Source organism: Variovorax restrictus (genome assembly GCF_051216715.1).
Lineage (GTDB): Bacteria > Pseudomonadota > Gammaproteobacteria > Burkholderiales > Burkholderiaceae_C > Variovorax.
In genome coordinates this window covers 1-57671 of sequence record NZ_JBPJZH010000011.1, presented here as the reverse complement: position 1 = coordinate 57671, position 57671 = coordinate 1, and the positions used below count along the sequence as shown (strand labels likewise).

46 protein-coding genes are annotated in these 57671 nt (G+C 59.8%); 10 read left to right on the top strand and 36 right to left on the bottom strand.

The genetic code is table 11. From position 1 onward, the window contains the following. Nucleotides 1-110 precede the first annotated feature (110 nt). The 17 genes from ACSFA0_RS26150 to ACSFA0_RS26070 form a co-directional block, all read right to left on the bottom strand. The gene (locus ACSFA0_RS26150) at nt 111-449 is read right to left on the bottom strand and encodes an H-NS histone family protein (RefSeq protein ID WP_435453185.1); all 339 of its coding nucleotides are present in this window, start codon (nt 447-449) and stop codon (nt 111-113) included. A gap of 563 nt (nt 450-1012) precedes the next feature. Then, a complete protein-coding gene (locus ACSFA0_RS26145) occupies nt 1013-1615 on the bottom strand; it encodes a hypothetical protein (protein WP_435453184.1) in 603 nt (200 codons plus the stop codon). Nucleotides 1616-1677: 62 nt separating this feature from the next. Further along, nucleotides 1678-2304: a thymidine kinase gene (locus tag ACSFA0_RS26140; RefSeq protein ID WP_435453183.1), complete on the bottom strand. Its 627-nt coding sequence runs from the start codon at nt 2302-2304 to the stop codon at nt 1678-1680. A 172-nt stretch (nt 2305-2476) separates the two neighbouring features. Continuing rightward, a complete protein-coding gene (locus tag ACSFA0_RS26135; RefSeq protein WP_435453182.1) occupies nt 2477-2773 on the bottom strand; it encodes a DUF4124 domain-containing protein in 297 nt (98 codons plus the stop codon). An 11-nt stretch (nt 2774-2784) separates the two neighbouring features. Further along, complete coding sequence (locus ACSFA0_RS26130; protein WP_435453181.1) at nt 2785-3225, bottom strand: DNA polymerase III subunit gamma/tau C-terminal domain-containing protein; 441 nt, start codon at nt 3223-3225, stop codon at nt 2785-2787. A gap of 81 nt (nt 3226-3306) precedes the next feature. Beyond that, a complete protein-coding gene (locus ACSFA0_RS26125; protein WP_435453180.1) occupies nt 3307-6366 on the bottom strand; it encodes a hypothetical protein in 3060 nt (1019 codons plus the stop codon). 4 nt (nt 6367-6370) lie between these two features. Continuing rightward, a complete protein-coding gene (locus ACSFA0_RS26120; RefSeq protein WP_435453179.1) occupies nt 6371-6538 on the bottom strand; it encodes a hypothetical protein in 168 nt (55 codons plus the stop codon). Beyond that, the gene (locus ACSFA0_RS26115; RefSeq protein ID WP_435453178.1) at nt 6535-7746 is read right to left on the bottom strand and encodes a hypothetical protein; all 1212 of its coding nucleotides are present in this window, start codon (nt 7744-7746) and stop codon (nt 6535-6537) included. The genes ACSFA0_RS26120 and ACSFA0_RS26115 overlap by 4 nt, the downstream gene beginning before the upstream one ends. A 64-nt stretch (nt 7747-7810) precedes the next feature. After that, on the bottom strand, nt 7811-8449 hold the full coding sequence (icmJ, locus tag ACSFA0_RS26110) for a type IVB secretion system protein IcmJDotN (RefSeq protein WP_435453177.1): 639 nt from the start codon (nt 8447-8449) through the stop codon (nt 7811-7813). Nucleotides 8450-8540: 91 nt separating this feature from the next. Continuing rightward, a complete protein-coding gene (locus ACSFA0_RS26105) occupies nt 8541-8939 on the bottom strand; it encodes a hypothetical protein (protein ID WP_435453176.1) in 399 nt (132 codons plus the stop codon). A gap of 115 nt (nt 8940-9054) precedes the next feature. Then, nucleotides 9055-9546, bottom strand: a complete 492-nt coding sequence (locus tag ACSFA0_RS26100; protein WP_435453175.1) for a hypothetical protein — start codon at nt 9544-9546, stop codon at nt 9055-9057. Between the two features lie 96 nt (nt 9547-9642). Continuing rightward, on the bottom strand, nt 9643-9882 hold the full coding sequence (locus tag ACSFA0_RS26095; protein ID WP_435453174.1) for a hypothetical protein: 240 nt from the start codon (nt 9880-9882) through the stop codon (nt 9643-9645). An 800-nt stretch (nt 9883-10682) separates the two neighbouring features. After that, nucleotides 10683-12197, bottom strand: a complete 1515-nt coding sequence (locus ACSFA0_RS26090; RefSeq protein WP_435453173.1) for a DotG/IcmE/VirB10 family type IV secretion system protein — start codon at nt 12195-12197, stop codon at nt 10683-10685. A gap of 37 nt (nt 12198-12234) precedes the next feature. Then, the gene (locus tag ACSFA0_RS26085) at nt 12235-13038 is read right to left on the bottom strand and encodes a DUF2381 family protein (protein ID WP_435453172.1); all 804 of its coding nucleotides are present in this window, start codon (nt 13036-13038) and stop codon (nt 12235-12237) included. Nucleotides 13039-13282: 244 nt separating this feature from the next. Further along, complete coding sequence (locus ACSFA0_RS26080; protein ID WP_435453171.1) at nt 13283-13534, bottom strand: hypothetical protein; 252 nt, start codon at nt 13532-13534, stop codon at nt 13283-13285. Nucleotides 13535-13629: 95 nt separating this feature from the next. Then, entirely contained in the window at nt 13630-14313 is a 684-nt protein-coding gene (locus tag ACSFA0_RS26075; RefSeq protein WP_435453170.1) for a DotI/IcmL/TraM family protein, read from the bottom strand. Nucleotides 14314-14341: 28 nt separating this feature from the next. Then, complete coding sequence (locus ACSFA0_RS26070) at nt 14342-14677, bottom strand: hypothetical protein (RefSeq protein WP_435453169.1); 336 nt, start codon at nt 14675-14677, stop codon at nt 14342-14344. Nucleotides 14678-15087: 410 nt separating this feature from the next. Between ACSFA0_RS26070 and ACSFA0_RS26065 the strand changes: the two genes are divergently transcribed. The 3 genes from ACSFA0_RS26065 (at nt 15088) to ACSFA0_RS26055 (ending at nt 24066) form a co-directional block, all read left to right on the top strand. Continuing rightward, entirely contained in the window at nt 15088-16254 is a 1167-nt protein-coding gene (locus tag ACSFA0_RS26065; protein ID WP_435453168.1) for a hypothetical protein, read from the top strand. Nucleotides 16255-16379: 125 nt separating this feature from the next. After that, a complete protein-coding gene (locus ACSFA0_RS26060; RefSeq protein WP_435453167.1) occupies nt 16380-21800 on the top strand; it encodes a strawberry notch C-terminal domain-containing protein in 5421 nt (1806 codons plus the stop codon). Nucleotides 21801-21927: 127 nt separating this feature from the next. Then, nucleotides 21928-24066 carry a DNA topoisomerase 3 gene (locus ACSFA0_RS26055; protein ID WP_435453166.1) on the top strand — a complete coding sequence of 713 codons (2139 nt, stop codon included), beginning with the start codon at nt 21928-21930 and terminating at the stop codon, nt 24064-24066. Between the two features lie 255 nt (nt 24067-24321). On the opposite strand, the gene ACSFA0_RS26050 is transcribed toward ACSFA0_RS26055, so the two are convergent. From ACSFA0_RS26050 to ACSFA0_RS26035, 4 genes are all read right to left on the bottom strand, one after another. After that, complete coding sequence (locus ACSFA0_RS26050; protein WP_435453165.1) at nt 24322-25113, bottom strand: HNH endonuclease; 792 nt, start codon at nt 25111-25113, stop codon at nt 24322-24324. Between the two features lie 79 nt (nt 25114-25192). Continuing rightward, the gene (locus ACSFA0_RS26045; protein ID WP_435453164.1) at nt 25193-26449 is read right to left on the bottom strand and encodes a hypothetical protein; all 1257 of its coding nucleotides are present in this window, start codon (nt 26447-26449) and stop codon (nt 25193-25195) included. Nucleotides 26450-29399: 2950 nt separating this feature from the next. After that, on the bottom strand, nt 29400-30422 hold the full coding sequence (locus ACSFA0_RS26040) for a ParB/RepB/Spo0J family partition protein (RefSeq protein ID WP_435453163.1): 1023 nt from the start codon (nt 30420-30422) through the stop codon (nt 29400-29402). Nucleotides 30423-30434: 12 nt separating this feature from the next. Further along, the gene (locus ACSFA0_RS26035; RefSeq protein ID WP_435453162.1) at nt 30435-31589 is read right to left on the bottom strand and encodes an AAA family ATPase; all 1155 of its coding nucleotides are present in this window, start codon (nt 31587-31589) and stop codon (nt 30435-30437) included. Between the two features lie 694 nt (nt 31590-32283). On the opposite strand from ACSFA0_RS26035, the gene ACSFA0_RS26030 reads away from it, so the two are divergent. Together ACSFA0_RS26030 and ACSFA0_RS26025 are read left to right on the top strand one after the other, a co-directional pair. Continuing rightward, a complete protein-coding gene (locus ACSFA0_RS26030; protein ID WP_435453161.1) occupies nt 32284-33756 on the top strand; it encodes a replication initiation protein in 1473 nt (490 codons plus the stop codon). A 99-nt stretch (nt 33757-33855) separates the two neighbouring features. Then, on the top strand, nt 33856-34608 hold the full coding sequence (locus tag ACSFA0_RS26025; protein WP_435453160.1) for a DsbC family protein: 753 nt from the start codon (nt 33856-33858) through the stop codon (nt 34606-34608). Nucleotides 34609-34678: 70 nt separating this feature from the next. On the opposite strand, the gene ACSFA0_RS26020 is transcribed toward ACSFA0_RS26025, so the two are convergent. Further along, a complete protein-coding gene (locus ACSFA0_RS26020) occupies nt 34679-35041 on the bottom strand; it encodes a hypothetical protein (protein ID WP_435453159.1) in 363 nt (120 codons plus the stop codon). A gap of 232 nt (nt 35042-35273) precedes the next feature. Here ACSFA0_RS26020 and ACSFA0_RS26015 point away from each other — a divergent pair, with 232 nt between their 5' ends. The 4 genes from ACSFA0_RS26015 (at nt 35274) to ACSFA0_RS26000 (ending at nt 37992) form a co-directional block, all read left to right on the top strand. Further along, nucleotides 35274-35843, top strand: coding sequence for an LbetaH domain-containing protein (locus ACSFA0_RS26015; protein ID WP_435453158.1), 570 nt, complete (start codon nt 35274-35276; stop codon nt 35841-35843). A gap of 135 nt (nt 35844-35978) precedes the next feature. After that, nucleotides 35979-36893, top strand: a complete 915-nt coding sequence (locus ACSFA0_RS26010; protein WP_435453157.1) for a hypothetical protein — start codon at nt 35979-35981, stop codon at nt 36891-36893. Continuing rightward, nucleotides 36890-37384 carry a hypothetical protein gene (locus tag ACSFA0_RS26005; RefSeq protein ID WP_435453156.1) on the top strand — a complete coding sequence of 165 codons (495 nt, stop codon included), beginning with the start codon at nt 36890-36892 and terminating at the stop codon, nt 37382-37384. Before ACSFA0_RS26010 ends, ACSFA0_RS26005 begins: the two co-directional genes overlap by 4 nt. 5 nt (nt 37385-37389) lie before the next feature. Continuing rightward, nucleotides 37390-37992 carry a hypothetical protein gene (locus tag ACSFA0_RS26000; protein WP_435453155.1) on the top strand — a complete coding sequence of 201 codons (603 nt, stop codon included), beginning with the start codon at nt 37390-37392 and terminating at the stop codon, nt 37990-37992. Nucleotides 37993-38026: 34 nt separating this feature from the next. Here the strand turns inward: ACSFA0_RS26000 and ACSFA0_RS25995 are convergent, their stop codons facing one another. The 12 genes from ACSFA0_RS25995 to ACSFA0_RS25940 form a co-directional block, all read right to left on the bottom strand. After that, complete coding sequence (locus ACSFA0_RS25995; RefSeq protein WP_435453154.1) at nt 38027-38338, bottom strand: hypothetical protein; 312 nt, start codon at nt 38336-38338, stop codon at nt 38027-38029. 38 nt (nt 38339-38376) lie between these two features. Continuing rightward, on the bottom strand, nt 38377-38652 hold the full coding sequence (locus ACSFA0_RS25990) for a hypothetical protein (RefSeq protein ID WP_435453153.1): 276 nt from the start codon (nt 38650-38652) through the stop codon (nt 38377-38379). A gap of 22 nt (nt 38653-38674) precedes the next feature. Beyond that, nucleotides 38675-39430 carry a DsbA family protein gene (locus tag ACSFA0_RS25985; protein WP_435453152.1) on the bottom strand — a complete coding sequence of 252 codons (756 nt, stop codon included), beginning with the start codon at nt 39428-39430 and terminating at the stop codon, nt 38675-38677. Continuing rightward, nucleotides 39427-39765 carry a hypothetical protein gene (locus ACSFA0_RS25980; protein WP_435453151.1) on the bottom strand — a complete coding sequence of 113 codons (339 nt, stop codon included), beginning with the start codon at nt 39763-39765 and terminating at the stop codon, nt 39427-39429. Before ACSFA0_RS25980 ends, ACSFA0_RS25985 begins: the two co-directional genes overlap by 4 nt. After that, entirely contained in the window at nt 39762-40688 is a 927-nt protein-coding gene (locus ACSFA0_RS25975) for a DNA/RNA non-specific endonuclease (RefSeq protein WP_435453150.1), read from the bottom strand. Before ACSFA0_RS25975 ends, ACSFA0_RS25980 begins: the two co-directional genes overlap by 4 nt. Nucleotides 40689-40902: 214 nt before the next feature. Further along, nucleotides 40903-43077 carry a DEAD/DEAH box helicase gene (locus ACSFA0_RS25970; RefSeq protein WP_435453149.1) on the bottom strand — a complete coding sequence of 725 codons (2175 nt, stop codon included), beginning with the start codon at nt 43075-43077 and terminating at the stop codon, nt 40903-40905. A gap of 216 nt (nt 43078-43293) precedes the next feature. After that, entirely contained in the window at nt 43294-43770 is a 477-nt protein-coding gene (locus tag ACSFA0_RS25965; protein ID WP_435453148.1) for a hypothetical protein, read from the bottom strand. Nucleotides 43771-44009: 239 nt separating this feature from the next. Then, entirely contained in the window at nt 44010-45077 is a 1068-nt protein-coding gene (locus ACSFA0_RS25960; RefSeq protein ID WP_435453147.1) for a metallophosphoesterase, read from the bottom strand. Nucleotides 45078-45085: 8 nt separating this feature from the next. After that, the gene (locus ACSFA0_RS25955) at nt 45086-47488 is read right to left on the bottom strand and encodes an AAA family ATPase (RefSeq protein WP_435453146.1); all 2403 of its coding nucleotides are present in this window, start codon (nt 47486-47488) and stop codon (nt 45086-45088) included. An 11-nt stretch (nt 47489-47499) separates the two neighbouring features. Continuing rightward, entirely contained in the window at nt 47500-47859 is a 360-nt protein-coding gene (locus ACSFA0_RS25950; RefSeq protein ID WP_435453145.1) for a hypothetical protein, read from the bottom strand. A gap of 143 nt (nt 47860-48002) precedes the next feature. Further along, nucleotides 48003-49781 carry a hypothetical protein gene (locus ACSFA0_RS25945; RefSeq protein WP_435453144.1) on the bottom strand — a complete coding sequence of 593 codons (1779 nt, stop codon included), beginning with the start codon at nt 49779-49781 and terminating at the stop codon, nt 48003-48005. Nucleotides 49782-49916: 135 nt separating this feature from the next. Next, on the bottom strand, nt 49917-52169 hold the full coding sequence (locus tag ACSFA0_RS25940; RefSeq protein ID WP_435453143.1) for a VWA-like domain-containing protein: 2253 nt from the start codon (nt 52167-52169) through the stop codon (nt 49917-49919). Between the two features lie 93 nt (nt 52170-52262). Between ACSFA0_RS25940 and ACSFA0_RS25935 the strand changes: the two genes are divergently transcribed. Beyond that, entirely contained in the window at nt 52263-53009 is a 747-nt protein-coding gene (locus ACSFA0_RS25935) for a hypothetical protein (RefSeq protein ID WP_435453142.1), read from the top strand. An 8-nt stretch (nt 53010-53017) separates the two neighbouring features. Here ACSFA0_RS25935 and ACSFA0_RS25930 read toward each other — a convergent pair whose 3' ends face one another. Beyond that, nucleotides 53018-55042: a DNA topoisomerase IV subunit B gene (locus ACSFA0_RS25930; protein ID WP_435453141.1), complete on the bottom strand. Its 2025-nt coding sequence runs from the start codon at nt 55040-55042 to the stop codon at nt 53018-53020. Between the two features lie 43 nt (nt 55043-55085). Then, a complete protein-coding gene (gene parC / locus ACSFA0_RS25925; RefSeq protein ID WP_435453140.1) occupies nt 55086-57455 on the bottom strand; it encodes a DNA topoisomerase IV subunit A in 2370 nt (789 codons plus the stop codon). Nucleotides 57456-57671 lie beyond the last annotated feature (216 nt).

The following is a 57671-nucleotide window of genomic DNA, read 5'->3' as shown; positions in this document are numbered from 1 at the left end:
AAGGGCGCAAGGTGCGGCGGGAACTGGAACGACATGGCCATCGGCCCCCTGGCGGACTGGTTTTCGCGCGAAGAGCTCATTAGAAGTTGCCTACAGGCAGCGCTGACACCTCAGGTGACATTGCTGCTTGCAAGCATCTCCCGCGTCAACCACCCCGGCACTCTGCCACGTGTTCCACCAGTCCATGCCTGGCCATTAGGGCCCGTATACAGCCGTCCATTCTCGGGTCGCGGCGCGTTTCGTGCTTTCCAACCAGAGCGGGTTCGCTTCCCGACCCCAAAGAGCTCTGCCGCAGTGATCTCGAACTCCTTGATTTTGGGAAGCAGCTCGGCGACGACGGACTGCACCTCGATAAGCCGCTCCGCGTCGGCCTTTTGCCGAAGGGCGCGGTTAATCGCTTCCAGCTCCTGGATCTGTACTTCAAGGTCGAGAATAGGCTGTGCGGTCATGAGGAAGAATCTGTAAGGTACGACATAGCCGATATTTTAAATCGCGATATCTGAGAGCCCCTCAACCGGGTCGGAGGGCTCACGCTTCCGGAACGCTATCGACTGGCACCTTGCGCTCTAGGCGCATACCTTGGCCGCGTTTCCACTGCCATACGGCAATGCCTGCTGTTAAGGCGGCCGTTGTCTCCCACGTGCCATTTATCCACGACGGCAAGCCCCCGGTGACGACTTGCATGACCCCGAAGATTCCGTCACTGACAATCGAGATCGCGGTCACGACCAAAGTCGCCGGGTACGAGAACAACATGGCAGCAACCGCAATAAGCGCCATAGCCCCTAGAAGGAAAAAATCACTTTCCAGACCTGCGCCTCCATTTGGCGCATATCCGACCCCAAAGTACAGCGAAAGCGAAGCGAGGATAAGCTTGAACCTGTCGCTTGGCCGTTCTAGGCTCCGGTAATCAACGAATACGCGCGGCGCGCGCCAGGGCATCAAACCGCAGAGAAGAACGTCTAGGAGCCGCAGTCCAGGACGGTGAGAATTCGGTGGTTTTGACATTGGGTTAATGCATCTGAGCAGGTGGCTGATGCAGATCGTGGGAATCCCGCGTTGCAAGGACCGCCGCAACAACACGATCGGGCGTTGGCCCGAAGGCGCCACCCTTCGTAGGAATCGGATCCATGGCACCGAACCGAGCGATCTTCTTCGGTGAGTTGGCCACCGGGCAGACGCCCCGGTACAGCGCAGCTGCAGTGTGCACGCCAACCAATAATGCCTCCGAACTTGGCTTCGAGCGCGCAGCTTCAGACACAACAATCTCGCACACAAAGACGACCGCATCGAACGGGCTGACATGCTCCGCAAGCATGTTCTGGCGAAGTTGCTCGTCACGCAACAGGCTCGCGGCAAAACGCCCGAGCTCCATTTCCCCGCCGGGCCGGGAAAGTGTCTTGGCAACATACGCAGAACCAAGTGCGGTGCACTCCAACCGACCGCCGGATAGGAACTTGATTCCCGCCATGAAGGGCGCGACGCTGCCTCGCTGGTTGAATTCGTCGACGGCAACCTGCGCCCAGTGTGAGTACGCTGTCCTCACACGTTCAAGGTCAAGATCTGCCGGCGCGTGTGCTGGGGTAGCTGGCAATTTTGTGGTGTCCTGACTCATTCTGAAATTGTATTTGCAGAAGTCGAGGCAGGAGGCCGACTTTAGCCTCCGTCACTTGAATATCAGCAGTGCGCTGCGCTATCACTCTCCGCGCCGACCGCAGTGACCAGTTGACCCTGATAGAAGCAGCGTGCACAAACCTGCCGGTAGCGTGCGTTCCCGCCGATCTCAACTTGCGCGCCATGGCTAACGCGCTCGCCGTTTGCATCTATGCGCACGTTCATCGAGGCCTTCGCTCGGCACGCACAAGTTGCCCTGAGCTCTTCGACGTGATCTGCCAGGCTAAGGAGCTGTGCCGCACCCTCAAACGGGTTACCCCGAAAATCGGTGCGGATACCGTAGCAGCGGATCTGGATGCCTATCAAGTGAGCAGCGCGATGCAGCTGCTTGACCTGGCTCGTTTTGGTGAACTGTGCCTCGTCGACATAAACGCAGGCAAGAGGCTCTCCATCACGAACCAGTTCTCGAGCTACATCATAGAAATCTGTATCAGCATCGAAGGTGCGTGCGGGCGAAGAGATCCCCACGCGTGAGGCAATTTGCCCCACGCCAGCTCGATCGTCAACTGCTGCCGTGAACAGTTCCACGCGATGACCCTGCTCTTTCAGCCCATATGCGTTCTGCAATAAGTGCGTGCTTTTGCCTGCGTTCATCGACGACCAAATGAAGGTCAACCCGCTATCGCCCATCTAACGATCCTCCCAAAGCCTTCGTGCAGAGAACAGCCGGCTGCCACCGGACTTGGCAGAGCCGTAATCGCCCACCTGCACAGGCATTAAGTTGTGTGGCCATCTGCACGGCGCGCAATCGGTCATCGGCAGTGCGAGTCATTTTTGGACTTTACGCAGCCTATGCCCCACGTCAAAGTCGTCCTGATTTTGGGGCCGTCGATTGACGGTTCTTTGTCGAGTCGGACAGCTCGTGAGTTGCCGTCGGCGGGCGCTGACTGTTCAGCGGAGCGGGATGCGGTGAGTTCCCGCCGGTCTCGCTCGACAGCACTCGTCCGCCCGGGCTGACGTGCTCGGCTCGGATTGCCCGCTCACAAGGACGATCCCTGAACACCACGCCTGTCTCATCTGTGCATCGGTAGTAAGCCGCAGCAGGCAGTGAGACAAGCAAGAGGGCGGATATGAGCGTGGCGAGCGGGAATTGCCCCATGTGCTCTAACCTCAGGTCGGCTTCTGGGAGGGTGCGAGGGATGCGTCGACGGTGTCAACTACGACCTGCCCGCCGAACTTTTTGATCATCTCCTGGACCATGTCGTCGCGCATCACTGTTTCGAGTGCCGTGACGTGCCCTTGGATGCGCTTCGCGCCCGAGAGCGCCGCAGGAGACTTCGCCGCCGGCCCGAAGGTGATCTCTACTTCAAGGCTCTCCCCGAAGAACTCTTTCAGCGAGTCGATCAGACGCCCCATCGCCGGGCTTCGCTGGAGGATCCTCATCTCATCCTTCAGCTCGAGGCGAAGAGCCGGCTTGGTCGAGTCATAGGCGATCGGCTCGCAGTGGCAGGCGATCATTGCAGGGACGCCGCGCAGGCGCGACTCCTGGATGACCCTCCCCCACGAGAACGATTTGGGGGCGTGATGCGCAGTCGGTTCGTATTCGGGCATGTTGTTTCAGGTATCAGGTGGCATTTGTCGGGGCTGCAGCAGCTTGCACGAAGGTGCTGCAGCGGGCTAAACGTGACTTTGTTATGTGTTGAGCAACGCCTGAGCAGCCAGCTCGTCGCGCATCGTGTTCTCTCCACGCTGGCGATACGCGTCAACGACCTCGGCCGCCATGATGCGGAACAGGTCGTCGTCCTGATCGCCAAGGGTTTTGCCACGCAAAGTCATCTCCGTCTTCCGGAGTTCGCATTCCTTTTGGGCACTACCACCCGGGTAGGCGACGGCCAACGCCATCCGCCCGTTGCTGGGGCCCAGCCGCTCGTAGACGAGCTCGCGGATTACCTTGTCCTCTTGGGTGGTCGAGCCGGCCCACAACTCGAGTGGGCCCGCAGGATTGCGCAGTAGCTGATTGAAGTAGCCATCCTTCATCTTCATACGTACAAAGAATGTGGATCCGCCCGCGCGTGGGCCGCGGACGCCATTCCGCAGTGCATTTGTCTCTGTGTCGGACAGCCCGAATCGCTGAACGTATTCCTGAAGCAAGCTCTCGTCAGGCCGTTCCATCATGTAGATCGCAGTGGCCAACGAGACCATCTCCTCGTCGTAGTCGGCGAGTCGTTGTGAGCCCAACATGACCTGGATCCCCCACTTCCGCCCCTCGCGTCCGAATACCTTGATGCGCTCTCGCAGCAGAGTCGAGAACTTCTGACTTGTGCGGTGGAACTCGTCGCAGCAGATTGTCTTCAGTTCCTTGCTGAGCGCTTGAACTCGCGCGAAATGATAGGGCCGATACTCGGCAGGAAAGTCCGCAACGCTTTCCTTCGTCAGCGTGAAGTTGCGTGTGAGCATATAGATGGAGAGCCCATACATCACGGCGATCTGCTTTTGCCCAGATGGCCCGCCACCCTTAGCAACCTCATCCAGGTCAAGAATGTTCACGCGCGACTCACCGATGTCGAAACGTGTTGGGCCCCCAAGCACTTTGTACTCGCGACACGCCGACTGGATCAGACGCCCAAATGCCTCAGCGAGAGTCTCAGATCCCTGACCTCCTGTGAGCTTCTTCGCATACGTGTCGCTGATGGTGGAACTACGCACTGCGCTCGCCGCGTCCGCAAGGACCGGTACTGCGTAGCGCTGAGCCAGGAGTGCCTCGTGGGTCCGTCCACGTCGGTACAGAGCATCTCGCACGCCATACCAAGACATCTTGGGCGTGATCTCTACATCGCTCGCTGCTATCGCAGCATCAACAACCTCATCGACGCCAGGATGGTATTCGTGCGGGCGCCCGCGATCGTCGTCCATCAGCGCGGTGTACATCTCGTCGATGCACATGCCAACTAACTCTGCAGTTCCTTCGTATGCGACGCCGAGATCGGAGGGCGTAACGATCATCGTGACCAAGTCGATCAACGCTGCGCGCTCCTCAGGCATGGGGTAGTTTCGCCCCAGCTGAAGATCAAATGGGTTGAAGCAGAACTCCTCGGTGTTACGCACGCGGTAGTGACTGACATGGTGCCGCATCGCAGGGGGTAGCGCATGCTTGAGCAGGCTTGCAAGGCCCGCACTGCTGGGCCCGATGTCGATGATCGAGATGTACGGCAGCTTTGTTACTCCTGGCTGCGGCGCCAGGCAACTTGCAAAATGCTGCTTGAACATTTGCATCGACTTGCCAGATCCGGGGCCGCCGGTGTACAGCGAGATCCATGTCGACTGAAGAGCTGACCCAGGCTGGTACGGCATGAGCTTGCCGTCGGGCGAGGTGAACAGCTCTGCTCCAGCTGGCCAGGGCGAGGCCGGTCGGGTAATTGGCAGCATACGAACCACGTCCATCAAAGGCGCGGCCGCCTGCGACGCGACCGACTTATAGGTCAATCCCATCGCTGTCGACGTAAATCCCTCCACCGGATCGCCTGTCGCCTCGCGCGTCTCTGCGCCGCCCCAATCGATAAAAGCTTGAGACAGTCGAGCAGCACGCTGGCGCAGCAGCTCCGTCTGCCCCACGGGGGCCCAGGTATTGAAGCAGACCTGAAAGCCGACGACGGCCCCGTTCTTAGAGAAATCGGTCAAATCTCGTACGGCGTCTCGTATGTATCCGTTATCCGAGTTCATGACCTTGAGCACGCTCCCCAGACTGGCTTTCAGCTGCTGCTTGCGAAGACCGTTTCCCGTAAGCATGAACGAGACGGTCCACGGCATCTTGGGGTCCAGGTTCATCGCTCGATCGATTAGTGCTTGAAATGACTCAACACGCACCGGCGGGGTTTCAACATACATTGGCGCGTGCACGCGATCGCCAATCTGAATGAATCTCCCGTCGCTAGTGGTCGCGTCGCGCGGCCAGATTTGACTCGCCAACGGTGGCCACCAAACGGCGCCGACTTCTTCGTGGCGGATGGGGAACCGGACGGGAATCCTGTCGCCAGGCAGGGTAGCTCGCCAAGCCCGACCAAGCGACTCGGGGTCAACGGACATACGCATCGCCCTCACTGCGTCGTGCGCTTCCATTTTCTCGTTCAGCAGACCAAGCTGAGTAAGTTCCGACGAGACGGAATGCGCGAACGCCTGATGTCGATTACGCAGCGCGCTCAGGAGCCGACGCGGGTTTTGCGCGTCCGCAAAGTTCATTCCGTTGAAAACCTTCATCTCGTCCTGCTGCTGCGCGATAGCGGACTTCGCTTCCATCGGGGGCAGTACGGACGGATGGGTCCAGCACACAAAGTACACCCCTTCGTTTGAGACGTACTTGGTGAGCTCGCGCTCCTTCTCATCGAGAAGGTCCTTGAAGTCGAGTTGCAACTGGTCAGCCTGCAGGCGTGCGGGCTCTAGCGCTTTGCGAACGATCTCCCGCGCACCCTCAGGATCCCTGATCCAATAGACCTGAAGGGCATGGCCTGTCTGCTTCATCGATGAGTCAAGAAGCTTGGTGAGCGCGCTGATGCTCTTCTCGTACTCGTCCTCTCCGACCAGGCGGGAGCTTCCACTGACCCGAATAACGGTGGCCAGCGAGCCATCGGTCGCAACGAACGACTCGCCCCCGTGATCTACAGTCTCCAGGTCGACGAAAGATGTCGCAGGCTCGTGCAAGATCCATGAAAGGGCCGTCATGGCCGACTCGGCGGCGTCGCGTAGGAAGGTGAACATGTGACTAATCCTTTTTAGATTTGAGCTCGCGCGTGATTTCCCCCAGACGCTGAGCACGCTCGGCGTCGTCCGGCAGATCCATCAGGCGGTCTAGTAAGAGGAGGAGCGATGCATCTGCCTTGGCTCTCAGGCGCAGGTACGCTCGCTCTAGCAAGGCTTGATCAACACTCATGCGAAGTACGGAGCGGCTTGGCCGCCGATCCGCTCGAGGTAAAGGGGCATCTCCAGCCCCGCGCTCCCCGCCGCATCGCACAGTTCGGGAAGGTCATCCTCAGGGCACTCAACTTCCAAGGCGCCCCGCCCATAACTGCGAACAATGAACCCTGCAGAATGAATGAGCATTGCAGCTGAAAGTGTCAGCATGCGGTCGCTGGCGGTGAGCCATACGGACTGCGCGTCAGGGACTGGTGGAGCAGACTCCTGCCCAGCACCTACGGCTGTACTCGGGTGCTCACCGATTGACGCATCAAGGACATTGGTTGCGAGAATGCCCGCAGACAGGGACAACGCTTCGAATGGCCCATCCGTTATCAGTTGGTCTGCAGGAGACTCACCGGCATAGCAAAGACCGACGATGACATCTTCGATATCCATCTTCGCGAGGGTTCCTAGTACAGCGAACTCCGGAAGCGCCATCCAGACACGCCCACCTTCGTCACGGTCTCCAAGGGCGACCAGCGGCGCGACGTTCGCGTCGAGACTGTCAATACGCACTTTCAAGAGGAGGGGACGTTTCTGATATTCACATGCCCACGCATACACCCTCTCGGCTGGCGGCAACAAGGCTGCCTCAAGCGGGAGCGCGTGCCGATCAAACACTGGAACGGGCGTATTGAGCACGGCGCGCGCATGCGCCAAGCGGGGCAGGTTCAAAGTGACCAGCGCGGAGCTCCCCGAGACTCTGCCCTTACCGCAAACTACCTGGGGCTGGTATGCCGCCCGAAGCGCGACACACAGTTCGTTGCCGCTCGGCGCCGTGGCCGTACGCAGCGTTGCACTCACGTCGTCACTCAGTGTCAAACCACACAATTCCGACAAGGCCCGACGATCGGGGCGGACGCCATAGCGGTCACCCGCTAGCTGCATGACCCTGCCGAACACCTCAGCAAGCACAGATACGATCCTCTCTGGATCCCCGCGATCATGGCTGAGCTCAGCGATCAGACCATCGAAAGTGGGACGGAGGTAGTCATGCGGCTTCAGCCAAGCCAGGCCTCGAGTCCACTGAGCCTTACTGTTTGACCACCAGCAGACCGAACGCTCTGCTTCATCGCTCTGCAACTGGCTCGCGCGGTGGAAGCGAAAAGGTCGTGCGCCGATGCTGCAGGCCCAGCCGGCGCCGTTGTCCATGTCGTCATCAAAAAGGACCGCGCCGTACATTTTGTGGATTAATCGATCGTGTGCAAATGTGGAATCATGCCGCGACTCTTCACCATCATTTAGCTCAGGCCGCAGCCTGACGCGTTTTATTTGACGATGCGCCGAGCCGCGCTTCTTCCGCCAGCCAATACTGAACTTGCCTGGGGAATGCAGGCATTCGCGGCAACAGACGGAAGCCATGGAGCCGCTCTGCAAGCGTCGCGCGAGCATCAACGCTTATGGCGAGCATCCCTTGGCCGAGGCGCGCTGGGTCGCTTGCGCCCGTGCCGAGATGTTCCTCGGTAACGACTGCGCGACTCTCAAGCGAGTTGTAGAGAGATCGAGCAGCGTCCTCTCTACGCCCGCCTGCTGCTACCGCGACGAAGATTGAGCGTGCTAGATTGTTCAACGTCGCCTGGTCACTTTCCGGGCACCAAACGACGGTCCCCGCCTTTTTGATGCCGGCTAAGCCTAGGTGAAAGCACAGGTGGCAGAACGGGCATGCGGTGACCAGATTGGCGAGGTCGGTGTTCTCGTGATCGTGGTCCAGGTGGTGAACCTCCTGGAACTTCTGCGACTTGAATCCGCAGAAGGCACATGTTTGCTTGTCGCGCTTGAGGACCGCGCGTCGCAGCGCCTGAAGCGGCACATCGGCCTCCCCCGCGTGCCAATCGAGCCTGCCCCAGCTCAACCTTTCGGCAGTGATCTCGAGCGAAGGTTTCAAGTGCATTCCAGTAGCTCTGTCACGTTGTGGGGGAAATGAAATTGGCCCACTTGGGCCAATTCTTCACGCTAGATGTCTGCGCGTTGATGGGTCAGTAGGGCTCGCTCACGACGGACGCTCCCGAACCCCACAGCGAGGTAATGCCGGTGCCCATGTATTCGGGGAACCCTGCCAGGATGACGGCGACGCCCCAATAGATAAGCGGGATCTTCAGCGTGGTGCGCTCGGGCTGCTCGCCATGGGCCTTCCATTTGAGAGCACCGATGAAGCCAAAGCAGAGTGCACCAACGTAGCAAAGCGCCGTCACGAGCGGACCCGCACCCTTGATCGATTGGGTGAGGTTCGAGAAGAGCGTACCCAAGCTCTTGCCGTTGCCGTTGAAGGAAATCGAACCGGTTGCGGCAGCGGGGCCGGCGATGAGGAGGGTCGAGATCGCGAGCACGCCAAGCAGGACGGCCTTTTGTTTCGGGGTGAGGGTGATCGAGTTCATTTCGGGGATCCTTGAAGAAAGTTGTTTAGGTGGCATCTGAGTCGGTTTACGCGGGCCGGCGAGCGCGCCGCGGAGGGTTCATGCTTCCTGTGTCGTCATGTGTTCCTCTCGGTGTCTAGCCGGTGATGAAGGCCGAAATGTCCCAACCAAATGTGGTCGCAAACATTTTCAAAGTGACATGGATGTATATCGCGGCCATGCCGGCGAGGAGGACCACGATGGCCTTCCCAACTGATGCGCCATGTGGCCGCTGTGGCTCGCCCGCCTCTTTCAAGATCCAGATCCCGCGGACGAAGAAGCAATAGCCGATAAAGCTGACCATGGATAAGACGGCGCCGAAGGCCTTGTTGGAGCCATCCTTGTCAACGACGTACGACAGGACTTCCTTACCCCACACATCTGAGCCGTAAGTCGTGACCGCCAAGCTCTCAAGGAATGATGGCGAACTTGCCATCAGGCATGCAGCGAGAAAGGTCATGAATGGCGTACGAAGCCCAGATCGTCCGTCATCGGCCACAGCTTTGAGTTGCATCACTGATGTCCATCCGAAGACCATCGACATCAACCAGCAGATTGCGGTGACAAACAACCAGGCCGGGCCGTCCATGAGCACAAGCTCCTGGAGTCGACTAATCATCGAAACAAAGTCGAGTTCTGGCACAGCTTTTCTTTAATCGGTCATTACGGTCGTTTGCGCTTGATACTATTTTATCTTCTGTTTTCCGACGTAAACGGCGTGCGCCTGCTCGTCGACAGCCGATAAATTGCCCACGCCGGGGATTGCCTCACCGATCGCGTAGGCCCTGATCTGGCCTGCGTCGTTTCGCAGCCAGGCCAGGTTGTCGCGAACGATGTGAACGCTGTAACCCGAAGCAGCGAGCTGTGCCGCCGATTCGACGTCCTTACGGTCTTGAACCGAACGACGCGCACCAACGTTGCGCACGCTACGTTCCTTGACCTTTGGGCGGCTAGCGCTAGTCGAAGCTGCACGAGCTACCGTTTTTGTGGCGCTCAGGTTCGGCTGCGGCGACTGGCTTGCGAGCGGGGCGCGGGCCTCCATCTGTGCCACTCGTTGGGTCAACGCGGCGAGCGCGCTTCTCTGTGCGTCAACAGTGCCGCGCAAACCTTCGGACTCGACGATCGAGGGACGATCAGCGCCCGCGAGTGTTGAAGAGAGGGGCGCGGGCGTGGCCGACCTCGGTGCGACAGCCTGGCCTTCGCCTGCGGCGCCCAGCACGGAGGCGGGCGCGGCAAGCGAACCCGCCGAGGTGGAGCCGCCGACTCCAATCGTTGAGACCGTTGGCACGTTTGCGGGCGTAGGCAGCTCAGATGTAGCTGGCGCTGGTGCGGGTCGCTGGATCGGCTGCGGCTGTTGCGCCGCTGCCGACCTTTGCGGCGCTGACTTCTCTTGCGCGCGTCCTTCCTTCATCTCTACCCCGGGCGCAGTTGGCGGACCCGCGAGCATCTTTGCAATTAGGCCGCACACAAGGACAGCCCCTACCCCCCCAACGATAATGAAGGGAAGATTTCGCTTCACGAATCCATGCTTTTTCGGGGGCTCGTTCCGCAGTTCGCCTGGAACGGTCTCTGACGGCCCTGCGACCGGCTCGTCGAACTCCTCCGTGGCCGAGAAGCCAGATGGGAGGAACTCCAGCGACTCATCGCTACTCGGTGTCGTGCTGGTGTCTTGTTCTCTGCTGCTCATGTGCGTTCCAGTTCTGCGTTTTGTCTGCTCAAAGTCGCTCAGCGATACCCGGCATACGATGGCGTTTGATAGCCCGCACCTGCGCCGAAGCCGATGCTCGGGCTCATACCGTATGCGTTCGAGGTGTAAGGGGTGGCGCCGTACCCGCGACCCTGCTGAAGTGCCGCGGCCGCCGCGGCCTCTTGAGCCCGCGCACTTGCAAGCTCGGCACTTTGCTGAAGCTCACGAAGCGCAACCGCGGCACTGGGTTCAGGTGCAACCTGCCTGCCGGTGGACGCGTCGACGGCCGAAGCGTTCGCGTTGGCACGTTGCGTGGCCGGATTGAAGACGTCGGCCCCGAACATGACGCCAATCTCAGTACCCGCAGGCATGGACACCGTGACGGGGCGTTGTCCACGTTGCCGCAGGTCGCTCAGTAGCGGCGTCATGGCGCTGCCGATCGCCACGGCGTAGCGGTCGCTATTCGTGAGTCCAGGCACAGAGGTACCAATCCCGTTGTCGCTGACCGATGTTGTTTGGCCTTTTTGCGTCGCGCTCAGGCCGAAGGCTTGAACGAATGCAGCGGCACCCGGGAGGATGTAGCGCTCAAAGGCGTGGTAATCGGTTTCGCCTGTAAGGCCTGTGACCCCGAAAGTCTTGGCGTCTCCGAGAGAGACGGCATAGGCTTGCACCGGGTAGGTTCCGCTTCCGTCCGCGGGGGAAAGGGTGCTGAAGCGAATGACGATCGCATCACGTTCCAAGGTCTTCTGCCCCACCAGACGTGCGCCGTTGAACTTGCCTTCGCGGATGGTGACGATGACCGGGCCCGAGAAATCGGAATTCAATGCGACGTCCGTATTTGCGAAAGCGATCTCGCCTGCGCGGATCACCGGCTTACCGCCCGGAATGACAGGCGCAGAGCCTCTGGCTACTGGACTGGCGCCACCACCGGACGAGGCCGTGTTCGGGGCAGCACTCTGGGTTGCCGTTGCTGCAGGCTGTCGAGACGTTTGGCCAGATGAGGTCGGTGCGAAATTGCCCTGAGCGGCCGTGGTCTGGGTCACAACGCGCTGCATAAGCTGCAAGGCAACTCGGTACTGTTCAGACTGTCTCACGCCTACGCTCGGATCCACGCCTGCAGCCTGAGCGCTTGTCCTCATGGGAGCGGGGGCTTGGTCGGCTTGCGCCAGGGCACGCATGCGGCCGCGCTGCTCGGCTTCGGTCTCTGTGGGGCGGCGCGCATCACCGTCGGCGTCCCCGGTTACGCGGGGAATCACCATAGCCGTTGGCTTGCCGGTGGCATCCTTGGACCTGTCTTGATCGCTCTCACGGACGAGTGAGCGGTAGCTATCAGGGGCAGATCCTGTGACGTCGTCCGGATTCGTAGGTGGAGCGACGACACGAGCGGTTGGGCGCGGGCCCGGGGCCTTCGTGCGGTCGCCATTCATCATCACCAACGACACCGTCAGAACGATGAGAGCGATCCCCAAAACCAGGAGCATTCCCTTCTTGGCCTTCGGGTCCCGCCAAGCTTTACGCACGCCACCGAAGGCGCCTGAGTTTTTTTCGGACATAGATGTTCCAGTTGACTGAACGGTGCTCTTAGGTTGGCTATTCGCCGATGCTCACGGCGACCATTCGTCCCTCAGAGGAGACGACGATGGAGGGCACGCTAGAAAGGAGGTAAGTGCGTGTCAGTCCGTTGGGGCTCGAGACACTGTCCGTCCAGAGAGGGGATACGAGGGTCATGTCGGTGCGAAGGTAAAGCTGGTCGTTGAAGGACCATGCGCGCACACCGCGCATTGACGTAACCACCTCTCGCGACCCGGAGGGAGCTACGCCGTCCAGGAAGCTGATGAGGGCAGCGTCGGACGGCGCACTCGTACCGGTCACAAGGCGGTCGACTATCGGTGCGCTGGCGTTCGGTCCACGCTGCAGAACGCGGATGTCAACGCGACTGTCCACCTCGCGTTGCGCAGTGGTAAGAATGACTGCGACTGGTACGTCATTCCCTTTGAGCGTGATGGTCAGGCCGCCATAGGCATAGGGAGTCTTCGGACGCACCTGGACATTGGAGGTCCCCTCCAGCACGTCGAACTGCGATGAGTCCCCAGGGACTGCCTGCTCGACCGGCCACGACGCACCCGTGCTGTCTGTAAACACTAGGCTGGTCGGGATTCCCATGCTCGTGCGAATGGACGGCGGCTCCTCACCCGCAGCCTGGGTAATTGGCTGCGAGCGGGTCACTGGCCGGGGCTGTGCTCCAGCACTAGCTGCAGCGGCACGCTGAACAAGGTCCATCCGACGCTTGAGTTCTCGAACTTGTGCCTCGATCCCGGCAGGCAAGGTGTCGTCGACGGCCAGCTCCGCCGGCGACTTCAGCGCAGGGACGACACCACCAGTAAGAGGCGGCATCGTCGGCGCAACGTAACTCGACTTCGCTTCGCCTCGCGTCTGGCCCGGGAGCGGGGAACCCGGTGCAGGCACTACTGCACGGCTTTGAGTAACCCCCTTCCCTTCGAGGGGCGCGCTCGGTGTGGGCGTTGTCGCCCGACTGGGCTGAACGGAGCCACCTTGGTCGGGCGGTGGAGACGGAGCTTGTGCCATTGCAAGGGGGCCAAACGCTCCGCATAGAGCGATGGCCGCGAGCAAAACGGCGTTAGTTCGATTGAGGCGCATAGCTAGCCAGGTACTCCATGAGGAATTGAGCTGAGGCGGAACCAGGGTTCGGGGCCGTCTCCAGAATTTGTTGCAGGCGCTGGGGATCGTTGCTGTCGAGGAGATTCAAAGGGAACTCCCAGTCATCGATTGCCTCGACAACGTCGTCCGGAATGGACGCTGCTGCGAGGTCAGGCGGTTCAACGTCCATGAAGGGTTCCAAAATGTCCGGATCAGTGTGATTTTCGATCATACAAGTCCGATTAACTCTTATTGTCGTAAGGACTGCAAAGCTGGTCGCTTTTTCGGCAGGAGTTCGGCATCCATCCCAGAGCTACGTTTCGAAGACTAGTTCGAGGTGACCGTTCCACGAGCGGCATTGAAGCCGGCGATGGCAATCCCTTTCGGGTTCTCGGTAGTGGGAATGCGCACCACGGTGACCTGCGCGGTGAGGTTCTGGGTTTGGTTGGTGCCGGGGCCTTGGTAAACGACTTGGTACGGCACCTCAACGAGCCACGCATATACCCCACCCATGTCCGACTCCCGGACGATCGAGGGAGGTCGAATGACAACCGAGCTCAACACGAGCTGGCGCTTCTCGATTGCCTCGAGCGAGCCGGATGAACGAAGCTCATCCAGATAGCGCCTCCATCCTGATCGCGTGAAGTAGACGGACGCTTGCCCAAGCTGCTCCCTGTAGTTTTTGAAGTCGACGGCGTGCATGGCGGCGATAGCCTCAGCAACGTGCTGGGAGACCGCGTTCCTGTTGGCGATCGGCTTAGACAGGGGAACGATTGGCACCAACGTTCCGTCTGTCTGCTGGATGATGTACCGCGGCTCCGGCGGCGGCCGCGTTCCCAGGAATGCAAGCGCTACAAGGCATGCTGCCAACGCGACGGCCAATATCACGATCGAGCTGAGGAACTGGAAGGTCCGCGCTTGCAGCTCTTTGTTGCGCCTCATGATCGCGAGAATCGGATCACCCTTCGCTTCGGCGCCACCAGCTACAGGTGCATTGTTGGTTTTGCTCATCGGAGTTCCAAGTGTGTTTGCCTCGCGCTCAAGGCGCGGGGGATTGAGGATCGCTGGCAGCGTCCGTCATGAGGTGCTCGGAGATCGCGGGCACCTTATTGATCTGTCCTGTCACGTACTGGACAAAAACCGAGGACGCTTGCACCGGCTGGAGCACCACATGGAGGGCCCATGCCGTGCAAAGCGCCATTCCAACGGAGAAGACGAGCACCAATTGGGATGCCCAGCGGATAACTCGCTCCCGCAATGAGTTGGTGCGTTTGACCGTGGGCGCCGCCCGGAAAATGATCTCGTTCTTCTTCGGGCCGGAACGTGGCTTGGCCGGCGGCGGCGCGGGCGAATTTTGGTCAGACGCGTGTGGCATGCGGGGAGTTATGAAGGGTCTGCACGCATTTTGGCCGCAAATAATCGGCGCCCTGCAGGTTAATCGGCTGAGACCGGCCGATTTTTGCAACCGTCACCGCTCCGCTGTCAGCGGACCCGGCGTTTTTTGGCAACGAAACACCCGCTGTGACATACTTTTTGTCAACTTCGCTTCAATCGCCGTGATGTCCATCAACCGCAACCCAGCATTGCCGAGCCTCGGGACAACGCCCGAGCTTAAGCACGCGCCTGTGCGCAGGTCTGCGGATTGCCCCGACGGGCTTGGCCTGGTCAGCGCCGAGCACCCACCCGCGGGTGACTGGCCAGCACGGAAGTCGACCGAACGCTTTGGGTGGGGCCTCGTGCTCGGCGAGCTCATAGCCTCACCTTGATTGCAACTTACGGAGTCGTATGACCATTTCCCTTACCCAGCTTGCAGGCGACTACATCGACCCCTCGGCGAGTTTCACCGTATGGCGCAACGTCGCTCTGGGCGTCCTTGCTTTCGATGTCGAGAGGCGAATCACGACCGGCAAGGATCTGTTGACCGGAGAGACCCTATCGATCCAGCTTGACGAAGAGAATGCGAGCGATGCCCGGGACGACGTCGACGTATGGAGCGCGCTGCGCTATCGCACGCGCAACGACGTGCAAATGGTGGCGAACGCAAAGGCCGTGGTCCCAGGCGAGGGAATCATCATTTTCGAAGGTGTTCGCGCCGGCTCCGAGAAGGGCGTTCTGCAGGCCCGTTGGGCTAGCACCGCAGCACACGCCGCTGGCATTGCGAAGGTGTTCTCTGCGCTGGTGCGTCCTGCGTTGGCTTACGGCTCCCGTGTTGGGCAGATGGATCCGAAGCATGCGATCGAACTGATCCGGCCCAAAAGCGCGCGCCCCATCCACTCCCGCCAGGATCTCATGGACACCGTCGCGTCGGTGATATCGACACCATTTCGAAACGCGCTGATCCGGGTTCTCGACTCGGAAAACTTAGTGAGTACGAGCCAAGTATGGAAGCCAAAGGATCTGTCCGTGCCGGCGTCCATCGAAAAGCACTTCGCCAACGATCGAATCGCGCGCGTGCTATCTGACGCGGTCTGTCAGGGGGCCATCGTCGAGGTGCTAGCGATCGATCGCATTTACCCGGGCAAAGACTACGGGAAGGTGCTGTCCGATCACAGCAAAACGGACACCACGATTTTCCGACGGGACTGGTCGCTCGGCGAGGGCAAGGGCTACGGCTTCGCTGACGCAATAGTTGCGCTGCGCCAGTACCAGGCACTCGATGGGACCAAAGGTGGCTGGCAACTGACCAAGCTACGTCCAACCACGATTCGGCCCAACCTCTACCGTGGCTACGCGGATTTTCCTACCGCCAACATCAATCCTCTCGTCGCGCCTGTTCAGGCGCCCGCGCCCGACACCCCGCAAGAGCAGAGCGGCGCACAGGCGCTCGCACAGGCGCCGCATAGAACCGGGCGGCACGGCGACGCGGAGGCGGCTCACACTGCACGGGACCACGAAAACCCGCTGGCCGAAAAGTTGAACCGCGCGAGCCGGGGTTTCGCCCGGGCACGATAGCGCAGAGCGCCGACTGCCTGTCGCCCGCGGAGCGACGTACGATTTATGCGAGTTTTTATGAAATGGTCAGAATAGGTCTTTACGCCATTAACCCCGCAGGGTTGGCATAAACATCTGGACCATTCATGAGCTTCGCGACCGCATCGAAAATCACCGATCTGTACTGGCCGGACCTCAGCGCCCACAGGGTCACACTCGGGATCGTCGATCACCAGGAAGGCGGGTCATCACTGATTTTCGTGGATGAGGAGAATCAGTTTTCCTACATCGCCAAGAACATGGGATTCCAGCGGACACGCTGGGCGGGCCTCTGGGTGCGCAGCGATGTTCGGGTCGAAGCATCGGCATTCCACAGCGCCTTTCCCCAAGTCGAGGTGGTGCTCAAGCCTCTGACGGCGATCAAAGCCGACGCTCTGGATAAGATTCGGCTGGTAATCGAGAGCTCGCGACAGCAACTTCTTCCAGGCTTCGAGCCGGTAGCCGGCGTGCGCCCTCGCAACGAGCCGACCGCGCGCCTGGGACCTAGCGTGCGGTCGACGGCAACTGGCATCGGCCAGGTCGCCGGTGACGTCATTGACCTCAGCCCGATGATCTCGGAGGCTCGTCTACTTGGGACGAATATGCGCGGCGAGGAGGTCTTTCAAGCGCCGGATGCAACACGCTTCGTGCGGGCCCGTGATGACGGCGGCCCAAGCCAGGGCAGAGCAATTGAGCGTGAGTCATCATTTCTCACGGCTAGCGATGTCGACGCCGCGCGCTTCCTGCGAGGTTCTACGCAAGGTGCCTTGGCTATATCGTCAGACGCTTTCGTCAAGATGATGGCAAGTGGACACAACGCCAGGGTCGACGAGCTCCAGCGCTTCTTCTTTGCGGTAACCGGACGCGACATGAACGCCGGCGATCCGGATGTCGTTCATGTCGTTCGCGCAATTGATCAGGCAAGAGTGCGCAAGCTTGCCGAACTCGTCGAGAGTCCAGACGAGGCGGCCTTTCACGCCGCGCTGCGCCTTCACGAAGCAGCCCAGTACTACTCTGTAGTCGACAGCAACCGCATGACGCCGTTGCCGGTGACCGTCTCGCTGCAGCAAATCGCAAGTGCGATGCCCGACGGATCAACGGTCCGTATCGAGAACGCCCCGAACGGAGAGTTCAACACCTTCACCGCGACCGTCGGCAAGTTCCTCCCAGCATCAGAGGGCGAGCAAGCAAGCCTGATCCTCGCGGCGTACGAAGGCACCCTCCTCGACCGCGCCGTTCAAGCCTATGGAACCTCCGTTAGCCGCCTGGACCACGCAAGCGTGCTGCAGACGTTGCAGAGCATGACGCCCGACGGGGTTGGCATCTTCGTCATCAGCGGCGACATCGCTCCGGGGCGGATCGGGCCATCGTCGAGACGCTTCCTCGACGCGCTTGCAACGCTGCACGAGATCGAAGGCATCGTCGATATTGATGGCACTCTTATGGGCGTGCCGGGTGCTCTTCCCTCCCGAATGATCGTAGTAGGGAATAAGCGTGATATCCCCGGTCATGGAGGCCTCCCGCCGGCGGTCCCGTATGTCGTCGACTACCCGTCTTTGTGGACTTGGGCGACCAAGATCACCGAAGCAATCCGCAAGCCTGGCAGCGTTCCATACGTCGAACGCGGCGGCGTCGCCCGGGAGACGATGGTCGGCGAGAATGTTTTCCAGGCGCCGTATATCCCTGCATCGTTGCTCAGCGAGCCTGCGCTCATGGTGCCGCGCAACCTTGCGTCGCCCCTGCGCCGAGCCATGATTCAGATCAACAAGGACGTCCCGCACGTGGACGCCTGGCTTCAACGGCAGCTGCACTACGATGATGCAGGGCTGACGCAGGCCCTCTCAGCTGAGCAGGCCGATGCCGTGGTCATGGGCCTCAAGCGGCTCGAAGATGGTCTCGGCTTCATGATCGCTGATCAAACCGGAATCGGCAAAGGCCGAACCATTGCTGCACTCGCTCGCGCAGCTCGTGCCAAGGGGCAGCCGGTGATTTTTTTGACCGAGAAGGCCGAGCTCTTCACTGACATTTGGCGCGATATTGAGGACACGAACTCCGAGGGCTTCTTTCCTCGGATCATGATCCTGAATGACGGCGAGTCTATCGTCTCGACCAAGACCGGTCAGGTGATCGCAGAGAGCGCACCAAGAGCAGAGGTCGAGACCGTAATGCGGTCGATGGCTTACCCGGAGAACGTGGACATCATTTTTGGCACGTACAGCCAGTTCAATCGTGACCCCATCAAAGCCATCAAGGCCGAAGGCGGGATCGACTTGGACTCCATAACTTCGGCATCCCTTTCAGCGAGCACGCGCAGCCTATCGGAGTGGGTTGCACGCAGGCGGCTCAGCCAAGGCAAGAAGGCCGCAGCCTCGTTGATGGTGGAAGCCATCGATATCTCGGACGATCCTGCGCTGATCGCCAAGATGCCGCTATCTGCGGTGAAGAGCCTCTGGATCGGCAAAGCGACGAAGGATGCGCTCCTCGTGCTCGACGAGTCTCACAATGCCTCTGGAGAGACGTCGCAGACGAACCTCAACCTGGATAGCGGCGTGCTTCGCGCTGCGAGCGTGATCTACTCCTCCGCCACGTTTGCGCGCGGCGAAAAGAACATGCGCATCTACCGCCGCCTTTTTCCCGCATCGGTGGACGTCGAGGCACTGCACGAGACCCTGAAGCGCGGCGGCGAAGCGCTGCAGGAGGCTCTTGCATCCATGCTCGCGGAGGACGGCGCCATGATCCGGCGTGAGCATGATCTCTCGATGATTAAGTTCGTCCCGCGCGTGGATGCTGATCGTTTGGCTCGCAATGAAAAATACGCTGACCAGCTGGCCGAGATTCTCGCAGCGATGACGTTCCTCACACGTGAGACGCGACAGCTCACCGATGCCATGTCGAAGGAACTCAAGGATGCACTGATCGCTTTGAACGAGGCGAATGCCGGGCAGCCATTCTTCAGGCCCAAGGACGTTGACACGGTAGGCGTGGTCAAGCGTGGGTCGATTGGGAACAACCTATACACGATCATGCGGGCGTTCCTCGCTGTCCTTAAAACAGACGTTGCGATTGAAGACGCCATCCTCGACATTCGAGAGGGGAAGAAGCCGGTTTTTGTGATCGATCACACAATGGAAACTGAGCTTGATAGGCGATACGACGAGAGCGTGAGCAAAGGCCTCGTGGTGAGTACCGGTTCGGGGGACGTGATTCCAGCACCTGGCTTCCGATCGATCCTGCGCGATCGCCTTGAAGCGCTTACGCACGCGTACGTTGATGGGCAGCGGGTTGAAATCAAAACACGACCCGAGATGCAGGTGGTCATTGCACGCATCGACGCGCTGATAGATGCATTCCCCGACCTGCCAACTTCGCCACTCGACGTGGTCCGCCAGGGCGTTGAAGCCGCCGGCTTCAATGTCGTCGAGCTTTCAGGTCGGAAGCGACGTCTCATCTACGACGGCGCCGGCAAGGCACTCGTCGTTGACATTCCGAAGAAGGAACGTCGCGCTGCCAAGGACCGCTTCAACAACGGTGACGCGCATGCGATGGTCCTAACGCGTGCGGGAAATGCCGGCATTAGCTTGCACGATTCGTATCGCTTCTTGAATCGGGCCCAGCGCGTGCTGATCGAGGTCGAGGTGCCGGAGGACGTCCTCAAGCGGACTCAGTTCTTCGGGCGGGTGAACCGAAAAGGACAGATGAGCAATCCGATTATCCGGACGCTCTCGTCGGGCATCCCAGCAGAAAATCGCCAGATCTCGCTGCAGAACAATGCGTTGCGACGAATGAGCGCCAACATCACTGCCAACCGCGACAACGCCGCGCTCACAAAAGTCGTCGCTGACATGCTCAACCAAGTCGGGAACGAAGTGGCATACCGCTTCCTAGAGCTCAATCCAGAGCTCGCAGAGTCGCTCGATATCGACATCGTAAAGAAGGTCGCTGATGGAGACGCAGACACCCCAGTGGCAAGCCTGTGGGGCGATAAGTACGTGAGCGAGCTGATGAACCGGTCGGTGATGCTCCCCGTGTCGCAGCAGAAGGCGATCATTGAATCGCTTACGCTCGAATACAGCGCGTACATTGAAGAGCTCGATCTGAAGGGCACCAATCCACTCAAGGCGCGGTTCTTTGATATCCATGCAAAGCGCTTGACAGAAGAGGTGCTGGAGGCGGCCATGCCGACCGGCGTGCATGCAAGGCGTGAGAGCGCCTTCGATCGCCCGGTCAACATCACTACCGTTGAGTACACAGAGTTCTTTCGCCCGATGGCGGGCGCAATGCTCTTGCAGCATATCGAATCCGGACAGCTCGCACTTGATGAATCGGCCCGTGCCCGCTATGGCCATACTGCGCGGTACAACGACTGGGCCAGCCAGAATCAGCAAGCATCGATCTGCGATCACATCGTTGAGGTGCTGGTTGAGGACAAGGCGAAAATTTTGGAGCGCTTCAAGGGACGTGCCGAGACTGTCGCCGAGGCGCTAACGCGGCCGGACAACAACATGGTCAAGCAGATGGACCACAAAATCGATGCGATCGTCGGCGCACTCTGCACGATTCGAGTCGGTTCCAGGATACGTTGGCATCACGAATTCCGCGATTGCTATGAAGACAGTGCAGTGGTCGTCGGAATCAAGGTGCCGCCGCCCGATGAGACGCACTATGCAGGTCGCTACACCGTGCAGGTTGCACTCCCCGGCCAAGCTCACCTTGCGACGCGAACCCTGAGCTCGTTGCTTTCCATGCAGGGCTTCTGCGTTCATGAAATTGACTTCAACAAGAAGCTGGTCGCCGAGTTCGACAGCCGAAAGGAGGAGGCATTCAAGGCAACGCGCGCGCTTCTCGACGGCAATCTGTTCCGGGCAGCCGAGATGTCGATTCAAACAGGTTCAGGGACCCAGGCCTACTACTCTGACGAGCACGGTATGACGAACCGGGCGGTGGTTCTGCCCATTGGTGCAGACGCACGCTCCTTCGCGAAGCTCCCGCTTCGCATCCATGAACCAGGCATGGTTCAAGAGTTCTTCGACGCCGTGGATCGTGGCACCCTTCTTTCGTCCTCAGGCGCGGGCAAGCTGACTGGGATGGGGGCGCAGATGAAGATCGTGAAGAAGGGTTTATCTGTCACTAAGGAGGCTGGTGGCGAGACAGTGGTCAGCGTGCCAGGCTCTCGGCAGTGGACTGACTGGCTTCGTAGCCATCCGGACCTGATGAAGGTTACCGGCCCATTCGGTGGTACCCGTGACAAGCTTTTCGCAGTCGTTCCGAACCGGCTCTTGCCCGCGCTTGTCGAGGCGATCTACGAAACAGGGATGACCCTTTACGCGCATTCAAATGAACAGGCAACCCTTCTGGGGACAAAGGACACTGTGAACGCGAGGGGTTGGTTTGCTGTACGTATGAAGACCCAGGACCGCTCGCCAGAGGTCAGCGAGCACGCGACCGTCGACCCCCTCGCATCACTCGGAAAAGGTGTGCAAACAGCGCCTACCACGCTTGCGGGTCCGTCTTGGAGACGGGCAGCCTGAGTCGCTCGCGACCACGTCAGCCAATGAAATCGCCCGCTTCACGCCATTTCAAGCGCATCCATGATCACAGCCGCCCGTACACTTTTGTGCTTATTCGCCAGTAAACCGTTCGGTTTGAGGACTGCTCTTGTTTGAAACCTTATATATCGCCGAGAAGCCCAGTGTGGGTCGCGCAATTGCCCAGAACCTCGGCGGGAAGATGACTCCTGTGAGGGGCCAGAAAGGTGTGACTCACTACATCGTCGGAGACGTCGCTGTCTCCCATGCTTTCGGCCACATATTGAAGTTGGCCGAGCCTGAAGACTATGACCCTAGTTTCCGTGACTGGGAAGCGGCAGAGGCTCGATATCCGTTTATTCCCGACACCTGGAAGCTCAACGTGATACAGGAGTCAGCGGAGCAGCTCGCAGTTCTCCGGGACCTGGTGAAGAATTCAAAGCGCATCGTGCACGCGGGTGACCCTGACCGTGAGGGGCAACTTTTGATCGACGAGATCTTGGAGTACGTCGGCAACTCTGCGCCGGTGTCCAGGATCTTGCCGAACGCCATCGACGACGGGTCCATGAAGGCCATCCTCAAGGATGTTCGCGACAACCGAGACTTCCGCGGCTTGTACGAAGCCGGACTGGGTCGTCAGAGGGCTGACTGGGTCGTGGGCATGAACCTGACTCGCGCTTGCACTGTAGCCAATCGCCGAACCGGCCTTCGCGGGATGCTGTCCGTTGGGCGGGTGCAAACGCCGACATTGGCTATGGTCGTCAAGCGCGATCTTGAGATCGAAAACTTCAAGCCCCAGACGTTCTTCCAGCCGATCGCGAATCTAAAACATGCGAACGGTCAGTTCAAGGCCGAGTGGAAAGCTCCGGCGAACTTCCCTGGGCTGGACTCCGAAAAGCGACTTATCGACCCCGCAGCGGCACGTGCGATTGACGATGCCTGCAAAGGGCAGACTGGGAAGATTGCAGAGTACAAGGTCGAGCGAAAGGAAGAGAGGTGCCCTCTTCCTTTCTCTTTGACGACGCTGCAGATCAAGGCTTCGAAGCTCTATCGGATGAGCGCCAATACCGTCCTGGACATCTGCCAAAGCCTCTACGAAGTTCACAAGATCACGAGTTATCCACGTTCGGATTGCCCCTACTTGCCCGAGTCTCAGTTGGCCGATGTACCCGCTGTACTGCGCGCGATTACCAGCTTCAATGGGGAGACAGCCGATCTCGTTGCCGCGGCAGACGCTAAGCATGTCTCGCACGCCTGGGACACGAAGCTAGCGCCAATCCACCACGGAATCATCCCCACCACGAACGCCAACTACGCCTCTCTGTCCGAGCCAGAGAAGAAGATCTTTTCGCTGATATGCAAGCAGTACGTCGCGCAGTTCTACCCCGCATACACATTCATGCAGACCTCGGTTCTTGCCCGCTGCAGTGGCCACGAATTCAAGGCGTCAGGTCGCACACCCGTCGATTACGGGTGGAAGAAGGTGTTTGGCTCTTCGGACGTCGATGATGACGAAGAGAAGGCGAAGGGAGCCCAGCAGATGCTTCCGAAAATGGAACGCGGGGATAGCGTTGTCTGCGTGAGCGTCGCCTACGACAAAAAACTCACCAAAGCTCCCGCACGCTTCACCGAGGGTACGCTGATCCGCGCCATGACGAATGTGCATGAGCTTGTGGATGATCCAGTGCTGAAGGAACGTCTAAAGCAGTCGAAAGGGATTGGTACGGTGGCAACTCAGGGCAAGATCCTGCAGAAGCTTCACGAGCGCAACTACGTCGCTACGCAGTCCGGAGCGGTGGTGTCGACCGCCGTCGGACGCGCTTTCGTCAAGGAGCTTCCTCGTGACCTAACCGAGGTACACGTCACAGCGATTTGGGAACTGGCTCTCGAGCAGGTCATCAAGGGCCAGCTGCAACTGTCTAAGTTTCTCGAAGGACAGAGTCTTTGGATTCACAAGCTGACCCGACAAGCTCTGTCGAAGTCGACGTGCATTGCTGTCGGCTTCGGCAATGAGACGGTGAACGCTGCCACGATGAGAGCGCTTGCTGACGCAAATGGTGCCAAATGCCCGAAATGCGGGAATGGGCACCTGCGCGCTGCACAGGCGCGCCAGGGGGAGAACAAAGGGCGCTACTTCCTAGCCTGCTCCGCGTACCCTGACTGCGATCACACCTCGGACATCGCGGGTCAACAAGCGGTTGCGACAACGAAGTCGAGCCGCGGAGAATCGAAGGGCGGAGCGGCAGGAAGGCGTCGGTCACGGGCGTGATCGGGGAGCCTGTCGCTCGTCTGAACTTGACGCGCACTTTTCCAAGAGTTAGTATTAGCGGATCGACTCTTCAATCGATAGCAGTGGTAGTTGCTCAATTGCTTGTTGAACGACTACACGGGGATCCGCTTTGGCGAGCGGGTCCCCGGCCTTTTTAGCTGCTAGATCACATTGACATCTATCACGCGCTCCTAGGTTGATGAAGCCGGGGAGTGTGCATCAAAGTGCTGCTCAAGCAGCGCAGCTCCCGGCCGATCAGTTCCACGTCGACGAATGCATCTCTCGATGATGTGCTATCGCCTTCAGACTAGGCTTGACCTTACCCGGGCGAAATTTGAGATCACGCACGATTGGATCATCGGAGATCGACGGGTGGACTTCAGCCGCGCGCCCATCTGCACTAAGGCGGATGAGCCCACGATCAAACAGCGTGTGTAGATCCGTTCTGAGCGCCAGGCCGTTGGTTACATGCTGTGTAATCCGGCCGCAATACGGAGAGATGTGAGCCGCGTCAATCACAGCCTGCAGGGTGCACCCTGAGAGGCAGCAAGCACGGTCAAAGTTGTGGAGCACCGCTTTCCTGAAGGCGCCCTGCCCTTGCCGCTGAACGATCGAGACCGCCACGCGTCTGATCGCCGCTTCGACGTTGTCTGGATCGAATTCTGGCTGCTCCGACACCTCTTCGATGATTCTTGCGAGATCACTCGTCGTCGTTGGATCGAACACTCGAACGCCATGGTTCATAGCAGCAGCAAGTGGCTCGGTTTCGACGCCGACTGCCTGCAGGGCTTCTTCTATGATCTTTCGCAAGTCTTGCGGGCTTCCGTGGCGAAACGCGATGATTTTGGGAGCTCTCGGTGCTCCGTTTGCAGAAGGCGCTACTGCATGCTCAGGCACTTTAATCTGGCATGCCTGGTTGATACGAAAAACGCGGATGCCGGCGCCGTCCGGCCCGAGGAAAAAGGCGATTCGCGTCTTGCGGACCTTCGGCGTCAAAAGGGTGCCGTACTGGCTTTTGACGTATGCAGCCACTTCGTTCGGCGTCATTTTGGATGAATCTCACATACGTAGGGGACAAGATCACCAGCGCAAGAGGCCTGGATCTGGGAAAGTGGTATTGCTTCACTTACTCGAAATCGTCGCTGTCCGTCACGATGCGCTTTGGTTGGCCGATGACCAGCTGAGTGGGCAGTGCCTCGACTTTAGGCTGCATCTTCGTGCGGAGCCCGCTGACGTTTCGCCTCGCAGCCAGCGTCACGTCAGCGAGCCTTATTGAGCGGTTGCGAACTTCCTTTATCGCCTCGATCACCATCCTCGATGTCGGCGGTTGTCCAAGGTAATCGAGGATTGCGCGGTCGAGAAGCCCGGGAACCCGCGCCGCCATCTCCTTCATGATCTGGAAAACGACCTTGGGATGGATGGCGAGCTCCTCCGCCACTCTCTTCCAGTGATCCTGACGAAGGTACGTCTCAGGCCATACGCCTCCTACTTTCATACCCCGGGATCGTGTCCCAACGATGCCTTCCGAGAAACAGAGGCCCTGACTGAAAGGACGCAGTCGGAAGGCATCAGGTGAAGCGGCTGACCTCGATACGTTCAGGTAGTTCGCGTCGATCTCAGTGTCGGCGATAGCAAACGACAGGACAAACCAGCGGACTATCAGTTGCACATCGAGCAAGGGAGATTCGGAATGCGCGCGAATCAGGGCGATGATCTCAGCCAAACCCATCCCGCCGTTCTCCTGTTTCGTGGAACCGCTCGTGGGGCCTCCAATGTCGCGACCTTGTAACCAAGCTCCCAGAGTCGTTGTTCCCGGTAGGTTTGGGGCCTGAAGAAGCCGCCGCTCTCCATTTCCACCCCGAATGACTCGGACCGCGTTTGCTGGAACGCCGACGCCAAGGCAGATTGACAAGGCAGCGTAGCGCAGCGTCAGCCAACTATCGGGCGCAGGGTGGTTCGCGGGCGGAAGGACCTGTAACGCTTGCTGCGCGTCAGCCGCCTCTTGCGAGGTGTCCCTGTTGAAGGTGATGGACGTCGCGCGCAACTGGATCCCAAGCTTGCGAGCAACCTGTATCGCCAAATCCATTTGCAGGGCTTGTTTTCCTCGCTCGAGGTCAAAGAGGAAGCGGGTACCGACACCGAGCCACGCAGCAGCTTCCGGAAGTGGAAGTCCGGTTTGGTGGCGTGCTGCCTGAACCAGCTTGCCGAATTCGCCAACACCGTTTAGCGTGATCACTGAGTTTGCTTCTTGGCTAGCGGAAAGGAAGCGATCGTCACCTGTGGCGGGAGTCTGAGCAGCGGGTTGTAAGTACCGAAACCGATCGAGGCTTTGGACACAGAGGAAGTTTGCAAGTTTTCTGGGAATTTGAAATTGTTGTTCCACCCGAGTATACCCCTCACCCTGTTACCCGAACGGGAAAACGTCTCCGAAACGTCAATGGCGACAACCACTTAGGATCTCGGTTCCTTACATCGCAGGCGTGTTCGCGTCGGGCTCCCTAAGGAAGTGAGATGAAAGTGATCCAGGCGCCTGCGATGCCATCCCACGCAGGCGGGAAAAGCTGAATGTTTCACGCTCCGTTTGCGATAAACCTCGTGCCGACAACGACTTAGCTCCGCTATTGCGTGTCGCGTGAAACGTTGTGGTAAACGCGTAAACGTGTTTACATCTGTCGAGGGGGCTGTACGATCGACCTCGGCCGTGCTGGAACCGACCGAGGCAATTCATTAGCATGTGCCAGCGCCCTGCCCCCCAAGCTGCTCCATCGGCGCGTCGGATGACGGGACATGACTTAGGTGTTCTCGCTTGCCCCAACGGCATAGCATTCACCGGGGCTCCCGAAGAATGACCAAGAGCAGCCTGCATCTAGACCGATGCCGCACGCGTCGTGCTGAAGGTTGAACACGCCGCAACTTGCCATGCGCATAGCAGCGGCAGCGGCAGCGGCAGCGGCAGCGGCAGCGGCAGCGGCAGCGGCGCAAGATTGTCGGATCCAATCCACCGCGATCAACCCAAGTTCAGCGCGCTTCAGATGGAGTGCTGGTGCTCGCCATCTCGTGCACCGGCGCGGCGGGACCCCTCCGAGCGAATGACGTGAATCTACTGGGCCCACGAGGGGGTTGGCTCCTACGACGAATCGATACGCATTCAGGCCTAGCGGCCAACCTGGCGCCGCCCTTGCCGTCAAGCTGCTACCACTCAGCGCCCGCTCGAGTACATGCCTATACAACGCACGATCGCCGAGCCTGAGCGTGGACCACCGACTCCGCCTTCCGCACACTCTGGTCCACCTGCTGCAACGGCGCACGCCAGACCCGCATGCCAGTTTCGTATTCGAGCAAGATGTGGACACCATCTTTATGGCATGCAAAACAGACGGCAGTCGCGTGTGGAAGCGCGGGCGGGCAAAGGCGTGTCGCGGCAACATACACCGCTGGAATGCTAAGACTGCGCTTTGCACTGTCTGTGCCCCTCCTCCGGAGTGCAGGCGGCGTTACACCATCGCGACATCATGAGCGGAAAGCGCGACATAACGTCGGAACGATTTGGCTTTGCCAAATCGCTCAATTTCGCAACCGACGCCACGCTACGTTGCCGGCCGAGGTCAGCGGCCCGGGCCGTCAAGCGTTGGACTATCGCAGGTGGTCACCTGGTGTCCACCCTGCCGTGACGTGGGGAGGTCACCTGGTGACCACCATCGTAAGGACCTACGCATCGTCGTCGGCATCCTATCTTCGGCGCTCCAGTTCGCGAGCGCACATCAAGTGGTTTGCCTGCGGTGCAGCTAGGCGGGCGGGTGAAACGTGCTCGTTTCGGGCGACGCGGCTACGGTTCGAAATTCACGCTACCTTCCGGCGAAATCGTGCGTTAGCTACTGCCTACGTCGGTTGGGATCCAGCGAGTTGTACGTGGAACGGCGGTGCGCATGCAGGTGGCCACCTGGTGGCCACCCCTCCCCGCCCGGGTGAACCGGATACGTGCCTTAGCCCCGAGACGGGTGCTCGCCGACAGAATCTGCGGGTGCTGCATGGCGCGCGCCCCGGACCTTTGAGTGCCAGGATTCGTGGAACAGGTCATGCTGCCAGCCGCCGCTGGCGCAACAACTTCTCCGGCCCGAACGTTGCAACATGCTGTTCAAGTGCCTGACCGCGGCGGCCGTGTCGTCGTTTGATCGACGCGAAACGCGGTTCAGCTTCACATGAAAGGTCGCCGGGCCGCACTAGCTGGCAATGCCGGCCTGCGCCTGGGCCTCCTTCCATAAACGACCGGCCGGGTTGCGATGAGCAGCATGAATCATGTGTGCTTCGCGGCGCACCAGATGCGGTGCCGCGGACTTCTAGTTGGCATCGACTCTGTATGTCGAAATCCTCCTTTTGCATCTGCTCGCCGGGTGTGGTCACCTGGTGGCCGCGGCAATTCTTTTTTCGTCGCTAAGGTTTGGCCGATCGTTGCTGGGGCCGCTCCCAAACCAGCCGAGGGCGCTAGTCGGGCGGGTGACCACTTCGCGTCCAGCCAGTTCTTGCGCCTTGAGGTGGCCACCAGGTGACCACTCCGCTCTCATCAGAATGTGCTTGGCCGTTTTCCAAGCCCCCTCGCAAGCAACTTTCAGCGGTGCGTACCAGCAGCTTGCGGCGCGTCGAAGACGGATCGGACGCCATGCGGAAGGAGACACTTTGGGTCGAAAGCCGGTATCTGAAGTGGCTACCGCTGGGGCTGGGTGGCCACCAGGTGGCCACCGCAGGTCTTGACTGTTAGCGTGCGCAGATCGGGCATACGCCACTTGCCACCAGGAGGCAACGCTAGGCACAGGCGGTTAGTCACCTGGTGCTACCCTGACGATTTTAGGTGGCCACGCCGTACGACATTGGGCGTAGCGCAAACCTGCTCACAAGCAGGGTTCAGCGATATCGCCACCAACAGCACGCGGCGTTCGAAGACTGAGTGCCCGCCGCTAGTAACGACACAGTGCCTCGAACTTTGCCATCTGCAGTTCCAACCGCCGGCTTGGCCACCAGGTGGCCACCTGGTGGCCACCACAGTAACAAGCTTCCGGGTAGGGGTCACACAACTGTTGGCGGCGCTCGCATCCTACAGAGAGCGTAGGGCGGTGGTCACCTGGTGTCCACCCTGCTTCTGAAGAGCAACCCAGGATGATTTCAGATCCGCGCGCCCAGCCCAATCAGTCGCACGTTGGCCTGCGGTATTGGAAAGTAAACTGGTCGTCAAGTGGCCGCTCTAGTGCTCTTGCAGACAAGTGGCCACCTGGTGTCCACCGCGATGTGGGCAAAAAAAAGGTGGCCGAGCCACCTTCTTTCTTGCGCCGTTCAACCTACTACTCGTCGCTCAGCTTCGCAATGAACGCACTAATGTCCTTCAGTTGCTTTTCACCGACCAACCCTGGCTCGAGTTCAAGAACAACACGTCCGTGACTGGTCCGGCGCCACGTGCCCAGCTTGCGGCCTTCGTGTTTCAAAGCAGTGGCGCCCTTTGCCTCTTCAGCCGCAATCAGGAGGGCTACGACTCTGCCGGCCGCAGGCCGCGGACTCATCTGCCGTATCTTCTCGGCGCGCAACAGGACCTGCTGTTTCTGCTTGCCCGCCAATGCTTCGGCAATGACTTCGGCGTGAGCAGGCTTGATCAGCAGTGGGGACTCAAACGCGCCAAGAATGGCTTCTGGCAGGTTGGCAATCTTCAGCGTCTTGGCGATCCATGTCCGGCTGATCTTCAGAGCCTCCGCCAGGCTGCGTTCCGAGTCATACCAGGGCGGATCACCAGCCAACGCCATCTTGAACATCTTTCCTTGCTCATACGCGGACAGATCGGCACGGTCACGGTTCTCCCGATGCATTGCGAGGTACAGCTGACGGTCGGTGAGCTCTTTCTCCCAGACCACCGCTAGGACTGGGATCTCGAGCTCGAGGCAAGCACGATGGCGGCGATGCCCAAAGACCAGCTCGTACTTTTCTGGACCAAGGCGGCGGACAAGGATCGGCTGGATATTCCCTTCAGAATCCTGGATGCTTTCCTTCAGACTGCTGAACCCGGCTTTCTTGAACGAGTCTTCATGGCGATTTGCCCAGGGAGAAAGCACTACGAGGTTCGGATCGAGGCGAACTGTGGGCATTGACCCATCCCACTGCTCGAGCTTCTTCTTCAGTTCGGCTATCTCGTCCTGGAGCACGATGATCTCGCCTGACGTTTGGAGAAGCCGGCCGGGTGCAGTAGCCGGAATGTGCGAGGTGCGCGATGGTGCATCGACGTCGACCTGCGTCTCACGGGCTTGACGGCGCGCTTGCATCTGTTGCTCGATCGCTTCTGTGCCAACGTTCAATCGGGCTTTTAAATTGCTGCTCATATCAAGCCTCCATTACGCGGCGACAGCGGTCGCAGAACCGCCAACACCGCCTGCTGCCAACGCAGAGCGGTTCGCCCAAGTTTTGATGATCGAGGACTCAACAAGCTCCACCAGCCGATCGTAGGCCTCGATCGCGCGCTTGTACGTTCGTGCATTCATGTCGTTTCGTCCAGCGTCATAAATTGTCCCAAAGTCAGCGGCCTTGCTGGTGGTAGCAGCGGTTTTAGGGATCTCGATCGGCAGCAGATACTCGCCGTAGACCGACTGAATCCAGCGGCGCACTTGAGTGGTGGTTGGGTCCTGACTATCAGGCTCAACCTGTGTGAGTAAAACGTGGACAAAGTCAAAGTGTTTTGCCGTCATCGAACGTGCCTCGAGCCCCACGCCGAGGTCCGTAAATAGATTCCAAAACTGGGCCAGGCTCGCGTAGTCAAGAGCAGACGGAGGGATCGGCACAATCAACCCATCTGCCGCGAAGAGGGCGTTCATCGTCACATAGCTCAGACTCGGGGGCGTGTCGATGATGATCACGTCATACTCATCCCGGACTGACTCGAGTCCGCTGTTAAGGACCTCCCAGAACTTGGCTCGTGGGTCCTTATTAGCCATAGCGGGCAATGCGAACTCAGCACTGAAAAGGGCGGGAGAGGCCGCAATGAGGTCAAGGCCGTCCCAGTAGGTTGGACGTACGGCACTTCGCAGATCTTTCACATCACCTAGACACAGCGGGAGGATCGTCTGCTCGTTGTCTACGTCAGCTGCCGGAAGCAGTCCGAAAAGCGTGGTCAGAGAACCTTGGGGATCGCAGTCGATGACCAGGACGCGATGACCGCGAAGCGAAAGCCCCTGCGCAAGGACCATGGCAGTTGTTGTCTTGTTCGAGCCGCCCTTGAAGTTGCTGCTTGCAAGGGTCACCCCCTTTTGGCCCTCCGGACGCATGCAAGCGGTGCGGTATGCACGCGTCCACTGTCTCGCCTCAGCCAGGCTGAACTCCCTCCGGCCGCCCTTGGCGCTAGTCCGTCCTGCTGGAAGATCCTTCAGCGTGAGCCGGTACGTCAGCTTGTTCTTGTCGATCTTGCAGTACGCAGCCAGATTGGTCGAACTGATCGCAGGAGCAATCTTTTCGTTGCCCGGGGCGAGGAGGGTGCCGCGGATGATTTCCATCATGTCCGATGCATCGTCTGCCAAGTTGACGAGGTGGGCGAAGGAGATAAGCTCAGGAACAGCCAGCGATGATGGTGCCCGAAGCTCAGGGGGTGCGTTAACGGCCATAGAAAGCTCACTTTTCGAGGTTTATGTGGAACTTGAGGTTTCGGCCAGGAGCAACAGAAACCTCAAGAATCGGCTCGATTGTATTGTGAGATTGCGCGTGCAATGCGCTCGTCTACTGTGAGTGAATGCAGGCAATCGCTCTTCTGCAGGGGTACATAGCGCGACGGCCGACCTCCGCCGAGTCGACTAGATGTCATCTTTCGGGTTCATCTAGCCTAAAGTGCACCACAACGGTGCGTATTGCACGCATCCACTCACGTCATTGCCCGTTCCACCTCCGCTTGCTGGTGCTCATCGCACGCAAGTTCTCACGTCATTGCACGTAGATTCTCACACCATTGCACGTACAAGCTCCGCCAGAGTGTCCTAAGTTGTTGCTGGCGTTAGGAATTCGCGCTCATCAACTGTATTCAATGCCTTTCAAGTGTTGTTTCAATCTAATCAAGGCGCTGCTGTGAGTTTGAAGCGAAGAAACAAATCACAAAACGCGGATGCGGGACGCGAAGCGGAGCATGGATAGCGCCAAAAAATCACATTGGATGGTCTATCGCACACGCAAAGTGGGCACCGAGCGTGCACAATCGACCACATGGCGAGCACCGATAACGAACAAGGCACCCTGCACAGCCCTGGCCCACCGCCGGGCGGTGATGTTGCGGTTCCCTCGGCGCCGCGAAGACACGATGGATCCGACGTCAAGCACTTGCGGAAAGCAAATGAGTCGATCGCCATGCGGCCGAAGCAAGGCCGCATCACACTGTTGGGTTGGAAGATCTATCAAGCGCTCATCGCGCACTCCCAGCAACAACACAAGGTGAGGCGGCTAAGCGGGGAGAACACTGGCGACCGCAAATTCACAATCCGCCTATCGGTATTGCTGGCGGACTCCCACTACGACAGCCGCAGCGTTGGACAGTTCAAAGCGCACATTCGAGAGATGCAAACCACGCTCATCGAATGGAACTCGAACGAACGCAGCGAAAGGCACTGGATTTCGTCACAGCTTCTCGGTTCGGTGGAAATCCGTGAACAAGGTGCTCCACATCCAACGTTGGTTACCTGGACCTTCCCGGAGAGCTTGCACGAGAAAATCCTCGACCCCACGCAGTACACGAAGCTACTGCTCGAGGCAGGCGAGAACATGCGCAGCCTGGCCGGCGCAGTTCTGTTCGAGACTGGCCTGCGCTATCTAACGTCGCCTACTGGGCTGACCATACGTGAAGACGTCCACTGGTGGGCCTCCGTGCTGACTGGACGGAGCGACATCACCAAGGTGGACTATCGCTATCTCAAGCGTGACGTCATCCTCAAGGCCTTGAGCGAACTGGAATCGCTGCAGGATGTGTTCTCGATGGAGCTCATCGAGCATCGTGTAGGTCGTCGGGTCGACGAGATCCAGTTCCGCGTCAAACCAAAGACGCAGCGGAGCCTCGATGTACAAGAGCCGTCAAACGTTTTTGATTTGGATTTGCTTCATCGGATTCATGCGCTCGGAGTCAAAGAGATCGACGCCGACACGATCTATGCTCAAACAGACGAGGGCCTTTTGCGTGTGACCGTCGAGGCAGTCGAGGCGCGCATGAAGAACGCAGCAGCCAAACCGCTGGAATCTCCCGCGGCTTATTTCCGCGACGCGTTGAAGAAGGGCTACGCGAACTCGTTCAAAGCGCGACGTGGAGCAGAGGAGGCTGCCGCCCCTACCAGCGCGGCGCCGGCGCTAGCCGCACCTGCAAAGAAGGCGCCGGAGGCTCGTCGCACGATTCAGATGGTGCGAGACGACTGGGTTCGGGCCGCTGCGAAAACAGCCGAGGAACTCTACCCGTCACTCGATCCCGCCTTACAGGAGCGCCTCCTGTCGCAGTTTGAGCGCGAAGAAGTCCCATTGATGCTCGGGCCCATAGCGCGGGCCTGGGCAAAGGAAGGCGTGGAATCCAAATCGGCCAAGCACTCCTTCTTCAAGTGGTTAGCCTCGAAAGATCCAAACGTTGCGCCATCGACTGAGCAGTTGCTCGACTTCAGTTTGACAGGGACGTTGCCGGATGGTGCGGTAAAGCTCGCGTAAGCATCTTTGCTGCCCTGTGAACCATACCAGGGACGAAGAAAACGCACCGGCGCGCGTGCCAGGCTGCAAAACAGCTACAAGCGAGCGATAGCATGGAGCATGGCTTTTTCCGCACGAATAAACACACAACGTCTACGCAAGCTGGTGGTCTCCGCCATCGCGTTCGGCTTCACCTGCACAGGCGCGCTGGCCGGCGAAGAATCCATTCGTAAAGCGTTGGCTGGCCGGTTGAAAGACTTTCCGAAAATCGACGAGATTCGGAAGATGCCGGTGCCTGGACTTTACGAGGTGAGGGCGGGTAATGCCATTTACTACGCCGACGAGAATGGCGACCATCTCATCGCCGGTAGCATTTTTGACACGAAGACTCAGTCCAACCTAACCGAGGCGCGCAACAAGTCATTGGCGGCAGCGGACTTCTCGAGCATTCCACGTGCTGACGCAGTCACGACGAAAAGAGGCAGTGGAGCGCGTCATCTGATCGTCTTCGCAGATCCAAACTGTGGCTTCTGTAAGAAGTTGGAGGTCGACCTGGCGAAACTCAACGACGTGACCATCCACACGGTCCTTTACCCCATCCTCGGTCCGGATAGCGTGACAAAGAGCAGGGACGTCTTCTGCGCGAAGGAAAGCGGCGCAGTGTGGACTGAGTGGATGCGATCAGGCAGGCCCATACCACCGCGCGCTGCCAGCTGCTCCGCGGTTGCGATCGAACGGAACATCGCGCTCGGTCGCCGGCTCAACATAACTGGAACCCCAGCCATGATGTTCGAGGACGGCTCAGTTCTTCGAGGAGCAGCCGACTTGACCACTATCGAACGGCACCTTCAGGCCGGAGCTGGCAAGGGCTAGTGGGGTAGGGTGGCGCGTACCTCCGCGTCGAGAGAATGCGGAGGGCGGGGCGGACATGCGCCTCAGTGGCTCAACTCGCCATCTTTCGCTGCTTCGCTGCGGCTTGGCGTGTCGGCCCTTTGGGCAGGACCCAGCGCCGCAGCTTTAGCGTGACGTCTGTCGCCCCTTCGACGCCAAGTGGCGGCGCTAGTGCGCCCAATGCCATGCGCGTGTTCACCAAGCCTGCGTCCTGCCACTGCTCCAGCAAAAAGGCGCTGAGAGCCTCCTTGTCCCAAAGACGTCCCCGGGCTGCAGCTAGGTGAAATGGCGGGAGCGACGAGACAGCAACCCCCTTATCACGATGGATCTTGTTCCGCAACGATCGAAGGGTGATGCCAAGGGTAGTGGCCACTTGGTTGTCCGTGAAGTAGTCGCTGTGCGGGGTCTTGTCCATAGCTCTTGATAATGAGGCAACGTGGCAGATTATGCTTCTCAGAAGCCGATTATTAACTTAATATCGCAATCGCTTGGAAGGCGGCAGGACCTTGGAAAAATCGGTTTCCATGATAACCCGTCGTCTAGACAGGAACATCTGGCTGCGTGGTGTAAGTGGTGGTTTTCGCTCCTGGTGAGGAGCGCGAGCGCAACGCCAACTCATCACGGCGGATGGTTGAGAAGGGGCATACATGACGCAGTTTTTTGATTTCGAAGACGGGTTTGGCCTCGTCGAGTTTGACTTTCACCCAAATGGTGGCGGGCGCGTAGCGGCCACGGCTGAGGTGGACCGTTCGGTCCTGGTATCCGAAGGATGTTCGGTCGGTGGATTTGCGCGTGTGCGAGGCGCTGTCAGCATCACAGGGCGCGCACGGATCTCGGGTGAGAAGTACCCGCTAAACGTCTCGACCTTGATCGAGGATCGTGTAGTCATCACCGGAAACGCACGCATCGCGGGCTGCGTGCTTCTCAGGGATCAGGTCGAAGTTCGTGACAACGTCCAGCTGCTCGGATGCGTTCGCGCGTTCCATCGAGCAAAGATGTCCGGAAACGTTCGCCTCGAAGGATGGGTCAGTGTGATGGACAGCGCTTACCTCTCGGGTGACCTCGTCATGATTGGGAAAACCGAGCAACTTCAGGTGCGAGACGAGACGTGTCTTTATTCCGGCGTCCTCACCAGGGCGAATGACGTCGGCATGGCAGTACGCCGATACCTCGGACGCAAGGAAGTTGCCCGTAAGCGCGCCGCGGCACTTTGCTAAGTCCCGCAACACCGCGCGCACTGGCCTCACTCCGATTGGGATAGCCGGCGCGGGACGGCCCGGTACATGCGCGATTTTGCGACAAAATGGGTAGCCGATTAATATCGGGCCAAACTATCCCCCGCAAGGAAAATCATGAATCCGCATCTCTTCGCAATGGCCCAGGGCCAGGTGGCTGAACAGGTCGCCACTAAGCCTGCGCTGAGAGCGGGCATGAACGCTGCAGGACTGAAACGCCTGGCGACGATGATCGCTTTCGGATCCGTGGCTGCGGTAACCATCGGGATGGCGGCGCCCAACGCCTCCGCCATGACCCAGTCCCAGGTGGAGGATATTCGTCAACGCCAGCAGCTCGACCGCGAGTTCGCTGAGCAACGCCGCCGGGATGCGCTACGCGCCGAGCATCATCGCGCTGCTGAGCAAAGGAAGCAGCAGGTCGTCGGAATGGTGATGAACATCGGTGCCGGCAGCATCCAGCAGGCAATATCGGCAAGTTTTCAAGAGCAAGCGCAAGAGCGACGACTGCAGCAAGACCTGCGGGCGCGCGAAGCCCGAATGCTTCAAGACCAAAGGCTGAGCGCTCAGCGCTACACCCAGCAAGGACCGGCCTTCTACATGCCCAGCGACTTGGGTATGCCTGCCAGGTTCACACAGGTTACGCAGCGCACCAGGGTTGGGATGCTTCAGCCGTCAGGTCAGCGACTAGATCTGCGCGATGGTTCGCAGATCAGCAACAGCATGGTGCGCGCCATGCAGAGCCTTGAGACGGCGTTAGACCGCTACGAGCAGGCAGGCGAGTCTGTACAAGAAGGCCGCGCTCAGGGCGGCCCACTGCAAGGCGCGTCGCGCCAACGCTTTGCTGCGGCCAACGGCGACGTTGATCGTGCCATCGAGAACTACATGCGTGTCTCGAACGATGCAGGCATGCGTGGACTAAACGCAGGTCCGTTCAACCAGCTTGTCGCTCAGATGGTCCGCGAACGACTTGTCTCCGATCAGCAGGTCGACATGAGTGTGAACGCGCGTATTGCCAACGGATACAGCCGATGAACGCCCATTCCACCATTCCTCAGGCCACTCTCATGCACGACGCGAACATGATCCCAGCGATGAACCTAGCCCAAGACACTGCCGCCGTCGACGAGGGCGGAATCCGGACGAGCTTCCAGGAGGTTGCCGTCGACCTGTACCTCGTCGAGGGCACGATCGAGTCGTACTTGGAAGACCTGGACGATCAGGACCCGGACGCCTCGATCATGCTTCGGGAACGGCTGGCCGACGACATGCCATACACGCGCCAGGCTCATAAAGCCGCGCTGGACGCGATCTCCCTTTCGCTTCTTGCAAACACCGCGGGCGACGCAGTGTTTGAGACCGCGTGCTCTCGCGTCAGCAAGCTCGCCGATGTTGCACTAAATGCGATGCGGCGCACGCTCTTCGACTATGGCTTGACACTGACAGCAATGGCAGCCGGCGGAGCCCGCACTTCAAGGCGCCTGAAGTTCCGTGCCGAACAGTTCTACGCCGCAACGGAGGCCTGAGCTTCGTGACATTGCCCGATGCCAATCGAACAGCGGCCGCCGGCGGGCGTTCGACGGAGTCGATGCCCACGGCCCGCGCACGGGAGACCTCTGAACCGCGCGAAGGTCTAGGTAATCGTCCAACGGTGATCGCCGCGCCTTCAGAGCCGTCGATGGACTTCGGTGCTTTACGCCTTGCCCAGGTGCGGCTCGCACGCGGGACGCGCGAGGAGATGAGGTCACCTGCTGCTGAAGCTGGTGCGATGGCTCGAGTCCTCGCTGAGGCAGGCCGCGATGCAAGAGCGGCGCGTGTGGTGAAGCTTCTCGAGTTGGTCGCCGGCTACTTCAATGGTGATGCAGCCTCGACGCGCGAGGAAGTCGCCTTCATTGAAGGTCTGACGGACAGCGAGCTTGTCGAGGTGTCCGCGGCCTACGAGTGCGCTGCAACGCACGTTCGGATCATGACGAGCGACTCACACGCTCAGAAGGCCGCCCTGGCGACCAGCAAGGCCCTCAACACCTACTACGCACGCAACGGCACAACCGAGGATGATCTCGATGCCGTCCGGGCGGAGACTCTTCGCGTCCACGCTCCGAAGATTCGAAGGCAAGGTGCCCGAGGGTACTGACCAGGTTCAATGCAGCGTCGCTAGGGCTGAGGTGTCATTCGGCCAGCAGCACTGTCCAACGCTGTGCTTCCTCGGCCGACAGCGCGCCGCGGAGAACTAGAGCCTGGGTACTCGCCTCATCCGGGCACAGACGAAGCGCCTCCTGCTCTACGGCTTGTGCGATCGCGTCTGTCTGCGCGGTTGGCCCGCTCGCCATAATCACCTGAAGCGCCAGCACACTCTTGGCCGAAAGCTGAACCGATTTCGTCGCGCCTCCACGTTCCTTTAGACGTGCACGATTCGCGGCAACCCGCACGGTCGACTTTCTGCGTGCGGCCGAAGAACCGGGAGGGATGACGCCGTGCACCGCGTTGCCGCCTGGCGTGTGATCTGGAGCGCCCGCCACTATTTGGAACCGGAGCGTACGCGCGCAGCTTGGCACTTAAGTACCGCCACATTACGAATGGTCGCGCCGTTGATGCTGGACACCACGCGAACTTCATCCAGTTGCTCGACCACCGACCACGCGGAAGTGACGTTGCCCTGCGCGCCGGTAACGATTGCGTCAGCTGTGGACAGACGCACCGCCTCGCAGGCCTCCTGAGAGGGCATCTGAGTCGTTTCGACCACGGGACCCAGGGTGCCACCGGAAAGGAAAGTGACGACGATGAGCCAGTACATGAGTACCTCCAGACGCTTTACTTCAGGATTGGATAAGGACGACGAGCTCTTCGGCGCCCATACCACCTTTAGTGGCAAGGATCTCGCCGTTCGGCTTTCGATGGTAGATCAGCGGGACCGAGTCAACACGCACCTCGCGGGCGAGTTTGCGGTTCGCCTCAATCTTGTCCTTGCCGAGCTCGAAGAGAGCAGGATCCAGCGGAGCCCCCCCGTGGCCACCTACGATTGATGCCTCGTGCTGATCCATGAATGCCACAGGATCCTTGGCGCCGAGGATCATCGCACCTTGGTTGAGGCTGTCTTTGTTCATCAGGGGCACGGGGAGCCATGCGAAGCGCACCTCCGTCCAAAGCCGCTTCGACTGTCCCCACAGGCGCCCGCAATGCGGGCATTGCGGATCGAACAGGACGATTACACCAACGTTCGACGAAGGGTTGCCGGCTTGGAAGCCGTGCATCTTGGACGTGATCGTCGTAAAGAGGGTTTTGAGTGTGTCACCAGAGGACTCAGATGCAACGCCGCCGGCAGCGTTCGCGGGGCCGAGCGAAGTGAGGATGCTGATCGCCTGCGGGGAGCTCAGAGCGGCTGGCGGGTCGGCGCTTTTGGAGCAGCCCGCCAGACCCAGACCACCCAGCCCAAAGAGGGCAACCGCTTTGGCCAGGCGGCGGCGCTCGCTATTAATCGGCAGAAGATCTTGTGCGCGTGAGTTCATCATGAAAAATCGGCTGAAGGGATCTTGAATAATCGACCGCCTGATAATAGGCGACAAATGTTTCATGAAACCAGAGATCGGCCGTGCGGACGCACATTTAAGCAGGGCGTCTCGGACCCGACCTTAGTCGCGAGAGTGTTGACGACGATGTAGCCGGGATATTCCTTGCGCGCCTGTTCGATCACGCTCGTAGTAGCGCTCTCGGCATCAGGTGCCTGTTGTAGTGCGTGAACCAGCTTGACCACTGTGTCCTTGCCGGGGAGCTGCAACAGAGCGCTGACCATGAAGGCCCCGCTGCCGTTAGAGGGCAGGCCGGCCAGGTCGCAGGCAGCGACGTTGCCGGCCGCGGTGAGCGCTGCGATGACGAATGTCGCAGCAAGGTGGCGAGAGGCGTGGTTCATGGAGCGCTCGCAGTCCGGAGGCTGGTGGACATGGTTTTGTTGGACGAAGCGCGCGAAGCAACGTGCTGGCTAGCTGCGAGAAGCTGCCATCCGGTTTGCGCTTGAAACTCGTCGTAGCTTATCGGCGCGCCAAGTTCAGCGTCTGCTGTGTTCGCGATCACATGCGCCCAAACTCGGCCAGTCGTCTCATCGTAGACTAGCTTGAACATGTGAGATGGCACCCAAACCTTGTTCGACCCAATGGTGCGCACGGGGCCAAAAAACAATGGGCCGGAAAAGATGAAAACGTCCCCCTGCGCACGACGTACGTACTTGCGCGTGTCCGACTCCACTTTGAACCACGCCCCTTTGCGATTGCTTGTAGGGTCTTGCGGGATCATGTTTGACAGAGCGAATGACTGAATCATCGACGCCTGGTCGACCGCGTTGGCTGCAGCAAAGAGATGGCCGCGGTCCAGGCCACTGCCCACGTAGTCTCGCAACTCCGCTCGGGCACCTCGCGCCAGACGTGGGTCAGGATAGAACTCATCCGAACGAGGTTCACCCACGGCGTCGCGGAGCATCGCGCTGTTCAGGCGCTCCACCACAAGCAGAGGCGTTTTGCTCAACGAAGAGTGAATGACTGCGAACTGGTTCGAGCACAACGCCACGGCGCCCCAACGCCGATCAACTTTTGCGACGTCGACGATCGACGCCCTCGGAAACACCTGCGGGCACCCAAGAAATCCTTCAGCCTGTGGGGCAAGGGGGGCATCGCGGCCAGGCAACAGCAGCCCGCTGCCTCGGTGCTCCGAAGCCGTACGATCGGCGCTTTCCGCGAACTTCTTGGCGGCACGCTCTGCCAGGCCCTCGAGCAATCCGGCGTTCGCCGAGACAGACAAAATCGCGCTCAAAAGGAGGGCGAGAGTACGCGTGAGGCGCATTAAATTCTCCGGGTGGCAAGGCAGTTAAAATGGTCAACGCCAGTATATGGGTTGCATGAAACCGCGCAAAATCAGCCACCGATTTCGGAGCTCAGGCCTGTTTACCCAACCGCGCGGACGGGGCTGCGCTGTAGTTAGATAGATTAACCGGCGAAGTCGTGGCGGTCTGCGAAGGCGGGAAGCGAGGTAGGGCAGGACAGTGCGCGCCGCAGCGTCAAAGCATGCGCAGCGTTTCGCCACGTCGCACTTCCGCGTTTGCGACATCTACAGCCAGTAATGCCTTCGCTGCTGCCACGCCTTTCTCGAAAAGGGCAACAGCGACTCCAAGCTCACGAGGGCCAACGTCGGCGCCTAAGAACAACGTTCTCGTCGCGCCCGATTGCGCCGCACCGCCTCCGCCAAGAAGGTCGCCGTAGCCGCGAGCCTGGGCGTCTTTCTCAGCTAGCGTGAATCCGTCGTCATGGTCGACCAACATCTGCATGCGGTCCAGTGCATCGTCGGAAGGGGAGTCCGCGAACATCATGAACTCGCCTTCGCCGCCGGCGCGCGCAAGCCTGCCGCGAAGTTGATGAAGGGTGACGACGCCGCAGTTCTCCGCTCCGAGTACGAGCATCGTCTTGAGCTCAGGCAGCGTGACGCCCACCTCGATAACGGTCGAAGCCAGCAGCAGGCGCTTCTCGCCACGCCTCAGAGCATTCAGGGTCTCCTCTTTCTCTCCGTCCTTCATCCGCCCGTGAAGAACAGCGATCTGTTCAAGTGGCACTTTGCTTGCCCATTGCTTGGCAGCATCCGTGACAGTGCGAAGACCGTGAGTCGGATCAGACGACTCGACAAGAGGATAGATCACAGCGGCTTGCTCGCCGCGGTGCAGGACAGATCCGAGGACACGATTGCGCGCCTCTAGCGCGTCCGCTCTCCGTAGGATACGGGTGTTGATGTGCTTCGCGACTGGCGACTCGCGCAATATGTACAGATCTTTTCCGCCATGCGTGGCCAGTGCTGCCGTGCGTGGAATCGGCGTTGCTGTGACCTCGAGCGTGTTGGTGTGCTTGTCCAGGAGTTGCTGGCGCTGGTCCACTGAGAACTTATGCTGCTCGTCCACTATGAGGAAGTCGGGCAGACGCCCGAGTTTTCCTTTCGACATTGCGCCAAGCAGCGCGGTCGTGCCGATGATGATCGCGCCGGCGGGCTCTTGCCCTGACAGCCCCTTGCCTGTAACAGTGCATACCGGCACCTCCGGAAAGTAGCTGGCTAGTTCGCGCGCAACTTGCTGGATCAGCAGCAGGTTTGGAGTAAGAAGCACGACCTTGCGGCCCGCACCGTGCGCCGCCACCATGGGCAGCAAGAACGCAAGCGTCTTTCCAGTCCCTACGTCGCCCGTCATTAGCCCATCCATGCGAAGCGGTGAGCGCAGTGACTCCGCGATCCCATCGATGCTTTTGCGCTGGTCGTTCGTTAGTTGCAAGGGGATACGGTCTACCAGGTGCTCGATGTCCTGCCGCGAGACATTGATAACAGACCTCGGGCTCGCGATCGCGGCCGCGGTTCGCCTGCTAGCCGACCGCACGAGAGACCAAGCAGACAGTAGCTTGGCGGCACGGCGGGCGTCTTCGCCTCGCTCAAGGCTGTCGGGCCGGTGCAACTGCTCTATCAGCTCGTCTGCGCTTGCGAAGCTCGTGAGGACCTCAATTGCCCTCGCGACAATCGGTTCGTCGCGCCACCCCGTCATCGAGTCGACCAAACGAGCAGCTGTGTCGATGAGGTGCAGATGTGCGTTGACGCGCTCAGCTAGCTGTTGGCCTTTGGCTCCCTTCACCGATGGGTAGATTGGATGCACGCGTCCAAGCTGCTCGCTGAAGATGACCTCTGCGCCCTCCAACTGGAAGGACCCGCGCTGATGCGTGGAATACCTGGGCGTACCACGAAGAACGATTTCGCTGCCATCACGATATCTCCTCCAAGCGAACCCGGGTCGGCCAAAAGCGACGACGCTGATCACCTGACCCTTCTGGTCGACGATCGCTGCCGTAAGGCGATCGGCACGAGCGGGATCGGTTGTCAAGGTACGACCGGCGTACATTTTTCGTGAGGCGATCCTGCCGCGCACCACAACTGCAATGCCGGGCTGTACCAGCTGGAAGTCCTCTACGACGGTCTTCAGATCTTCGAAACGGCTTGGCGACGCGAGTAGCCACTGCGCCTCGGTGTCCAATCCAAATCGTCCCATCTCCAGCGCCGTGGGTGTGCCCCTCTCGACAGGCTGTATTCCGTCAGAACGTGCCCCCGCCGGATTTATGTCGAGGTCAGGGCGGTCGTCCGATTTGGCTGCGAGCTCGCGAATGCTTATGCGCGACGAAGGCCCGTCTGGCCGGGCCGTCTGAAGCTTCACGTCAATTCGGTCTTTGGATTGATCTGACATAAGAGCTGCAAGTCGGGACCCGCTAGTCTGGTGCGGAGGGTTCTAGGGGCCTGCTCGCAGCTTCGACGCGTCCAAAGGATTTCCGCAATGTAGCCGTTGAGCCTGCCACTGGATAGCGGTCCAACGGCAGGGAGGCAACGGGTTGCGGGCCCGGGGACGAGCATCGATGCCTGCGCATCCCCAGGGCTAATAGGCCGACGACGCGCGACGCTCGGTCGCTTGTCGTTGTTCCTTGGCAGCACGCGCAAGCTCAAGGCGTTCGCCGTCAAGCCCGGCGGCCGCTCGCTGAGCGTCGGTTAGCTCCTTACGGGGCACGGCCCAGATGGTCTGGTCTCGGCCGATGACAGTGACTGCCAGGCGAACGAGGGCGTCCTTCGTCACGACGAGGTTGCCAGTCGCGAAGGGGGTGTCTGGCTCGTAAGCCGTACCCACGCGAGCTCCACGTGCCTGGATGGACAGGCTGTCTCGCGAGCCCGGGGGATTGACGAAGATACTGACGCTCTGGCCAGCGATGGTGCCGAAAAGGGCAGGGCGGCCTGGTTCAAAGGTCGGATTCTTTGGGTCGACCAGAAGTGAAACCTCTGGGCCGGTGCCGGTCGAAAAGAATGCGCGGGTGTAGCTTGGTTTGGGATCTTGGATGCCCGATGGCAGGGTGGTCGACATGAGGGTCCTGGATTCGTTAAATGCGATAGACGAGAACGCCACTCAAGGAGACGGCGATCGAATCACCTGAGAGTACCGGCAGCACGGCTTTGCGCAAGAAACGGGGGGGGCGGCGCGCCATAGAAGGCGGTCATCTCCGGCCAGCGGAGCGCACCGCGTCTGCAAGATTCGCACCGGCGAGATCAGCGCATTGCGCGGCAGTACATGCGCAAACGTTTAGATAACTGCCTGCCCTAGGCCTATTTGAGACGCTCAGGCGCGCGCAGATGCAGATTTCTGATCGACATCTGAGCACCCACCCCGAAACGCTGGTTGTCGGTGAGGATTCGATCGATGTCTTCTGCGATGAGGTCGCCGCTGGCAGAACGGTCGAGCTCAGTGGAGCTTGCGTCCTTGTCACGGCTGAGCAGCTGGGCAAAGAGGCTCTTCGCGCGATTTGCTTCGCTCTCCACGGCACCTTGAGGATCGGCGGCAACCTGGCGGCCCTCCAGGTTGAAGGCGGCCTTGTTGTAGCGCAGGACGTGCTGGTGCAGCTGGCCGTCCGGTGTCGCCGGGCGCCATTCCCACGATGAAGGTACGTGGTCCACCATGTCAACTGAAAGACGGGTGATGTTGCCCGGGTTGAACCAATGCGTTTGTCCCGCCAATCTTGGGCGCTGGGTCGTGTGATCGTGGCCATTCACGACCATGTCGCAGCCCTTGATCTCGAACACTTCGGGCAAGTAGCGATTCGTGATGTCGAACTGGAACTGCGAATGCGTGATCCAGACGACCTTGTCGACATCCTCCCCGAAGACGCCGCGTACATCCCTGGGAATGTCTTCACCGTATGGCGTCCCGCCAAGGCCGACTTTTACGCCATCGATGTCAAAGATCGCGAACGGTCCACTCGGCTCGATCACGTGGATCAGCCCCAACGCCTGCATCGTCGCCAGCGTTTCGCCATCACGTAGACGGAGCTCAGCCTTGTCGTGGTTTCCTGGCATCGTTACCGCAGTGCGGTAGTTCATTGCTCGTGCGTACCCGGTCAGCATCCGGTTCGTGTCCTCGACGACACGCTTGGTACCAGCACGCTTCGCGTCAGGGTTCTCGACCATGTCTCCCAGGAAGACGACAAAGAGGTCGCGTTCCTCAGCGATTTGCCGGCACTGCGACAGCTTGTCCAGGGTGACGGTCAGAAAGTCGTCCTCAACCCGTCGTCCGGGGGCAACACAGCTCATCTGAGGGTCCCCAACGAAGAGGAATCCGTTCGTCTTGAAGCGTTTGATCGCGCGCGGGAGTCCGCTTGCCTGTGGGTGTGTATTCATGAGATGCCTCAAGGACGGGTTGCGCGCGAGCGAACCGGGTCGGGCATCGGAGTGCCGTCGCGCGCGATCGTGTCGAAGTAGTCGTCGGGGAGGTCGAGCATGCGCTCAGTACCGCGCTGGAAGCCGTTGCGGGCGGCACACTGAATCTGAGCTTTGATCTGATCGAAGTAGGCGACCACCAGTTCGTTCGATCCGCTCTGGAAGGCCACGATTGCGTCGCGCGCCAGTTTGTCGGCGATCGGCCCTGGGAGCGAGAAGGCTTCGAAGCCGAGTGCGGCGGTTGCGGCGTCGACAAGGCGCCTGTTCATGTCAAACCGCTCCTGAAGTACTGCGGCCTGTGCACGGCAGGCGTTGAGAAAGGTGATGTTCGAGGCGAGTTCGTCCACGATGCGGGTCGCGGTGTCGGTTGCAAGAATCGTTGGGGCGGAAGGTATCGTCATCACCGGAAGCGCCCGGCCTTGGTTCGCAGCGTCGACTTCCCGCACCCACTCCTCAAGCTTCTGCGTGCGCCGTATCATCGGCGGCGCCGGCAGCTCTGGCATGGAGCCGGCAATGCTGGCCGCGGAGCCCGCCTCGGACAATGAGAGCACCAGGGCCTCCAGCGCTTGGGTCTGCTCAAGCTTCGGCTCCGATGGCATAGCCGGCACTTGCCCTTTTAGTGCGACTGCGGAGGCCGCCGCCTCCAAACTTGATGCGATCTCCGCGATCTGCTCAGTTCGCAGGACAGAGGGAGGAGGCGGAAGCTCAATGTCGAGGCGGCGCGCGATTTCGGAGCGCGCACGCGTCAAGTTCTCAGACCAGTCCTCAAGAGCATGCGTGGAAAGCAATTGGGGCTCCACCGGAATGGTGCCATCAAGCGCACGCCATTGTTGGAGGAGCTGGATCTCAACAGCCTGGTCTTCGATTGCTCGGACCAGCCGGCTTCCCGCTTCCAGCGCCTCGCTCTGCGCGCGTAGACGCGTACCCTGGTCGGTGATCGCCTCGACAGCGTCCTGAGCATCCTTCAAGCCCGCAAATAACTCGAGCTCCGACCTGAGCGCGACAATGTCCTTTTCCCCGTTACGGATGGTTTTGTTGTCGGCCGCCACGTCCTCACTGAATAGTTCGTTCATCGCGAAGAGGTGTCCAGATTCGCGCCCAATCGAAAGGAGCGACGCTCGTTTTGACGGCGGCTGATCAAGCATGAACACTGGCAGGAACTGCGGCCACAGCTGGATGTTGATCCCGTCCACGGGTCCTACACCAGTCTTCTCCAATACCCACTCAGGAATGGTCGCCTTCGGGGTGTGATGTACAGGCGGCGGAGCTTCGGGGTCCTTAGCCCAAGTCTTCCGGTTCGCCGATGCGAACGCGTAGGAGGCGGGCGTGTGCAGCGTGTACTCGGCCTTGGGCGTACCCTTGACCCGGCGAATGTGCTCGAGCACATTGCCTCCCGAAAATGAAGCGGCGACAGCGAAACCGTCGCAGCCGTGCCGGATGCTCGAATCTTCTGACTCACCGTTGAATGCCGCCCGCATTGCGCGAGCCCATCCGGACTTACATGAGCCGTTTGGCCCTGTGATCGCTGTTACCCCTGGTGCCAGTTCGACGTGGGCGTCTGTATAGGCTTCAAAGTTCGAAAGGGCGAGGGAGGTCACTACGTCGCTCTGCAACGGCGTGACGTCCAGGCTGCCGGCGCTCACCAGCTCTGGCTGCTGCCGCGGGTACCCGTCGCCGCTCTCGACCTCGTGAATGCGATAGATGCGGAACGAGTCCTCGAAAGCAGAAAGGTCGTGGTGGGTGATGATGACAGTCTGGATCCCAGCCTCGCGCGAAAGCTGGTTGACTACATTGAAGAAATTCTGAACGTCACCGCCCTCAATCCAGCAGTCGGCCTCGTCGAGAACTAGCAGAGGGCGCCGACCTGAACGCGCAAGGGTGATAAAACGCAAGCCGGTGGAAACGACGTTGCACAGCGCGCCGGATGTGATCTTCTCCGCTTTGCCGTTGACCGAGGCCTTCACGTCAAGCGCAGGCATATTGCGCTCTGTCGTGAGCTCGAGCTTGATCTCAACCGGTGTGCCTGGCTTCACGTCCCGGGCTATCGCCGTAAGCATTCGCTCGAATGCGCCGACGCTACGCTCGTGTGCCTCGTGTTGAAGAATCTGCAGGATCTCTTCCACTTCGGGCTTGTACGCCGCGCGCCCTTTTGCTTCAGCTACCTCACGCACTGTTGTCTGCTCACGCTCAACTAGCGCGTCTCGGCGGCCGATAGCGAGTCCGAGCGCTCGATTCAGAGCATCTATCTCGAGGCTGTGGGAGCGCCAGTCAATGGGCCCGCCGACGGGGCCCTTCTGGTCTGCACCTTCGCTGTCTGGACTAGACGGGATGTGCACGCCAGGCGAAGCCCCGGCCGTTTGTTGCGGGGTCATGGGCGTCGCGTCTAGTGACCCTGAACAGGGCGGGCTAGTGCAGCGACCTTCTGCTGCGCGTCCGCGACTGCGGCTAGGTAGGTGCGAACGCGCTGGGCATTCTCGACCATGCGTTCGTCAAGAATCTTGCGGACGCCAGCCTCGCCGCCTGGAACCACCTTCTTGCCCGTGCCGTCGTCCGTCCCGAAGCCCTCATTCGCCTTGGCCATCAATGCGCCGAACGCTCGAGTCCCTTCTTCGGCGCGAGCGTTGTTGCGCAAAATCTGGTCCTGCAATTCACGGACTTGCGGTGCTGCTTCCTCAAGAATCCGGCGCGCATCAGCGTCCGTGAGTTTGTCCGGGATGCCTGCGGTCGAGATAATACTGGTCATCAAAGAGTCCTTGAAGATGCTGCGCGAGTGAGCTGCCGATTATATTTAGGCGGAAAATAAGCGCAAAAGCCGGCATGAGCCGGCTTTCGAGAGAAGCGTGAACCGTTGGCCGCCGTGCGGCATCGGTGCAAATGAATAGGCTGCTACTTTGGTGCCGCCGCGCTGATCGCAGCATTCAGCGCATCCTTGCGCTTCTTCACGCCGTTCTGGATGGTTGCATCCAGTCCGTTAAGGTACCCATTCGTAGCCTGGCTGAGCGAATCGGCGAAGGTCGTGCGAAGTTCTCTGACGTTGAACCGCTTGTTGTCGGGAACGAGGCCGTAGACCATGCAGGTGAGGAACGACTCTTTCGGAGTTCGGTAGTTTGCACTGCCCTCGAAAACCTCAGGCGTGATCACGTTCACGCGCGCGAGGAACTTGTCGATGCTGGCCGCGACGAATGTTGCCTGCAGAAAGCTCAAGCCGTACGAGAAGTGCATCATCGTCCGCCGGACGTCCATCGAGAGCGCGCTGTCTAGCTTCTCGAGCTCCTTCGGTCCACTCTTCCCTGCAGCCTTGATCTTCTCGCCGACCTCGGTAGCGGCGATCGCCGCCAACGCCGAGGCAAACTGGAAGCCGAAGTCCATCCCGTTGGCGTCCATGCCCTGGTTGTACTTGTTGCGGACGAAGTCTTCGTCGACCTCACCCTTCTTGATGATGTCACTTGCCTTGGGCATCGCACCGAGAAGGATCTGTTGATAGAAGCCGCCGACGGCCGCGGCCGGGAACACCTTCTTTGGCTTGCCGTTGGAGTCGATGATCTCGATCTCACGGCCGATGTGCGTTCCTGCTTGCAACTCGATGTCGTCGACGAAGCGTCGCTGAAGCGCGTCGTCCCTGGCCAACGCGTCGAAGCCGCCGGCGTTGTGGACCAGAACGCCGGCGGCGTCCATCATCGCGTCGTGGGTGCGAGGGCACGGCATGGCGGGCAGTACACCGTTGATCGGCTTGGTGATGGCCGAGAAGAGCTCTGGGTTCCCCTTCACGAACGTGGCGTACATCGCATCGCCGACCTCGTCGGGATAGCGTTTCGCGGAACGTGCGACGAAATCTTCAACGGTGTCCCTGACGTCAGCCCGCTGAATCCGGGTGGCAGTTGCCGTAGTGATCGGGAAGACCTTATTTCCGTCGCGCGATCCGCGGTTTCCGGCAAGCCCGATGTGCACGGGGCTGGCTCCACGGAACGAGTCGCCCGGCGACAGCCGGTCGATGCTCTTAGCTTTTTCTGGGTTGTGAGTGAAGGTCACCTGCCCGCTTGCGAACGAAACATCCGATTCGGCCACTTCCTTCATGTTGAACTGGAAGTCACCCGCACTGCCGCCCAGGAGTAAGTCAAGGCAGGCGTTCTGGACTTGGTGCGAGGACGTGACGAAGTCGTCAAACAGAACGTAGCCGAAAGCCCCGAGCATGCTTGCAGCCATGCGCCAGTCGGGCAAGTGGCCCATGAAGTCCTGATCACCAATGCGCATCTTGGCCATCAGCCCGCCAACCTCGTGCTTCGAGGTCGCGCCTGCAACGGTGAGGGTTGTGAAGACGAACGTGTTCTTCCCGATCATGCCTCGCTCCATCTGCGTCAGCGATGGGTCTTCCATGAACTGCAACCCGACCAGGCCCGCGAACTCCTTGCAAGCTTCGCGATGCGTGGTGGTCTTCCCGTGCCCCGGCTCACCCTCAAGGTAGAAGGCGCGAACGTCGCGGCCAGTCGTGCTGGCACGCATGGGGCGCCCGTACTTTTTCTCGTATGCGGCCTGGAGCTGGTCTTCCCACTCTGGACGTGTACCCTGAAAGCGACGGAAGAGATTCAGAAGGATCATCTCCTTCGCCATCTTCATGGTGAGCTGCTGGAGCGGGGTGTCTTTCGACTCAACGGGCTGATTGGCCATCAAACTCTTTCGGCGGCGCGCGTGAGTCGCGCGGAGATTTTGGTTGATAAATCGACCGATCGCACGTTGGTGCGAGGTCGCAAAATGGATGTTAGCGATTTGGGCGGAACGTGCAGTAAATCGCCAGTGGCGATTTCAGGAGCTCAAGCGGGTGTGGCCCAAATGCCCGGTTGCGTCGGCCTTGTCCTGTGCTGCAGCGAAATCGTAGACCTTGCCGTCTTCCATCACTACGACTTCTGAGTACGAGGAAACAGCGTCGATAAAGTGCTGAGCCTTCACGTGATCGTGCGGCATGCCTGCCCAAACCAGGGGTGGCATGTCCTCTGGCAGTTCAGATCGCTCTGGCGCGCGGCACTCGAAGTCCGTCACGTAAATGATGCCTTGATAGACGATGTCGTTGTCCTTGGCCCAGGCCAAAATCTGATTCAGCGGCGTAGCGAAGTCGGTGCCGCCGCCGCCGCCCAGATTGATGCCGTTGATCACGGCGTCAAGGAGAGTCTCGTCGTCGATGAAGTTCGGCGTGCCAGTCACGACGGTGTCGGCGCCGACGATATCGACGTCTGGTGATGTCTCATCGGCGGTCGCTCGCACGCCCACTGCGAAGGCAACGAAGTGCCCGAGTCGTTTCATGTCAGCCCAAACTGAGCCAGAGGTGTCCAAGAGGATCAGGAAACGCTCCTCGGGTTTCTCTTGTACCGATCCTTCGTAGTAGACGCCCTCGTCGGCCGGCATTCCGATATCGGTAGGGTCGACGTACGTGTAGATGCCGTACTCGTCCAGGCTTTTTGCGACGTTCGTCCCCTCGCCTTGCAGGAACTCCCGAATCCGACGCTCCCAGAAGATCTTGTAGCTCGAGTTGGGTCGAACCACAGTGTTCATATAGTCGTTGATGTGCCCGCCGGCGTAACCACTGCCGATGATGAGGCGCTCCTTTTCGGCCTCAGCGAGTGAGACCTCGATGACCCGCTCGACCTGTTCGGGCGCGAAGTCCTTTAGACGCATCTTCCCCACCAGTTCGGCTCGGCCGGTCTTTTCGAGCCAATCCTGCAGTGCGTCGATGTCGACAAGGTGCCCTTGTGGCGCATTCAACGGGTTTCCTCGCACCAAGCTACCAACGACATCGTCTGGTGCCCCAGATAGTGACGGGGTGTCGGCTGCGTTCGGCGCGTTGTCGCCGGGCGCGCTGCCGTCTTTGGGCGAGGTGGGGTCGCCCGGCGCGGATCGGCTCCCTGACTGTGAGGTGGTTGAAGAGCCGCTATCGTTCAGGACATCATCCAACGACTTGCGGCGCGGGTCCGCGTCGTCCGCAATGCCTTGGCCGCTTGCCGCTTGGTCAGGCCCAGCACTAGGCTCGCCATCGCTCGGTTCGGACCCATCTCCCGATGAATCAGAGGCGACCGGGATCTGAATCGGCGACTCCTCGCTTTGGCCGGGGCCTTTAGCGCCTTTTCTGTGCCGCGTCTTCAGGCGGTTGTCGATGTTGTCGATCTCGAGCGTCGCACAGTCGAAGATGTGATCGATCTTGTCCATCAAGCCCTGGTCTTCGACGACCACGGTGACAGTATCGAAGTCCACGACCTCGTCCTTTTTGGCCGAGAGCGTCGTTATTTTCCGGACCGGGCCGTCGATGATCACGAGATTCTTGATGCGAATCGTCCCCTTTTCGTCCTGCGCCTTTCGAGCCTCTTCAAGCATCAATTTGGCTATCGTTTCCTCCGATAGACCGCGGTATTTCTGATCTTCAGGTGTATTCCCGTAGGCGCCGCTGATGATTTTCGAAAAGTCGGTATGTGGTGGAAACATCGTGACCACCATGGGGTTGATCACGCGGTCTTCCGCTATGTTCGCCACCTTGGCTGGATAGTTCGTAAGGCGGTTGATGTGGTTCAGCACTGTGTGCGAGGTCTCGTGCAGCAGGACTGGTACGACCGCGGTCTTACCCCGCGCCTCCTCCTGCAGGAGTTGCTCCAGAAAGCCGGCCCAGATCCACTGGCGACCACTGGTGTCAACCGCCGCCGTCGGTGTGCTTTGGCCAAACAGAAACTGGCCAATATCTGGATCGTCGATCAAGACGGGTGCGGGCAGGCGGCGTGCGGCATGGCCCAGGAATCCAAAGCGTGCACCGACGCCACGTGAGTCCGGGTAATTCCGATCGCCTGCGATCTGTCGGTGATAGGACTCAAGTAGTCGCGCAAGCTCAGGGTCGCCCTGGTACCACGCTCCCTGCGCAATCCGTCCGACTTCCTTTGCCAAACCGTCCGACGGGCTACCGACCCGTACACCCACCTTCGTGCGATCGGTCGCAATGGTGGTGCTCTGACCGAAGATGTTCTTCTTTGGCTGCTTGACGACCTGTTGAGTCAGGCTTGAGGGTGGGGACGTGCTCATTATCAGGCCATGGCGATTATTGGAAGAACAAGTATAGTTTCGTGCTGATTAATCACCATTTACGCCGGCAGCGGATGCCCGGCCAGGACCCCAATGTCAAATCTGCTTGAGCTCGCCCGCCAACTAGCCGAAGGTCATGACGACGTAAGCGGCGCGAGCACGCTGGCACGGCTGCTAGCGGAGATTGCTGCGGGGGTGGACCTTGACCTCCGTGGAGGAGATGGTCTGCGGGCTGTTGACATCTTGGCCCGCGGCAGCGACACCCTAGAAGCCGGGGCAGCGATTGAGGCCATGGCGGAAACGGATTTCGCTGCCCACATGATCATCGCACCCGGATCAGGTGAGACCTCCCCGATGATGATGGCCTGTTACAGAGGCAATGCTGCGATCGTGGAAAAGTTCCTCGAGTTGGGGATGCCAGCCGATCGTACCGAGACGTGTCCTAAGCTAAAAATACTAGCCGGCACCGCGTTCCACGCAGTGGTGCTGGGTTACAAGCCTGTCGAGGCGGACCGTTACATCCGATGCATGGGATTGTTGCTTGCCTATTGCCCCGACGGCATCAACATCGCGGACAGGCTTCGCCAGACACCGGTGGACCTGGCCGTCAAGACGGCATCCAGCACGGGCGATCGGAGCCTGGCAGATGCCATCGTTGCGTTCGGTGCGGAACTCAGCAACAACAACGGGCTGGATGCGCGCAGCCTTATCCAAGTGATGATGAAGGCAGCGAAGCACGCGGATCTTGCGACGGTTGTATCGCATGGTGCCGCAAACCGAGCGCTGCTGACGATCGACCGTGAAGAGCGCGCAGCCGCAGCGCGCGCGGCTCGACCCTAAGCTGACATTCAGACGTCGGCGTCTACTGTGGCGCCTTCTCGGGCAAGCCAATCTCTGCGCCATGCGGCCTGCGACGTCGACATCAAGTGAGTGAAGGTCTGCTTGATATCCGCAGCTAAGGCGATGTCATACTTAACCGCATGGACACGTCTCGTTGCCGGGTCCATTGACGTTTCTCGTAGCTGGTCGCTTTGCATCTCACCCAAGCCCTTGAAGCGGCCTATCTCAATGCGACTCTCCCGAACACCCTCTCTCTGAAGCGCATCCAGAGTATTGCGGTGCTCCTCGTCGTCGAGTGCGTAGATTCTGCGTGCTGGTCTCCCATTCCCCCCTGAAGCAACGTCAATCCGATAGAGTGGACTTTGGACGATCCAGACATGACCGTGGATGAGTAAGAGCGGCAAGTGCGCGTAGAGATGCGTGAGGAGAAGAGTCTGAATGTGGGCGCCGTCAACGTCGGCGTCGGTCATGATCATGAGGCGCGTGTAGCGAAGGTTCGCCAGGACAACCGCCGGGTCATCAGATGCGTCATGGGGGTCCACCCCAGTTGCCACAGAGATGTCGTGAATCTCAGAGTTCGCGAAGAGGCGGTGGCGCTCGACCTCGAAGGTGTTCAACACCTTGCCCCGTAGCGGCAAGATGGCCTGGTTGGTTCGGCTCCGCGCTTCCTTGGCGCTACCACCGGCAGAATCGCCTTCCACGAGGAACAGTTCGCTGTCGTCGTGCGACTCGCAGTCCGCAAGTTTGCCTGGCAGGAGCGTTACCCCCGAACTCTTGCGCTTCTCAACGGGCTTGCCATCTTTCTGACGCGAGAGAGCTTGACGGATCGACAAGGCCGCAATAGCCTTTCCTGCGTCGACGTTATTGTTCAGCCAGACCTCGAACGGATCCTTGACCATCTCGTGGATCAGCTTCACTGCACCGCGAGTGTTTAGGCGCTCCTTCGTTTGCCCTTGGAAGCTTGGATCAAGGCAGCGGGCCGAGAGTACGAATGCCATCCTGGCGCAAACATCTTCCTGCTGCAGCTTTACTCCCCGCGGCAGCTTCAGTGATGAAGCATCACTGCCTGACGGAGAGTTCGAGTGATGCTCGATGAACCGTTTCACAGCTTCGAAGATGCCTGCTTTGAGCCCGCTCACATGGGTGCCACCGTCTTTGGTCGGGATCAAGTTGACATAGGACTGTGAGGCCGGGCCACTCTCTGGGTACCAACCGAACGCGTATGACGCACCTTCGCCAGGTGCGAAGCTACTTTCCGCGGCGTTCTCGCCTTCGAGCAGGGGTTGCTGGAACTGCTCCCCGACGTAGATTGGCGCGACGGGCTCTGCGCCGCCGGCGAGCTCTTCGAGGTACTCTGCCAGCCCTCCTGCGTAGGACCAAGTGCGAGTCTGCCCGTCGATCGTGAGCGTGAAGGTGACGCCGGGCAGAAGAACAGCTTTGCTCTGCAGCAGTCGCTCCATCTCAGCTCGCGGCACCTTGGCCGTGTCGAAGTACTTTGCGTCGGGCGTCACATGTACAGTCGTGCCCGTATCTGATGCCTCAATCGGACGGACCTTACGGACGCTACCGATGGAACGCCCGCCGTCGGCGTACTCAACTTCGTAAAGATGGCCTCTGCGTCGCGACACGACGCGTACGAGCAGCGATAGCGCTGTAGTTACGGCGACGCCAACGCCATGTAGGCCTCCCGAGAATGCGTAAGCGCCGCCGGTGGTCTTGTCGAACTTGCCGCCGGCATGCAGGCGAGTGAAGGCCAACGTGACGGCAGGCACCTTCTCTTCTGGGTGAAGGTCGACAGGAATGCCGCGTCCGTTGTCGCTTACGCTGACCGAGCCGTCGTCTTGCATGGTGACGTCGATTCGGCTCGCATATCCGCCGAGTGCCTCGTCGGCGGCGTTGTCGATGACCTCTTGAATGATGTGCGAGGGTGAGTCGGTCCTCGTATACATGCCGGGGCGTGATCGCACGGGCTCGAGGTCCTTGAGGACGCGAAAAGAGCCGGCGTCGTAATCGGGCTTTGTTTGTGTTGCCATCGTGGTCTGTCGGAGTGCGTTGATTGAAGTAGGCGAGCTAGGCTTAGTAGAGTCTGTCGACGTCGACTCGCTTTCCGATCTGGCACCCCGACCGTGCGCGATGGAGAAGGAAGCGCCTGAGATCGTCGCCTTTGAAGGACAGCTTCTGACCGGAGCTGAGCTCGATCGTCACTTCTGACGGCGGGTCACTCGCAAGCACGGTGGCCACCGAAAGGTGCTCGCCCTCCTTGAGATTCATCATGATCACACCACGCCCTTTGGGCATGATCTTCATCTCGTGCGCGGGGAACAGAACCATCCGAGCGTCCTTTGGTCCCTGACTGCATACGGCGATCCAGTGCTTTGTATCGGTGACGCGAACAGGCTGCAGCACCGATTCCTGCGGCTCGAGCGTCATGAATCGCTTTCCACCCTTGTTGCGTCCGACCAGGTTCGATAGTTCCGTGATGAACCCATAGCCCGCTGAGTTGGCGAACAGGTAGCTCGCCGTAGGGGCGTCGCTCAGAGCATGGGCCATTTTTCCGCCGTCTACGAAGCTGAGGAGCGAGTTCAATGGGACGCCGTCTCCACGCACTGAGGGGATGTCCGCAATATCGACTGAGTAGGCCTGTCCGTTCGTGTCGACCACCACCAAAGGGTGGGTCGTCCGGGTCTCGAGTACTGCTCCCTCAGCATCTCCTGTCTTCCATGGCATCGAGGATCGATCGACTCCATGACCTTGGCGCACTCGCACCCATCCGTGCGCGGACACAAAGACGGTCACCGGCTCGTCGACGGCGGTACGAGCGATCTGTGCGACCTCGACGTGCTCGATCAAGGTGCGCCGGTCGTCTGCAAACCGTTTCTCGTCGTCGCGAAGCTCCTTGACCAAGTTGGCAGTAAAGGCATGGCGGTCGTCCAGCAGCAGTTGCAACTCGACCTCCTCGGCGCGCAAGCGCAGCGCCTCCCTCTCGATCTCAATACCGGCTAGGCGCGCAAGTTGGCGAAGCCGAATCTCAAGGATGTCTTCGGCTTGAGCCTCGGTGAGGCCAATAATCTCCATGAGCGCGAGCTTCGGATCGTCGCTCTCTCGGATAATCCGGATGACTTCCTCTATACGGATGAAGACCTGCAGTCGCCCGTCCAGAATGTGCAGGCGGCGGCGCACCTCAGAGAGGCGATGCTTGATGCGCCGTTCTACGACGTCGAACCGATATCCGAGCCACTCCTTGAGTACGGAGATGATCCCTTTGGTCTGTGGGTTTCCATCGCGGCCTATGACGGTCATGTTCATCGGAGCGCTGCACTCAAGGCTGGTAGAGGCGAAGAGCGTCGCCATCATTTCCTCGGGAGATTGCTTGGAGCTTTTTGGCTCGAGAACAAGCCGGACGGGCTCATCCTTGTAGGATTCATCACGTGCCTGGTCCAGTACGGAAAGGACCAGCGCCTTGGCGTTTTTCTGCGCAGGGCTGAGCTCCTTCTTCCCGTCACGAATCTTCGGGTTCGTTAACTGTTCGATCTCCTCCAGTACCTTCTTCGTGGAGGCCTCATATGCGTGCTCGTACACGACCACGCGCCACTGGCCCCGCGCAAGCTCCTCCTTGCGCCAGAGAGCTCGCATGCGGATCGACCCACGCCCGCTCTCGTACGCATCTCGGAGCACTCGTGGTGAACAGATAATCTGGCCTCCGCATGGGTAGTCGGGCCCGGGGAGCACCCTCATGACGTCATCGATGGACGCGTCAGGCCGCTCGATCAGGAGTAAGGCCGCGGAAATTACTTCGCGAATGTTGTGGCTCGGGACCTCGCAAGCCATGCCGACGGCGATACCGCTCGCGCCGTTGAACAGAAGCATTGGGAGACGGGCAGGAAGTAGTCGCGGCTCCTCGAAGGATCCATCGTAGTTCGGGATGAAGTCGACGGTGCCTGCGTCGATTTCACTGAGCAGAGTTTCGGCGATAGCTGTGAGGCGCATCTCGGTATAGCGCATGGCCGCTGCGCCGTCGCCGTCACGGCTGCCGAAGTTGCCTTGCCCGTCTATCAGTGGGTATCGAAGCGTGAAGCTTTGAGCGATACGAACCATCGCGAGGTAAGAGGTTTGGTCACTATGAGGATGGTACTTACCGATCACATCCCCCACCACTCGTGCACTCTTGACTTTCTTCGACGTCGAACTCAGTCCAAGCCGATGCATCGCGAAGAGCACCCGGCGATGCACCGGCTTCAGGCCGTCACTAATGTCGGGAAGTGCGCGGCCCTTGACGACGCTAACCGCGTACGCAAGATAAGCTTGGCTAGCAAACCGCTGAAGGTCATAGGCGCCGTCAGGCGTGAGAAGCTGCTGCGGGGCCAGCGGATTGGTGGGTGGCTTTGCTCCGCCACCATCGCTGTCTATCGCCAGAGTTTCGGCGTCAAGGGTCTCAAGGCTTGTCATATGGTCCAGTTAAAAGCGTTTGCGACAGTATCACCGCCGGTTGCATGTAACGCAAATTCAGACCAATCCTCCCTCAGTGGTCGGATCCTTGAGCGGATCGCTAGCAGGGTGCTGAAATACCTCTCCCAGTCGGCGCGCGACAGCCCTCAAGCGTTGGAAGTTGACACCACCGACAGTTGCAACCCAAGACCCCAGACGATGCGCGGAGCCGATACC

Bases quoted from the DNA above. Each gene is read 5' to 3' on its own strand.
- ACSFA0_RS26150 (WP_435453185.1), bottom strand. From the start codon at position 449: ATGACCGCACAGCCTATTCTCGACCTTGAAGTACAGATCCAGGAGCTG.
- ACSFA0_RS26145 (WP_435453184.1), bottom strand. From the start codon at position 1,615: ATGAGTCAGGACACCACAAAATTGCCAGCTACCCCAGCACACGCGCCG.
- ACSFA0_RS26140 (WP_435453183.1), bottom strand. From the start codon at position 2,304: ATGGGCGATAGCGGGTTGACCTTCATTTGGTCGTCGATGAACGCAGGC.
- ACSFA0_RS26135 (WP_435453182.1), bottom strand. From the start codon at position 2,773: ATGGGGCAATTCCCGCTCGCCACGCTCATATCCGCCCTCTTGCTTGTC.
- ACSFA0_RS26130 (WP_435453181.1), bottom strand. From the start codon at position 3,225: ATGCCCGAATACGAACCGACTGCGCATCACGCCCCCAAATCGTTCTCG.
- ACSFA0_RS26125 (WP_435453180.1), bottom strand. From the start codon at position 6,366: ATGTTCACCTTCCTACGCGACGCCGCCGAGTCGGCCATGACGGCCCTT.
- ACSFA0_RS26120 (WP_435453179.1), bottom strand. From the start codon at position 6,538: ATGAGTGTTGATCAAGCCTTGCTAGAGCGAGCGTACCTGCGCCTGAGA.
- ACSFA0_RS26115 (WP_435453178.1), bottom strand. From the start codon at position 7,746: ATGTACGGCGCGGTCCTTTTTGATGACGACATGGACAACGGCGCCGGC.
- ACSFA0_RS26105 (WP_435453176.1), bottom strand. From the start codon at position 8,939: ATGAACTCGATCACCCTCACCCCGAAACAAAAGGCCGTCCTGCTTGGC.
- ACSFA0_RS26100 (WP_435453175.1), bottom strand. From the start codon at position 9,546: ATGGACGGCCCGGCCTGGTTGTTTGTCACCGCAATCTGCTGGTTGATG.
- ACSFA0_RS26090 (WP_435453173.1), bottom strand. From the start codon at position 12,197: ATGTCCGAAAAAAACTCAGGCGCCTTCGGTGGCGTGCGTAAAGCTTGG.
- ACSFA0_RS26085 (WP_435453172.1), bottom strand. From the start codon at position 13,038: ATGCCGCCTCTTACTGGTGGTGTCGTCCCTGCGCTGAAGTCGCCGGCG.
- ACSFA0_RS26080 (WP_435453171.1), bottom strand. From the start codon at position 13,534: ATGATCGAAAATCACACTGATCCGGACATTTTGGAACCCTTCATGGAC.
- ACSFA0_RS26075 (WP_435453170.1), bottom strand. From the start codon at position 14,313: ATGAGCAAAACCAACAATGCACCTGTAGCTGGTGGCGCCGAAGCGAAG.
- ACSFA0_RS26070 (WP_435453169.1), bottom strand. From the start codon at position 14,677: ATGCCACACGCGTCTGACCAAAATTCGCCCGCGCCGCCGCCGGCCAAG.
- ACSFA0_RS26065 (WP_435453168.1), top strand. From the start codon at position 15,088: ATGACCATTTCCCTTACCCAGCTTGCAGGCGACTACATCGACCCCTCG.
- ACSFA0_RS26060 (WP_435453167.1), top strand. From the start codon at position 16,380: ATGAGCTTCGCGACCGCATCGAAAATCACCGATCTGTACTGGCCGGAC.
- ACSFA0_RS26050 (WP_435453165.1), bottom strand. From the start codon at position 25,113: ATGACGCCGAACGAAGTGGCTGCATACGTCAAAAGCCAGTACGGCACC.
- ACSFA0_RS26040 (WP_435453163.1), bottom strand. From the start codon at position 30,422: ATGAGCAGCAATTTAAAAGCCCGATTGAACGTTGGCACAGAAGCGATC.
- ACSFA0_RS26035 (WP_435453162.1), bottom strand. From the start codon at position 31,589: ATGATGGAAATCATCCGCGGCACCCTCCTCGCCCCGGGCAACGAAAAG.
- ACSFA0_RS26030 (WP_435453161.1), top strand. From the start codon at position 32,284: ATGGCGAGCACCGATAACGAACAAGGCACCCTGCACAGCCCTGGCCCA.
- ACSFA0_RS26025 (WP_435453160.1), top strand. From the start codon at position 33,856: ATGGCTTTTTCCGCACGAATAAACACACAACGTCTACGCAAGCTGGTG.
- ACSFA0_RS26020 (WP_435453159.1), bottom strand. From the start codon at position 35,041: ATGGACAAGACCCCGCACAGCGACTACTTCACGGACAACCAAGTGGCC.
- ACSFA0_RS26015 (WP_435453158.1), top strand. From the start codon at position 35,274: ATGACGCAGTTTTTTGATTTCGAAGACGGGTTTGGCCTCGTCGAGTTT.
- ACSFA0_RS26010 (WP_435453157.1), top strand. From the start codon at position 35,979: ATGAATCCGCATCTCTTCGCAATGGCCCAGGGCCAGGTGGCTGAACAG.
- ACSFA0_RS26005 (WP_435453156.1), top strand. From the start codon at position 36,890: ATGAACGCCCATTCCACCATTCCTCAGGCCACTCTCATGCACGACGCG.
- ACSFA0_RS25990 (WP_435453153.1), bottom strand. From the start codon at position 38,652: ATGTACTGGCTCATCGTCGTCACTTTCCTTTCCGGTGGCACCCTGGGT.
- ACSFA0_RS25985 (WP_435453152.1), bottom strand. From the start codon at position 39,430: ATGAAACATTTGTCGCCTATTATCAGGCGGTCGATTATTCAAGATCCC.
- ACSFA0_RS25980 (WP_435453151.1), bottom strand. From the start codon at position 39,765: ATGAACCACGCCTCTCGCCACCTTGCTGCGACATTCGTCATCGCAGCG.
- ACSFA0_RS25975 (WP_435453150.1), bottom strand. From the start codon at position 40,688: ATGCGCCTCACGCGTACTCTCGCCCTCCTTTTGAGCGCGATTTTGTCT.
- ACSFA0_RS25965 (WP_435453148.1), bottom strand. From the start codon at position 43,770: ATGTCGACCACCCTGCCATCGGGCATCCAAGATCCCAAACCAAGCTAC.
- ACSFA0_RS25960 (WP_435453147.1), bottom strand. From the start codon at position 45,077: ATGAATACACACCCACAGGCAAGCGGACTCCCGCGCGCGATCAAACGC.
- ACSFA0_RS25955 (WP_435453146.1), bottom strand. From the start codon at position 47,488: ATGACCCCGCAACAAACGGCCGGGGCTTCGCCTGGCGTGCACATCCCG.
- ACSFA0_RS25950 (WP_435453145.1), bottom strand. From the start codon at position 47,859: ATGACCAGTATTATCTCGACCGCAGGCATCCCGGACAAACTCACGGAC.
- ACSFA0_RS25945 (WP_435453144.1), bottom strand. From the start codon at position 49,781: ATGGCCAATCAGCCCGTTGAGTCGAAAGACACCCCGCTCCAGCAGCTC.
- ACSFA0_RS25940 (WP_435453143.1), bottom strand. From the start codon at position 52,169: ATGAGCACGTCCCCACCCTCAAGCCTGACTCAACAGGTCGTCAAGCAG.
- ACSFA0_RS25935 (WP_435453142.1), top strand. From the start codon at position 52,263: ATGTCAAATCTGCTTGAGCTCGCCCGCCAACTAGCCGAAGGTCATGAC.
- ACSFA0_RS25930 (WP_435453141.1), bottom strand. From the start codon at position 55,042: ATGGCAACACAAACAAAGCCCGATTACGACGCCGGCTCTTTTCGCGTC.
- parC (WP_435453140.1), bottom strand. From the start codon at position 57,455: ATGACAAGCCTTGAGACCCTTGACGCCGAAACTCTGGCGATAGACAGC.